Here is a 57,671-nt window from a genome sequence, read left to right on the forward strand (position 1 = left end):
TGTCGTTGGATAATGGCCATAATCGTTTACCCGATCCTCCAGAAAGCAATATGATTTTCATGCCGCATCACTACTTTCCCGGGAGATTTGCGCATCGAATATAGTTCCATGTACCTACTTCACACAAACCGTTCGAATTTCGCCATTAATCGACAAAAAAATGAGCACATAGAACTAATTTCGATATTCTTTACCATTATATTAACATAATGGTTGTCGAAAAGCTGTGCCGAATCGTTAAAGATTCCATCAAATATTATTGATTCTTCCTTGCTGCATCAGTTCCTTTTGCAGGTCCGCATGCAAGTACTTTCATCGACTTTTTTTCGACATAGTTCTACATTATTTTCGTATTCGTTATTCTATAAAAACAAAAAAACAGACTCCGCCGAAGGCAGAGCCTGTATAAACCGTTCTGGAGAAATGAAGCATCTCCTGTCATCCTGTCATCCAGAATGGTCTTTAGGCGCGCGCGAAAACGAGCGACTCGTAATGGGGGCTTCTTCCCAGCGAACCGCCGCATTCGGCGTAAAACGAATCGTCCAGATGGAATACGCCGTTATCGGCTTGAACCCATGAAGCACCCGCGTTCGGGTGATAGCCGATCATAGTCCGCCAGTTGGCGTAATTCTGAGGTCCGTTCGACTCGATCAGACCGACCCGGAGTCCCGGTACCGGTGCAAGCCGGGCGGCTACGTTTTTGTTCCAGTCGACCATCCACGGGTTGACGGTCAAGTCGGCGCAGAAGCACGGCACGCCGCGCTCTTTGGCCGCGTTCGCCACATTCAGCGCTACGCTCATCGTCTTCGCGATCGGTTTGAGCGTAATGGCGCGGTATCCGAGATCCATGCGCTCCCGGGCGTCCCGTTCATGATGGACGCTTTCGTCGGCGGCTACTCGGACCGGTAGGCCGTCCACGGGCAGCTTGTTTTCCTCCGGAAACGGCTCCTCCAGCAAAATCGTCCGCTCCAGCGCGCCTATCCGGTCCGCATGATCGAGCAGGCGAAGCACACGCTCCGTCGTATCGTACCGGCCGTTGGCGTCGAGATAATAGACGACCCTTCCGCTGTCGGTGTAAGGCGTCGTCCTGTCCGCGGCGAGCCGATGGACGAGCTCCAGCTGGCGCTTGTCCCATTCCAGCATTTTATCCAAATCCCCGTCCTTGTCCGGATCCGAGCCGAGCTTCAGCTTCAGTACGAAGTATCCCTCGTCCAGCATGCGGCGGACGTCCGCCTCGGTGTGGCTGTACGATACGACCGGAGTACAAGCGAGCACACGGTGCCGCTCGGAGAGCACATCTCGGAAACGGCCGGGGACGATCTCATCGAACGTGCGCGCACCGGTACCGGCCGCATAGAGCAGCCACGCCGCATGGTCGAGCGGAACGAGCGCATTCAGAGCGAACGTTTCCCTCAGATCGGGTCTGGACGTAACCTCCCGTCCGTAAGCGTGCACTTGCCCGACAAGCCGCTCCAACAGCTCTATCGGCTCGCGGAACGTTTCGCCCTCGGCGAGCTGCACCGCCCGTTTCGTCAGAGCAATCATCATCTCATTGCCGCCGTTCTCCGTCGTCCCGAAAAATACGCGCGGATCGGACCAAAGCACGCTTTGCACCCCCAAGCCTACCGCAGCGTGCCCTTCTCGGCTGCGCAGCCTGACGGCCGTTTGCCATAGCTCGCTTAAATACCCGCCCTTGAATCCGAAAGGCGTTGCCATCGGTTCCTTCTCCATCGCCCATTCGGCTGTTTCGATCCGGATTGTCAATCGTTCCACTCCCATTTGGCCTCTGCGGCCATTTTTTAACACTTATTGTACTACAATCCGAGTGGAAGACTCACCCCGAGAAGCAAAAAAAATCGCCGGAATCGAGTTCCGGCGACGCTGCTCCTGTTTCTGAGGTTACCTTACCCGGCGGTATTGCCCCGTATAAGGTCTGTCCTGCTGCCCCAAGGCGGACAGAATGAGAATAATGGCACTGATGATGTGCATGATCATGCCGAGCACCGGGATCGCCGCGACGCAGGAAGTTACGATCCCGACTACGCTGCCGAGCCTGCCGGCGTTTTCTCTATGGCATATCAGCAAAGTTACGATGTGCAAAGCGAGCATGACCCACAATGCCGTGTATCCGGTAAATATGACGAAGGCTCCTCCGAGTACGGGTATGCCCAGGAACGCTTCCATTCCGCCTGTAACGAGCTTCATTAATCTCGACAAACTCATCTTGTTTTCCTCCCGACCGTATGCGTTTTGATTATGCTTTGATTATAGCATCGGGCTATAACAGCGGCATCGGACTAAAGCCAATGCGGACTCCCCGTCTGCGGTCGGGCCGGACAGCCGGCCGTTCAGCCGAAAGACTCGATTGCAGGGACGTTTCATTTTTGTTACAATAGGAACATGTGTTCCCACAATAGGAAAGCGAGTGAGCCGAGTGAAACGCCATATCCGATACGAACCGATGCCGGTCAAGACGCTGCTCAATCCGGTCAAAGCGCCGTCCATGCCGTTCGAGTGGTCGATCAATCCGTACCGCGGCTGCCAGCACGGCTGCGCCTTCTGTTATGCGCGCGCCACTCATTCGTTCCTGGGCGTGGAAGCCGACGATACGTTCCAGAACCGCATCTTCCTGAAGCAGAATGCCCCCGAAGCGCTCCGTCAGCAGCTGGACAAGATGTCCCGCTCCCGCAAAGGGCTGAAGGGAATCGGACGGATCGCCATCGGGACGGCAACCGACCCGTACCAGCAAGCGGAGGCTTCCGAAAAGCTGACCCGCCGGTGCCTAGAGGTGCTCGCGGAATATTCCGTTCCGGTATCGATCACGACGCGGTCTCCGCTTGTACTGCGGGACATGGACCTTCTCCGGGAACTGCCTGGGGTTTCGGTCAACATGAGCATCGGTACGCTGCGTTCGGACGTGTGGCGCGATTTCGAGCCGACTACGCCGTCACCCGACAAACGACTGGAGACGGTTAAACGTCTCCGTGACGAGGGCATCGACGTTAATGTATTTATTGCGCCTATTCTGCCGTACTTGTCCGATAACGCCGACGATTTGCACGGCCTGATCGAAGCGATAGCCGAGTGCCGCCCCCGTAGCGTGATGTCCTCTTTTTTAAGATTGAGCACGCAGGAGGTCAAAGTATGGTTTTTCCGGACGCTTCATTCAAAGTACCCGCATCTGACGGAAGCATACGCCGGCTTGTACAGAGGAACCGCTTACGCTCCCGATGATTATCGCGCCCCGGTCAAGCACACGATCCGCCGCCTGCTTGTGCAGTACGGCTTACTGGACGCGGAGATGTACCGTTCATCAGCGGACCGGGAACCCGCAAATGCGGCAAACGCAACAAGCGCAACAGGTGAGCAACCGGTGCAACAGCTCTATTTATTTTAATAGTACCCGGATTCGGTCAAGCTTAATCCTGGTCGGACGCAACATTCGAACCAAACATGAAAAGCCGCCAACGCAAGTTAGCGGCTGTACGGTTGTACTTATGGACTCGGGGATCGGGACGGGATTTATTCGGCCGTTTCGCTTTGTTCGGGCGCTTCCGCTTCTTCTTCTTCGGACTCTTCTTCCTCTGCCTCTGCTGCGTCTTCGTCTTCTTCGTCAAGCACTTCCTCTGCAGCGGCTTGCTCCACCTCTTGTTCCTCTTCTTGCTCTGCCTCTTGTCCTGCTTCTTGTTCCGCTTCTTGTTCTGCCTCTTCTGCTTCCGACAACACTACTTCTTTTTCCGCGTCTCCCATACGAATCCCTCCATTTGAGTCACTTAGTTCTCTAAGTGCACTACCACTATATGGGGCGACCGCCGTTTTTATGCCGGACAACCGGGAACGAAGTCGCATCTGATTTTGTCGAAGCATCGGATTGGCCAGAGCCGCGTCAAAAGTCGAGGGCGGGGGTGTTCCGGAAACGAAATAGCGGTGAGAAGGCGCGTTTCGGTTCTGTTCCTAAATATTGCAAGACACCAATCCTACTCTTCCTTTCTCTTTTTGAGAAAATCAAAGTAGTTTGGACTGAAAATCAATCCGAGTACATAGCTTCCAATAGCTACAGCAGGTATTAATATAGCATCTCTAGGATTAAGTCCTCCCCGAATAAAAAAGTCATCCAAATAAAAATTTGAAATGATAAATACGATAACTAGTCCTATTATTGGAAGACTTCTTTTCAAAGGCAACAACTCCTCCAAGTTAAACTCAGGGCATACACCAATTCGTTGATAACCACCAGTAATCTCGAAATGTTCCTTTTGTGAGAGCTTGTCCAAGATAAGCCCCATTCGTTAAGCAAAAAAGACCTTGAATAAGATTAGCTTCGTAGACTTTAAAGCTTACGGATTGATCGGGATTTGAAATTTCATGAAATAGAGTAGCAACACCAACTGCAACAATTCCAGAAAAAGTAGCATTATAAGTAGCAGAAACCCCAAATCTTGCTAGGACTAAACTTGTGCAGTTGCAGAGGCTGCCATCGTTTTTAATATCAGCTGTATATTCAGTAATAAAATACCATATAAGCAAATAAAGACTATAGGTTATATTTCCCTATATCTTCGACATATACCTAGGTTTGCAAAATGTTTGCTATTTAGTCGGAGTAATAAAAAACGCACCCCCTCGATCTCGAGAAGGCGCGTTGTTACCCTGGTTAGGTGATGCTGATGAAGGGATTCGAACCCCCGACCTACGCATTACGAATGCGTTGCTCTACCAGCTGAGCTACATCAGCACATTGGATGTTGTTTCGCACTTAATCTATATTACTGATTTTTCGTGAAAAGTCAACAAGGAAAATTATAGAATGTGACCGGATTCGACAAGCCCGTTCCGAAAATCCATATGATGTTGGGTTGGCTCCATATCCGTTATCGTATATGATAGGAATAAACCGCTTTCATACATCGGACCATCGAGTCGCACACATAGTATAAAGGATGGTGGCTGATATGTTCGGGCATCTCCCCCTCTTGGGCAAACTTCCGTTTCAAAAAAAGCTGCTTCTGTCTTCTCTTCTTCTCAGCGTGCTTCCGGTTCTGCTGCTGGGCAGCGCGGCTTCTTTCGTCGCTTCCACCAGCATCCAGGAAGAAGTGAACGCGAAGCACGAAGCGACGTTGCGCCAAATCGAGCTGCAGGTCGATTCCCTGCTGAAGCGCATCGACTACATGTCCATCCAGATCGCCGGCGATCTGACGATCGAGAAATCGGTCCGCCTCGGCATCTCCATGGACGACCGGGAAACGTTGGAAACGACGCTCGATATGGTGGACACGATCCGCAAGTACCGCACCTTATCCGACATTCCTTTCAACGCTTATCTTGTCTATAGCAAATTCGATTTGGTGTACTCCAACAAAGACGGACTGCTGCAAAAGCAAAATTTCCGTTACTACGATGCGCTGCGTCAATATGAGCCGAAGTTTACCGGCTCCTTGTTTCTCCCGTCCAATACGTACCCGAATCAGTCGGATTTCCTGATCGTACGGCCGATCGGCAACTCTTCGACGGTGGACGGCGTACTGTTTCTGGAGGCGGAGCCAACCCGGCTCTACGAGCTGCTGCAGTCGGTGGAAATGAGCGGCAGCAGCCAGCTGGTGGCCGTGGATCGAACCGGCCGCATCGTGCTGAGCCGTCAGCCGCAAGAAATCGGCACGACCTTGCCCGCGCCTTTCGCCAAGAGACTGGCGCAGACGGAGCCCGTTTCGCCTACCGATGCGGTCGCTTACGGCGAGGAACGATACCACGTTTCCGTTCAGCGCTCCGGCTATAACGATTGGACGTACGTGATCATCGCCCCGCAGGGCGGATTGACGGCCAAAGCCGATCTGATCCGGCAGGTAACCTGGCTCATGGCGGGCTGTCTCGCGCTCATATGGGGATTGATCGCGCTGCTCGCTTCCAATCGGCTGTACAACCCGATCCGCGCTCTGCTGCAGAAGCTGCCGAGCCGGGCGAAGCCTTCCCAGGACGGCCTCCAGCAGCTTGACGCCTTCATGCAGCAGGTGATGGATACGAACCGCCGGCTGGACAACGAGCTTCGCGAGCAGGCCCCGCAGCTGCGCGAGAATACGCTGATCAAGCTGCTGCACGGCGAATGGAACGATGCCGAGTTTGCGATTAAGCTGCAGCAGTACGAATTGCCCCTGCGGGGGCATGCTTTCGGCGTATGCGTGTTCGAGGTCGACGCCTTCATGGAGTTCCGGACCAGCTACATGGGCAAGGACCGCTCTCTGATGATGTATGCGCTCACCAAGCTCGTGACGGAAATGGCCGGCGCCGGCCCGTTCAGCTCGGTTACCGTCTCCCCTTCGCTCGGTCAGGTCGCTCTCATTATCGGTACGGACAATCCGGACGCCGCCTTCGCGAGCCAGGTGGAGCAATTGTGCGGCCGGGTCCGGCATAAGGCTAAAGAGCTGTTTCGCTTTACGTTGACCGCCGGCGTCAGCCGGGTCCGCCCCGCATACCGGGGCATTCATGAAAGCTACATGGAAGCGATCGACCTGCTCAGCTTCCGGCTGCTGCTCGGCAACGACTTGACGATCAGCCATCAGGCGATCGAATCGCTCGATACGGTCAAGCAGTCGGCGCGGGACTTGATCAAGCGGCAGAAGACGATCGTCAAACGGATCGCCGAAGGCGATATGGAAGCCGTGTACGCCGAGTTCGACGAGATGGTCCGGGAAATTCCGCACCAATTGACCGGCTTCAAGCCCGTTACCGGCATTTTCACGAATCTCGTCGGCGAAATCGACCACCTGCTCGAGCAGCTCGGCTTCGAGCTGCAGCCGATGTTCCCGTATAACGTCTATGCCCGCGTCAACGAAGCCGAATCGCTCGATCAGTTGAAAGACTGGTTCAAGCAGCAGTTTTTCCCGGCTTTCCGCAGCCATTTCGAAAAGCTGACCGTGCCGAGCCAGACGAAAATCGTGCAGCAGGTAGTGGAATATATCGCTAACGGCGCCGAGGGCGAGCCTTCCTTGCAAGAGGCCGCTTCCCGCTTCGGTCTTTCCCCTTCCCAGCTCAGCCGGATGTTCAAGGAGGAAATGAACGTCAACTTTATCGACTACTGCATCGAGGCGCGGATGTCGCGGGCGAAGGAATGGCTCGTCCATTCCGATATGCCGATCAAACAAATCGCCGACCGGCTCCGCTACACGACGACGCAAAACTTCTCGCGCGCCTTCAAGCAGACGACCGGAATGTCTCCCGGCCAATACCGCGATTCCGTCCGACATCAGCCGTAACCAATCCGAAGGTTCAATGCCCAGCCCCGCTCCCAGCGGGGCTTTTTGCTGTCAAGCCGCATCCTTACGGGAAAAACCGCGGAATACGGACATGGCTCATGTTTTGCAATCCGGTATCATCTTTTGTTCAAGGTGTGGTAAAAATAGAGCGTTTACATGACAATTCCCGATTCACTATGATGGGGACATCAACCAAGACATCCGATTAAACCGGTCGTACCGGAAAGGGGGATTACAACGAATATGAGAACGATTACAACTCCGGCGGCCCCGGTCCCCGGACAGAAAGCCGGTGCATGGGAACGAGTGCGCAAGAAGCTCTGGAAAAGCCGGGCGATGTACTTGTTCGCTTTGCCCGGTACGCTCTACTTCCTCATCTACAAGTATGTGCCGCTGCTCGGCTCGGTCATCGCGTTTCAGGACTACAGCCCGTTTCAAGGCTTTCTGCACAGCGATTGGGTCGGCTTCGCCCATTTCCGGAGCATCTTCGACAATGCCGAAGTGGTGCAGGTGCTAATCAATACGCTTACGCTGTCGTTTCTGCAGATCGCCTTCGCGTTCCCGGTCCCTATCGTGCTCGCGCTTATGCTGAACGAAGCCCGGCAAGAATGGTTCAAGCGGCTCATCCAATCGCTTGTATATTTGCCTCACTTCTTGTCCTGGGTCGTCGTCATCGGGCTTGTCACCATCTTCCTGCGCAGCGACGGAGTCGTCAACAGCCTGATGGCCGATCTGTTCGGAGCCGAACCGGTGTTATTTTTGCAGCAGCCGTATTTGTTCAAGCCGCTCATCGTGCTGGAGGTCATCTGGAAGGAATCCGGCTGGAGCACGATCGTCTTTCTCGCCGCGCTATCCGGCGTCAATCCGGAGCTGTACGAGGCTGCGGTCGTCGACGGGGCGAACCGGTGGCGCCGCATCTGGAGCATTACGCTGCCGGCTATTCGCAGCACGATCGTCATTCTGCTTATATTGCGCCTCGGCACCGTGCTGGACAACGGCTTCGAGCAAATTTTCCTGATGCTCAATCCGTATGTGAAGGAGGTCGGCGAAGTGCTCGACACCTACGTGTACTATAAAGGGGTTTTGCAATCGGACTTCAGCTTCGCCACCGCCGTCGGACTGTTCAAGTCGGTCGTCGGGCTGATCCTCGTAGTAGCCGCCAACAAGCTGGCCAAACGGTTCGGCGACGAAGGAATTTACTAAAGGAGGTGCGAACCGGCAAATGAATCATCGTACTTGGCTGGACCGGATGGCCGACTGGCTGAACGTGATCGTCTTGACCGTAATCGCCGCGGCGATGGTCGTGCCGTTCCTGTACATTTTCTCGGTATCGTTCTCATCTATGGAGGAATACTTGCGCAAAGACTTTATTTTGTGGCCGGATCATTGGGTGACGGACGCGTACCGTTACATTTTGTCCAATGATAAGTTCATCAAATCGGTGCTTGTCACGATTTTCATTACAGTGCTCGGCACGACGCTGAATTTGGCCTTCACCTCGACGATGGCCTACGCGCTGTCGAAGCCGTTCTACGGCCAGAAGCTGTTCCTATTCATGGTACTGTTCACCTTTCTGTTCAGTGCCGGCATCATTCCGACATACTTGATCGTCAAGGCGACGGGACTGCTCAATTCGGTGTGGGCGCTCATCATCCCCGTTCTGATCAGCCCGTGGAATTTGATCGTATTCACCCAATTTTTCAAAAGCATTCCGGAGGAGCTGAACGAAGCGGCTTTGATCGACGGCGCCGGCCCTTTCACCGTGTTCGCCCGAGTCGTTCTGCCGCTTTCCAAACCCGCTCTCGCTACCTTCGGACTGTTCTACGCAGTCATGCACTGGAACTCGTACTTTACCGGCATGCTGTATTTGAGCAATCCGAAGCTGTGGACGATTCAGCTGCTGCTAAGGCAAATCGTCGTCGTCAACGACACATCCTCGCTGTCGGCCGAGCAATTCGTCAATATACAGCCTCCGCCGGCGGAAACGATCCAGATGGCCGCCATCTTGCTGGCGACATTGCCGATCTTGATCGTGTACCCGTTCCTGCAGAAGCATTTCGCCAAGGGGGTGATGATCGGTTCGGTGAAGGGCTGAAGCATCGCGTACCAGACCTAAATTCCGGTGAATAACTCCGCTACGGGTCTGAAATATGCTTCCGATCGCCGTTGTTTCCAGATTTCTTTATCCAGTGAAACCATAATCGGTGAAAATCCGGAAACAAATGCGACCGCTGACGCTTCTACAGCATCATTTCAGACCCTCCGCTAAGTTTATCACCGGGCCGTTCTCGCCGCTCGCGTATGACAAGAGGGGTTTATCGCAAGTCGAGTGTACGGAGGTATAATCATTTTTTCGGAGGTGTTCCCATGAAAGGAAAAACATTGGTCAGCCTGACTACAGCAGCCGTATTGACCGCAGCCTTGGCCGCCTGCTCTGGCGGAGGCAAGACGGCAACCGGCACGGGCGATACGAACGCACCCAAGGGGAATAAAGTGTACGACATCGGCTTCCTGAACTTCGCCTACACCATTTTCCCCGATCCGAACGGAAAAGGCGTCGAAGCGATCAAGCAGAAGTTCGGCGCCAATATCAAAGCGCAATTCGTGCTGCAATCCGACTATCAAGAGAAGCTGAACGTCATCATGGCTTCGGGTGACATGCCGGACGTCGTAGCGATCAAGGATTTGGACGCGAACTACTACAAATGGGCGAAACAGGGCGCATTCCTTCCGCTCGACGACTATATCGAGAAATACGCGACGTTCAAGGGCGTGCCGAAATCGATCTACGACCAATTCCGCGTCAACGGCAAAATTTACAGCATTCCGATGTATGCTCCGACCTACACGTTCTCGGGGACGATCCGCCAAGATTGGCTCGATAACCTCGGATTGAAAATGCCGACCAACTACAAAGAGCTGCTCGACGTCGCCATCGCCTTTACGAAGAACGACCCGGATAAGAACGGCAAAAACGACACGTACGGCTTCGCCCTCGGCCAAGACGTCAACCCCACTCCAACGATGGGCGCTTATTGGTCGGGCGCTTGGTATCATAAGGACAAAGACGGCAATTACATGCCCGGACTGATCGGACCGGGACGCAAAGAATCGATCGAAACGCTTGCCACAGCCTACAAGGAAGGCGCCGTCACGAAAGATTTCGCGGTACTGAACTGGGCTCAGACGAACAAGGAGTTCTACTCGGGCAAAGCCGGCATCTTCATCGGCACGCCGAGCGGGATGGTCGAAGACTATTACACCGGCCTGCTGAAGATCGACCCGAAGGCGAAAGTCGTGCCGATTCCGTTCTTCAAAGCTCCGGACGGCTCGCAAGGCAATTTGAAAGGCCGCGGCTTCTTCGGGTTGACGACGCTGTCCGCCAAGCTGAAGAACGATCCGGATAAAGTCAAGAAAATATTGGAGATTCTCGATTACGGCCGTCAGTTTCTCCCTCTCGACCAGCGTACGCCGCAAAACCAACAGTTCGACTGGATTATGGGCGGTAACGGCGTTGGCTACGAGATGATCGCCGGCAAAGCCGTACCGAAGGCCGGTCAGGAATCCAGCACGCCGATCCAATATATGCTGCAGCGTCACGAGTTTTGGAAGCCGTGGGCGCCGAGCGACGATGCGAACCAATTCTCCAAAGCTTCGTACAATTCGCCGGAAATGCAGGCGTTCATCGCCTCGATCGAGCAGATGGAGAAAACATACAACAAAAACCCTTACGACGATCCGGTCAACCTCGTATACTCGGAAACGCGAGCGTCCAAAGGGTCCGAGCTGGATAAATATTTGCTCGGCGAGCAAACGAAGATGATATCCGGCCAGCGCCCGATCTCCGACTGGGATAAAATGATCGAGGAATGGAAAAGCCGCGGAGGCGCGCAGCTGATGAAGGAAGTAAACGACGGCATCAAAGCCGCCAAAAAATAAGCCGCACGTTTTACCCATATTTAAACGACATGCCGCCTGCCGGCGCTGCGAGGTTCGACGGACCGAGCGGCGCCGTTTGGCCGTTGCCTTGGGCGGCAATCCGAGAGGAGACGCTGTTGTTTCATGAAAAGTGCCGAATCGTTCTCCGCAACCGCGGCTTTCATGCGCGAAGCGCTGCGCCGCTACGTCCCTGTAATCCGGAGCTGGACTACGCCGGATGGACAGCTTCCGGACCCCTACGAAACCGTCTACAGCGAAAACTACGCTCCAGCCAACGCCGCCGCCGTATTGGCCAGTGTATGCCGTTCCGAACGTACCGAGGAAGCCGCCGGGCTGCTGGAAGTCATGTTGGCCCGAACCGTGGAGCTGCTCGGAGACAAACCGGGGGTAACCCCGTTCTGTCGAGTGTTTTTGTACCATTACGGCTTGATGGCGCTGCTGCTCGCCCCCGAACAAGACCGCTCCCGTCTTATCCGGCGGTTCGGCCCGGCGCTCGCCTCGTATGAGGACGACTGCGTCGTCGTCAATACGAACTGCGCCGCCTTGCAATGGGCCATGGAGCTGTTCGCCGACGCGCTGGGCTTAAGGCCCGCGAGCCGCGATCTGCTGGAGCATCGTCTGGCTTTCATCGCCAAAGCGCAGCTCGAATCCGGCTTCATTAACGATGAAGTAACGGAGGAGCATAACCATGACGGCATGCCGATCGCTTATCATGCTTTTACGCTGTTTCTACTTATGAGCGCTATGGCTGTAATCGACAATTGGCCGGACCGGTACGATGCGTACAGGCGCGATGCGGAACGGATCATTCGGCAAGGAATGAGCTGGCTGCGGCATACGGTCACGCCGGACGGGGCGTTCGCGATGGTCGAGCGGAGCGGCTACCAGATGTTTACTTGGGGAGCCCTCGTTTCGCTGCTAGCCTATACGGCACCCGACGGCGAATATGGCGCTAGCGTCGCCGACGCTTTTCGCAATTGGCTGCCCTATATCCGCGAAGACGGGACGTACGGCTGCACGCCCAACCATCTGCCGCATACGCTTAGGGTCGGCTTCGAAACCTATACCCATCTCAACATGTACAACCTGCTCGGCTTGACCGGTATCGCGGTTGCCGAGCGCGTGTTGGAACGGCAGCTTCGTTTGCCCGAGTCGGAACAAAGGGAGTCTGTCTCCCAGGATGCTTTCGTCGATGCCGGCAGCGGGTATGCGTTTTATCGGAACGGAACTCATTTCTTCGGCTGCACGATGCGGATGCACAACCGGAAATATGCGCCGGCCATGCAGGGCTTTCATTTCCGTCTGGACGGGTATCCCCTGCCGATTGCCGAGCCCCGCCTCCCCGGCTTGCATGAAACAGCCGAACGCCATATACGGGACGGCGTATGGGAAGGCTATGTCGTAACCGATGAGGCGGGGGTATCCCATTTCCCGAATACGATGGAAAATATAGAACTGACGCCCGCTTCGGACGGCTTGGCCATGGTGTTCGAGAACGAGCTGCTTCGCTGCGACAAAACGATTGCCGTCACCGGCTGCGGAATAACGTGGAGCTACGTCCTGAAGGCGAAGAAGCCGCTCCGTTCGTGCCGCCATTTCATCCCGCTCGTCGTTTATGACGGACGGAATACTTTGCAAATAGGCACCGGAGGGGACGGCAAATTGCTGCTGCAATACGCCGGCAAATCGTATACGCTCGAATGCGGCGAAGCGGTGGCGCTGGACATGGATTTGAGCCGTTCGCTTCTGTCCGTCAGCGGAGTATCCGCCCAAGTTAGAGCCGTAATAGCCGGTCCGCTCGGAGCCGGACAGACCGTTAGTTGGACTACGGTGCTTCGGCCGATTCAACCGTAACTTGCCACCAGAGCCCGTAAACGTTTATTCCGCCTCCGGACATGGTATACTGGACGAAACCTCAATAAGGAGGCGGGATTAACGTGACCGATTTATTGACGCGCTGCGGCTGGGTGAATGACGATCCGCTCTATATCGAGTATCACGACCGGGAATGGGGAGTTCCCGTACACGACGATCACGCCTTGTTCGAGCGGCTCGTGCTCGAAGGAGCTCAGGCCGGACTGAGCTGGTATACGATTTTGCGCAAAAGAGAACATTACAGGGAGGCGTTCGACCGGTTCGATCCGGCGAAGGTCGCCAAGTATGACGAGAATAAAATCGAGGAATTGATGGCAAATTCCGGAATCGTTCGCAATCGGCTGAAGATCAATTCCGCCATTCGCAATGCCAATGCTTTCCTGCGGGTCCAAGAGCAATTCGGCAGCTTCGACGAATACATATGGCGGTTTGTGGGCGGCAATCCGATCCGCAACAGCTGGCAGAAGCTAAGCGATGTACCTGCGACGACGCCTATATCGGAAGCGATGAGCAAAGACTTGAAGAAACGGGGATTCACGTTCGTAGGCCCGACAATTTGCTATGCGATGATGCAGGCGACGGGAATGGTTCAGGACCATTTGACGAGCTGTTTTTGTCACGGGGAAACGGCCGTTTCCAGAAATTGAGGGTTTTCTCCTCATGGATAGGTATGATAGCCTTCTACAAGAAGCCGAAACTTCGGTGCATGGGTGATGCTGGTAATTCGGACGGCAGCTCTATCTAAGAGTGCGGGGGATTTTCTTATACGGTGCACGGCCATTGTGCCATCCCGTTCGGGGTGAATCGCGCGTTCAAGCGCGTAGGGTTGTATCCTCAATCCGAATCCGACAACTAACCTCGTAGGCGAACAAAAAGGAGTGAAACTTAAACTTGAATTTTGCAAACTGGAAGCGCGGACTGCTTATCGGCAGTCTTGCCCTATTTGTATTGTCCGGCTCGTCCATCGTCTCGGCCATGGGTCGTGCGGCGGATCCGGTAGATCTTCAGCCGCTGCTTGCCCCGCTTTCTTTCCAAAGCGAGTATTTGGCAAAGTGGAAATCCGAGTTTTCCGCGTTACAAACCATCCCATTGCAGCCTGCATTTTACGATGAAGACTTCTTCCCGGCTCCGGGATCGGTAATTGGTGAAATCTTGCCTGTAGTTCCTTTATTGGCGGCGGCTGCGGCAGCCGTACCGCAAGTGACGCCGGCCGCAGCTGAAGTGCAGCAGCCCGTGGCCAAGCCAAAATCCGAAAGCAAGCCGAAGGCAGCCGCAACACCACCCAAAGCCATCAAAACCGCACCGGCTCCGGCTCAAGCTCAAGCCAAAGCGAAGCCTGCCGAGAAGCAGGGTGCTATTACAACGGTAACAGGGGCTACGATTACTCCGAAAAAAACGATTGCCGCCGTAGCGTCGGCGTATACGGGAAGCGCCGAGGAGAACGGAGGCTACGCCGGGAAAGATTATTTCGGCAATCCGCTTAAAGTCGGAACGATTGCCGTCGATCCCGATATCATCCCGCTCGGTTCGACCGTCTATGTGACCGGCTACAGCTATGACGGACTGCCTGTCGGGGGAATGATGGCCAAAGCGGTCGACATCGGCGGAGCTATCAACGGAAACCGTATCGACATATACGTACCGGGATCGAGAGAGAAAGCCAAAACGTTTGGCTACCAGAACGTTACTCTGCATGTCGTCGACTGAAGTCGGCGGCTTTTTCATTTATTCTCGCGTAACTATTTGCTTTTGGGCAGATGCAGCAGCTCGGAAACAGTAACCAGCCCGTATCCTTGCTCCCGCAGCTTGGCGATAATGCCTGGTAATGCCTTGACCGTTCCGCTCAAATCCTGGCTGTCTCCTCCCGCAGAATGCTGCAGTACGATCGCCCCGGCCTTCGTATGTCCCAAAATGTTTCCCGACACTTGGTGCTCGCCCAAGCTTTTCCAATCCTGCGAATCAACGTTCCAATTCACGATTACATAGCCTCGACTATTCGCCCACTGCAGCTGCTCTTCATCGATTTCGCCATAAGGAGGGCGCACCAGCTTCGGCCGATAGCCGATCAGCCTGTTCAGCACTTCTTCGGTTTGCTCGACTTCCTGGGCGAATTGATCGACCGTTATTTTCGTAAACAGCGGGTGACGGTAAGAATGATTGCCTACTACATGACCTTCCCGGATCATGCGCTTCACGATGGCGGGATGCGCCTCCGCCTTTTTCCCGAGCACGAAAAAAGTCGCCTTCACTCCGTGCGCCTTCAATATATCCAGCACCTGCGGAGTAAAACGTTCATCCGGACCGTCGTCGAACGTAAGCGCGATGCTGCGCTCCCGCGATGCTCCGCTTACCCGGAGCACATCCGGATATTTCGCTCGCAGCTGCGGCAGCGTCAGCTTCTTGCCCGCTGTCGTTTGCGACTTCTGAACGGTAACGGACGGCGCTTTGGCTTGCGCGGGCCGTTTTCCTTTCGGCTGCTCCGGCTTCGGGGACGGCTGAGGCGCCGAGACGATGACTTCGGGCGCGGATGGCGTCTCGACGGCCGACTGCCGATGTGCCGCGGGAACGGACACCGTCTCGGACATTTTGCGTTCCCGCTCCGCCATTTGGGCCAGCAGCTCCGGACGATCTTCCGAGAGAGTCGCGATTTGCCTTAGCTGTTCGGTCGATGCGGAATGCTGCGGCATCCCGGAATGCTCGGCCGCTTCCCGGTTTCCGTTCGAGCATCCTGACGCAAGCATCATACAGCCCAGCACGAGAACGGTCATTCGTTTCATGGACATCCCCTCCCGTTTTACGAGTTAGTATGCTTGCTCGGGCAGGAATTATCCGTTGGGCATTTTCGGCATTCCGGTTCGGATTTCGCTTGAAATCCGCCTTTCATTCCCAGATAATACTCCTAGTGCAGTCTCACAAGGATAGCGCTTCCTGTTTCGATGCACAGTTTGGGGAGTGACATGATGAAATTTGCTGTTTGCCTGCTGATGTTCTTTATTGTTTTGTGCAGCACACCTTCACCGGCACGGGCAACATTACTCGCTATGAATGCAGTGCATGAACAGCGGGACTTGCAGCGCTGGCAACCGCGTGAAGACGGGATCGTTTCCTTGAACGGACCTTGGGAGTTTTATTGGAACCGATTGCTCGGGCCAGACGATTTCACAGACGGCTCGCCGCGGGACGCCTTCACCGTTTCCATCCCGGCCCAATGGAACTCCTACACGATCGGCGAACAAACATTATCCAACGAAGGGTACGCCACCTACCGGATGATATTCGCGTTATCCGGCGAGGCCGCGGCTCAGCCGCTCGGCATCTACTTCAACAATGTGGCCTCTGCTTACCGGTTCTGGATCAACGGCGAGCTCATGAACGGCAACGGCACCGTCGGTACCGACGTCACGAGCATGATTCCAAGAAGCTACCCGAAACTATATTTCTTTGTGCCGAGAGCGGGCGACAACGAAATTGTAGTTCAGGTTTCCAACTTTGCGCAGCGCACAGGAGGCATTTGGGAAAGCGTCGATATGGGGGATGCGGATCAGGTCGCAACGCTTTATCGAAACCGGGTCATGATTTGGACTTTTATTGCGGGAAGCTTGCTGCTCATGGCGGTCTTCTCCGTCTTCCTTTACTTGTTCCGCAAGAAAGAGCTCGCCGCACTATGGTTCGGCCTTATATGTCTAGCCATCTGCATAAGGTCTTCCCTGCTGGGAGAATCGTTCGCCTATGTACTGTTCCCGGGATTGTCGTGGGAATGGGGAGTCAAGCTGGAGTATATTTCGGAAATTGTCACGATTCTCGGCGTCGCCGCATTTGTGAATAAGCAGTATCCGCAGGATGCCATTCCGCGTGTTTTCCCGGTATTCGGCGCCGCCTTGGCCGGCTTTGGCGCGTTTGTGCTGTTGACGCCCGCCAAGGTGTATACGCAATACATGGTGCCGTACATCCTCTTGCTGCTGCTGCCTGTCTTTCTATACGTCATGTTCGCCTACATTCGCGCCGCTCTTCGCGGAAGAACGGGATCGCGGACCAATATTATCGGCTTTCTCGGCTTCTTCGCCTCGGTCATTCATGAAATCTTATACTATACCGGCTTCGTTTCATTCGGAGGACTTCTCTACTTCGGGCTGCTGTTTTTTCTGATAACCCAGCTGCTGAATTTATCGTTGATGTTCACGAGGGCCGTAACCCGGTCGGAATCGCTGTCCATCGAACTGAACCAAGTAATCGAATCGCAAGAGGAGACGATTCGGCAGCGAACCTCCTCCCTGCAACAATTGAATAGAAAGCTGGAGGAAGGAAATCGGGAGCTCGGCCGAATCGAAAATGTGCGCAGCACGTTGCTGGCGGAAGCTTATCACGACTTGTCGACCCCGATCACCGCCATCAAAGGCTTCTCCAAAGCTATGATGACCGCTGTCATCCCGGAGGAGGAAGCGCCGGTATACGCCAAGCGAATCTACGAACGGAGTGTGCTGTTGGAGAAGCTGATCGACAGCGTCGTCGAGTTGATCCAGTTGAAAACGGGCGAGATCCGGTTCGAATTTGCGGTAGTGCCGCTTCTGCCCTTCCTGCGCCAGTTGAGTCATAGATACGAAGCCGAGGCAAGCGACCGCCGGATCGCCTTGAGATGGGAAGAACCGGTTCTCCCGCTGCCGCCCTCCGGCGAGATCACGGTCTCGATGGACCCGTTCCGGTTCGAGCGGGTTTTTGCCAACCTGGTTTCCAACGCGGTGAAATATACACCCGCTGACGGCGTCATTCGCATATGGATGGAGTTCCGACCAAACGCCGGCACCGATGACGGATGTGTTGTCATCCATGTAACCGACTCCGGCATCGGCATTCCGGAGTCCGAGCTGATGCACATTTTCAAGCGCCGATACCGGAGTCCGGGGATACAGCAAGCCAAGTCCGGCAGCGGCCTCGGGCTCGCGATCTGCACGGAAATCATTGCGCGCCACCGGGGGGAAATCGGCGTAAGCAGCAAAATAGGCGAAGGAAGCGATTTTTTCATTACGCTTCCCGCGAATGTGCGCGATGCCGAGTCCGGCAACGCCCGTATGGCCGAAGGAGGAGAATATGGACGCGAGCATTCTGTTGATTGAGGACGATCCCGACATTTGCGAGCTTGTCGCCATCTATTTGCGGCGGGAAGGATTTCGTGTCGATATGGCGGCTAGTGCGGAGCAAGGATTGAACCTATTTCACCGCTCGACTTATGATCTACTGATCTCGGACATTATGCTGCCCGGTATGGACGGCATGCATCTGGTGCCCCTCGTGCGCAGCCGCTCCGATATTCCGATTATTTTCATGACCAGCAAGAAGACGCCGCAAGATATCGTGGCCGGATTACACGTTGGCGGGGACGATTATATAACGAAGCCCTTCGAGCCGGAGGTGCTCGTAGCGCGCGTAAAGGCGGGGCTTCGGCGCTATCGCGCGGCAAGCCGGGAGGCGGTAACAAGCCGCGCAAGCGTTTGGAAGGATCAGTGGCTTGCCATTGACAAGGAGAAGCTTGAGGTGTTTGTGAACAACAAACCGATCGACCTGCCGGCCAAAGAGCTGCAGCTTCTGCTCCATCTCCTGGAGCACCCCAAGCAAGTGTTCAACGTCGGCCAGCTTTACGAAACCATTTGGAGCCTGAACGGGACGAGCGACGACCGGACGGTCATGGTCCATATTCACAACCTTCGCAAAAAAATCGAAAAAGACCCGGCCAATCCCCGATATATCGTCACGGTCCGCGGCTTCGGCTATAAATTCGCCGGAGGGAAGTAAGATCCCCACAAAGTGAAGTCCAGCTTCGAAGTTTATTCCGGGTACTTTGCGGGGAGGCCCGAAACAATTACCCCACAAAGTGAAGTCTTGCTTCGGAGTTTATTCCGGGTACTTTGCGGGGAGCCCCGAAACAATTCCCCCACAAAGTGAAGTGTTGCTTCGGAGTGCCCCGAAACCGTCAAGAAGCCCCGGGCATCATACGGCTCGGGGCTTCTTGACGGTTTTTACGGCTTTACGGCCGAATGGTCACCTTTTTAATAATGGGTTTGGTGCCCGTTTTCAAATCTCCGCCTTGTACGTCTTTCAACTGCTCTTCTGACATCTCCTGAGTCAAGTCTTTCAGCTCGACGGTCTTTTCCTCGTGCAGTTGCTTTTCATTTTTCTTCTCGGCCAATTCCAAAACCTCCCTCTATAAAGTGGAACCAGCTTATCACATTCAGTTTAAGTTCCGTTTAAGTCGCAACAAATAAATCAATCGCAAAAAGGCCGCTTCCCGTGCTAGAATACATACGTTACTTAACGGAACGCGAGGAGTGAAATCCTTGGATACGGCAAACTTAAGCGCACTCCGCATCAATCGGAAGACGTTGACCTTGAAGCAGCTGCTTCAACGTCTGCGGGTGGACGCCCCCCTGGCGGCGATCGGCCGCTGCAAGGAAGATCTGACGGTCGAATGCTGGGCCGAGACGCTCGGGCTTGCTGCGGACAGAAACGAGCTGCAGGCGGCAATAACCCGGTTCCGCCGCGAGAAAGGACTGTTCACCGCCGCTCAAACCAACGAATGGCTCGCAAGCCGCGGAATGGCGCTTGATGAGCTCGTCGCGATGTTGAGCCCGCAGGTGCTGCGCGGAGCGTTGGCCTCTCATGTTATTGCCGACGAAGAAATCCGGCTGCATTTTCTGGAAACCGCACAGCAGTACGACCGCGCCGAAATCTCGATCATCGTAACGGCCGAGTACGGAGCGGCTCAGGAATTGCGGTTTCGGATGGAGGAGGGCTCCGATTTTCATTCGCTGGCACGGCAATACTCGTCGGATGCGGCGACAGCCAAATCGGGAGGATATGTCGGCCTCGTAGGCCGAAACGATCTGGAGCCGGAAACGGCGGCGGCTGTATTCAACTCGGCTTCGGGAACGATTCTCGGTCCGTTCGAGCGGAAACGCGAATACAGCCTGATTCGGGTGGAGGAGCTGTATCCGGCCGAACTAAACGAGACCGTCGAAGCTAACATCCGGGAACAGCTGTTCCGATACAAGCTGGAAGCGTATCAACGCACGCTCGAAATTCACGAAGATATATGGAGCTTAGGAGAGGAATGGAGCTTGTGAACGGAAGCGGCATAATGGCTTTGGACCGAATTCCGCTGTTTGATGTATTTACTTCCGAAGAGAAGCTGCTGCTGGCCGGGCAATTTCAGCAGGCGACGTTTGCCATGGGGCAAACGATAGTCGACCGGGACGGCTCGGCCGATTCCTTCTACATCATATTGACCGGTCAAGCCAGGAAAATAGGAGTCAACGCGGCCGGCAAGGAAACGAATCTCGGCTTGCTGCAGCCGGGAGAGCATTTCGGGGAGCATAGCCTGCTCGACGACACGGCGGTTCCGCCCTATATCATCCGCGCCTCCACCGATGTGGAAGTGTTGAAGATCAGCCGCCGCCATATCAAAGACATGGTTGTCCAGCATCCGGCTATTTATAAATATTTCCACGATTACATTTCCTCGGATATTATCCGCTCGTTTCTAAAGAACAATACCGTGCTTACCCATGTCGATCATGCGGCGCTTCGTTCGCTGCTTGACCGGCTGGAGGTTCGCAACTTCGAGCCCGGTGACTGCCTCGTTCGCGAAGGAGACGCCGGCGACGCCTTTTACATCGTGAAAACCGGCTCCGCGCTTGTAGAGAAAGGCGCGGAAGCCGCGGTCGTCAACCGGCTGTATCCGGGGGATTTCTTTGGAGAACTGGCGCTGTTGACGGGAGAAGCGCGCAAGGCGACCATCCGGGCCGCCGAGCCGGTGACCGTCTTTCGACTCGCGAAGACCGATTTCGACGAGCTGATCCAGAAGTATCCGGTCATTCTGGAATCGATCCGCCGCATCTCCGCCCACTATACCGCCAAAGCGATGGTTATGGTCGAAGCGCCGGAGCAGGCAGAGGCCGCGGGGCTCCCTGACGCGGCGGATACGGCAGCCGCTTCCGAACCGTCCGCCAGGCTTGCCGCCAAGCCGTGGGAGCGGTGGAGCTGGCGCCGCAAATACCCTGTACTCATGCAGCAGAATGAGATGGATTGCGGGCCGACGTGCCTGACGATGATTGCCCGTTATTACGGTCTGAACGCCAGCGTGAACCGGATGCGCGAGCGCTGCAACGTAGGTGCGGAAGGTACATCGATGCTCGGACTGATCGAAACTCTCGAATCGCTCGGTTTCGAAGCCAAAGGTTTGAAGACGACACCCCCGCTCCTGCATGAGCTGCCCACTCCGTTCATCGCTCATTGGAACGGCAACCATTACATTGTCGTCTATGAAGTCGGCGAGCGTAGTCTCGTTATAGCCGATCCGGCACTCGGGTATATCGACACCATACCGCTCGATTCGTTCGGCAGCCATTGGACCGGTTATGCGATTGCGCTGCAGCCGGCCGGCCCGCTCGCTCCTTTAGACGATAAAGAGCTTTTATGGAAACGTTATCTCGATTATTTCCGTTCTCACAAGAAGCTGCTCGTGTCCGCATTGGGACTATCCGTAACGATCGAGCTCGTTTTTCTCATCTTCCCGGTGATGACTCAGCAAATTTTCGACCGCGTTTTGAACAGCACGGATTGGTCGCTTCTTCATCTTCTTGTGGTTTCCATGCTTGCGCTCGTTTGCTTCAATACGGTCGGCATCGCCGTTCGCCAAACGATCATCGGCCGGCTGGCCTATGAGATCGATCATAAGATGCTGGACCATTTCTATCGGCAGCTGTTTCGCCTTCCTTATTCCTACTTTACGAAACGAACGTCGGGAGACATTCTGACCCGGGTGCACGAGAACGAGAAAATCCGCAGATTGATGACCGACCACGCCATCGAGCTGCTGCTCGATCTGTTGACCCTACTCGTATATGGAGGATTGATGGCGTATTATCATCCGGGTCTGGCTGCCGTCTCGTTCGGACTCATGCCGCTGTATGTCGGCCTATATGCGTACCTCTTGCCGAAAATGCGCCGCAACCTGCGCAAGCAGCTCATCGCCGAAGGAGAATCCCAGACGCAGATTGTGGAAGCCGTGAATGCGATCGCTGCCGTCAAAGGGTTGTCCATGGAACGGACAATCCGAGGCAAGCTGATGAACAAATTGAGCCGGCTGCTCGCGCTGCGGCTAGCGGGCAACCGGCTGGAAGCGACAGCCAAAGCTGCCTCGACGGGTTTGCGCTCCTTAAGCAACGTGGCACTGCTCTATTTCGGTTCAAGGTACGTCCTGGCCGGGGAGCTGAGTGTGGGCGAGCTCGTTGCCTTTACCGTGCTGTTCACCTCCTTTATGTTTGCGGTGGAGATGATATCGCAACGAGGCGGCGAGTTGTCTGAGGCGCGGATTTCCATGGAACGGCTAAACGATGTATACGAGTCGACGCCGGAGCATCCTCAGCCGGACAAAATGCGGATGCTGCCCGCGATCCAAGGCCATATCCGGTTTGAAAACGTCTCGTTCCAGTACTATCGCGGCGGGAAGATGATTCTGCAAAATCTCGATCTGGAGCTGAAGCCCGGACAAACGGTGGCGCTTGTTGGGCGGAGCGGGTCGGGGAAATCGACGATCGCCAATTTGCTGTTGAAGCTATTGGAGCCGTCCGGTGGAGAAATTTATGTCGACGGTTACCCGCTGCGCGAGGTGCATGCCGCCTCGATCCGCAAGCAGGTCGGCGTCGTGCAGCAGGATACGCTGCTGTTCCGCGGCTCGGTGCGGGAAAATATCGCCTTGAGCGGCGAGCCTATCCCCTTCGAGGAAGTAGAGCGCGCGGCGAAGCTGGCCGGGGCGCATGAGTTCATCGAGGCACTTCCGCTCGGCTATGATACAATGATCGGCGAAGGCGGCATCCGGCTATCGGGCGGTCAGCGCCAGCGGATCGTCATTGCGCGCGCACTGATCAACAATCCGCGCATTCTCCTATTCGATGAAGCGACAAGCGCTCTCGATACGGAGTCGGAGCGGATCATCCAGCAAAACATGGGGGAGATGCTGCAGGGCCGGACGACGCTCGTTATCGCTCACCGGTTGAGCACGATTCGCCATGCGGATTTGATTGTCGTGCTCGATCAGGGCGCGATTGCCGAAAGCGGCTCGCACGAGAGGCTTATTCAGCAGAAAGGCATTTACTATCACCTGCTCCAGCAGCAGTCCGTGTAACGGACGGTATCCGATGCATCGATCGTGTCAAACCTTTAGCGGGAGCGGGAGCATGTTTAATCCATTTAAACGTTATCGGCGCTAATCCCGGCTTCTTAAGTTCCGGATTAGCGATCAATTACGTACCCCGCTGCAATATATCGTGAATGACCCTATCCAGCGTAACACCGGCCAATTCGTTTTCCATCGCCGTCTGGGCTTGATTGAAGCTCTTCTCCAGCGCGTATTGAATGTTCTTCCCTACGGTGCAGTCCGGGTTCGGTTTGTCGTGCACCGCAAACAGCGGGTCCGCCTCGTCATCCCGTACGGCTCTATACACGTCGTACAGCGTGATTTCCCCAATAGGGCGGGCAAGCGTCGCTCCGGCAACGCCCGGGCTCGTGCGGACGAGTCCGGCTTTACTGAGCATGCCCGTAATCCGCCGTACGACGACCGGATTCGTATTGACGCTGCCGGCAATATATTCGGACGTATTACGGCCTTCCTTGTTAATCTCGAGCAAGGACAAAATATGGACTCCCACTGCAAAACGGCTGTTGATGGCCATTTCCGTTCGCCTCCGATCGCTGCAGGTTCTGTAACAATTCTAGTTACACACCTCTCTTTTGTCAACCCGCTTCACACAGGCCGCATACGTCCGAACGGCTATTCCCAAGAATAACTCGTCGTCAAAAAATCGGCGAATTTCTTGCTCTCCTCCCGGCGGTGACGCCGCATATCCGCACGCCCGACCGCCGTCTGGTGCAGCTGGATCTCTTCCTCCGTTTCCGGCACGACCTGCGGCACGGGCACCGGCCTCTTATCGTCCCCAAGCGCGACGAACGTGAGGAAGGAAGTTGCCGCAATATGCCTCTCCCCGCTCAGCATATCCTCGGTAATGACTTTCACGAACACTTCCATCGAGCTTCGCCCCGTATAAGTGACGAACGATTCGAGACAAACCGATGCGGTCATCGGAATCGGGGACAAAAAATCGACGGAGTCCGTCGAAGCGGTTACGGCGGATCTACGGCAATGCTTGGCCGCCGAGATGGACGCTATATCGTCGATATAGGCCATCAATTTGCCGCCGAATAACGTATTGTAGTTGTTGACGTCCGTCGGGAACACCCGGAACGTCTTATAGCAGCGGGATTCTTTCACGAACCGTTTCTCCACCATCGACTTCACTCCTTCCTGTTCTGCAAGTTACTCTTATAGGATACCAAGAAAAGAAGGAAAAATCCGAACTTTGTGAAGTCCGGATTCGGGGATAACCGACTCTATTATACGACCCGCTTCTTCCCCTTCAGCTTGACGAAATAAGCCGCTTCCAGGATGAGCGCGACGCGGCCGTTGCCCAATATAGTCGCTCCGGCTACATGATCCAGCTTGCCGAGCAGGGGAGGAAGCGTCTTGATGACGATTTCCTGATTGCCGAGCGTTTCGTCGACCGCGAGCGCCACTTTTTTATCGAGCGACCCGATAATGACGACCGGCACGTATTTGCCGAGAGACTCGGCTGTCGGGTATCCCAACGTTTCGCGCAAGGATGCGAGCGGGATGACCTGATCGCGGATCAGGATGACATTGTCGCCCTGCACCGTCTGGATCTGTTCGCGGGGGATGCGCACAATCTCCGACACGTTGTTCATCGGAATTACATATTCGCGTTCGCATACTTTCACCATCAAGCCCGTAATAATGGCGAGCGTCAGAGGGAGCCGGATCGTGAAGCACGTTCCTTCGTCGGCGGCGGTCCGGATCGAGATGAGTCCGTTCAGCCGTTCGATCTGATTCCGGACAATATCCATCCCTACTCCGCGGCCGGATATTTCGCTGACCGCCGACGCGGTGGAGAAGCCCGGCTGAAAAATAAGGTGCACCGCCTCCTGCTCGGTCAATCTTCCGGCCTGCTCTTCGGTGATGAGCCCTTTGCGAACGGCGGACTGCTTGATGATGTCCGGACGAATTCCGCCGCCATCGTCTTCTACCGTAATGACAACCTGATTGTCTTCGTGGTACGAATTCAACCTTACCCTGCCCCGCTCCGGCTTCCCTTTGCTTCTGCGGACTTCGGGAGGCTCGATGCCGTGATCGAGCGCATTGCGGATCAGATGGATGAGCGGATCGCCGATTTCCTCGATCAAAGTCCGGTCCAGCTCCGTCTCCGTCCCGTCAAGAACGAGCTCGATCTCTTTGCCCAGCTTGCGCGACACGTCGCGGACCATTCGCGGGAACCGGTTGAACATATGCTCGATCGGCAGCATCCGCGCCTTCATGACGCTCTCCTGGAGTTCCCCGACGATACGCGCCATATGGTCCGATACGTCGCTCAACCGCTCCGTAAATTCTTCGTTCGGAAACCGCTGGGATACGGTGCGCTTCAGCTCCGCCAGCGACGTTTGGTCGATGAGAAGCTCTCCTACCAAATTCATCAGCTGCTCCAACCGCTCGACGCTTACCCGGATCGTCTGCGCCCCCTGCTTGTGCCGCTCTTCCGGAACAACGGGTAATTCCTTAGAAGGCTCGTGTGCAACATCGATCGGTGAATCGACCCACGAATCCGTCAGCTTATATTCGACCGCCTGCACCTCGTGCACATCGGTTTCCAAGCCGATCTCGCGTTTCACTCGGCTTGCCTCCAAACGGCTTCCGACGAGCAGACGAATCGTTCCGTACTCGGCCTCCTCGCAGCGCGCCTCCGTCGGCAGAGGCGGTTCGCTCATCACGATCGGGCCGATCGCGGAAACGATTTTATCTGCGATCAGGTAGAAGCGCGCCCCTTTCATTTGGCAATCTTCGGCCAACCGGATCTGCACGGCCAGCAGCCTCGCGCCGGACTTCGATAGCTCCGCCGCCCGCTCCAGTTGTTCCCGCGATAGCTCGGGCAGGACGACCCGCGCCGGCGATTCATCCTTCTCTTGCACGAAGCAGCGCAATGCAGCCAGCATGCCGTTGATGTCGGCATACGGACCGCCCTTCGCGTATTGGTCGCGCAGCCGCTTCAACAAGTCCAGCGCCTGGAACAGCAGCTCGATCAGCGCAGAATCGACTTCCAGCCGATGTCCCCGGACCAAGTCGAGCAAATGCTCCATCTCGTGGGTGAGCAGCTTCATCTCTCCGAATTCCATCGCCGCCGACGAGCCCTTGATTGTATGGGCTGCCCGGAAGATCGACTGGACGAGCGGATCGGTTACCTGCTGTTCGAGCGCCAGCAAATCCTGTTCGATGCGCTCCAGCTGGTCGGCCAACTCTTCCATAAAAGCTTCGCGATAGACTGACATGTCGTTCATAGCAGCAAACCCCCTGTTCTACTCGCGAAGTAGAACTTCATCCAATTTCAATATCCCGACGAGTTGTTCTTCCCTGAGTCCGATCCCGACGAAATACGACCCGCTTACACTCCCGGCCTGTTCCGGCGGCGGCTGAATATCCGGGTAAGCGGTCACCTTATTCACGCGATCGACGATAATGCCTACCGACTCCTCGCGGTGTTTCACGACGACGATGCGCGTGCTTTTCGTATACGCTTCGTCCGGCAGACCGAACAGGCCGCGCAGGGCGATAACGGGGACTACTTTGCCGCGCAGGTTGATTACCCCTTTGACGTAACGCCGGGAATGCGGGATGTCGGTAATCGTCTGCATTTTGATAATCTCGTGCACATCTTCGATTTTTACGGCGTAACTTTCGAGGCCGATACCGAATTCGATGTACTGCTCCTGCTGAGAGGTCATCTTAATCACGCCTCCGTCGTTAGCGAATTTTGAAAATGGAAACGGATGTGTTGAGCTCGTCCGCCAAATTGGCAAGCGACTGGCATGTCGCCGCGGTTTGCTCCGATGCGGCTGCCGCCTCCTCGCTCGCGGCCGCGATCGACTGCACCGCGATCATCACTTCGGAAGCTTGCGCCGCCTGCTGCTCGCTGGCTGCTGCGATCTCATTAACTTTGTTCGAGGATGCATCCACCATCGCAATAATTTTCTGGAACGCCTCGCCCGTCCGCGAAGATTCCTTCACGGTGTCCATGACAGCGACGACGCTTTGCTTCGTGTTATCCTGCATCACCTTGATGATCGCGGAAATTTGCTTAGTCGCTTCGCTGCTGCGCTCGGCCAGCTTGCGCACCTCATCGGCTACAACGGCGAAGCCTCTCCCCTGATCGCCGGCGCGGGCGGCTTCGATGGCCGCATTAAGCGCAAGCAGGTTCGTCTGGTCGGCTATGTCGTCGATCACTTCAATAATGTCGCCGATTTTCTGGGAATCTTCCTCCAGCTTCGACATCTTGGCGTTGACGGCCTGCATGCCGGCAATCGACTCCTCGATCACTTTGCCTCCTTGATTAGCGGTCCGGACCGTCTCGGAGGACAGCTCGGCGGCTTGTTCCGCACCCTGCGCCACCGAGTTGATCGCGCTCGACAATTCGTTGAACAAATCCGTAATGTGCTGGGCGGACTGGGCTTGATTCGTACTGCTGCCGGCAATTTCTTCGGTGCTCGCCGATATTTCCTCCGATGCCGCCGCTACGCTTTGCGACGACTGAACGACACCGCCGATCAGGCTTTGCAAATTATGGATCATGTCATTAACGGACCGCGACAGCTGCCCGACCTCGTCCTTCGTATCGATGTCCGACTGCTCCCGCAAGTCGCCTTGCGCTACCTTCGATACCAGCGCAACGATCCGGACGAGCGGATTGGCGATGGAACCGGCTATGTAATATCCGAGAAAAATACTGAACAGAAACGCGATGACGATGACCGCGATCGTTACGTTGCGGGCGGAGGAATACGCCGAACCGGATTCTTTATACGTCGCTTCCGCGATCTCGATGTTCATGTCGATCAGCTTCGTCAGACTGCCTCTCATTTTCGTTCCGGCCGGATTCAGCTGCGTCTCCAGGAATTGGCGGAATACGCTCGTGTCTTGGTATGTCAACTGGCGAGCCTGATCGAACAGTTTGATGTAGGCCGCATAGGAGGCTTCGAACGTCTTCAGCTCATCCTGCTCCGCTTTCGTTATTTTCGTATTCCGGTAGGAGCTTATATGCTCTTCGATCTCTTGCTTATACTGATCTATATCCGCAGACAGCTTGTCCTTCGTTCCCTTCTCTTCGCTCATGCTCATTTCCCTGATGGCAACCCGCATCATCTGGTAATTGATCTGCGCGGCGGATAAATCCCGGACGGATACAAGGTTATTCTCGTACGTTTCTTTCACGTTACCGTTCAGCATACTTAAATTTGAAAGCGCATACACCCCGACCGCCGCCAAGATCAAAGCCACTGCTGCAAAAGCGGAAATCAATTTCACGGATGTTCTCAAGTTCAAAAACCATTTCATGTGCCCGTCACCTCGAAGTATTCGTATAGGTTGGTCGAGAGGAAAATTTATGAATAATTTTATTATAAGTCGTTAGTACCATTCTGTCACCAAAATTTCGACAATGGTATACAAAAATTACCATTGGTTGTTGGAGTTCGATTTTGACAATCGCGCGGCTATAGCTAGTAAACTTGGGTTTTTTCTAAATAAGAGACTTAAGTCCCATGCCTATCGGGAAATTGTAATCATTGACGATAATATGAACTTCATGGCATAAAATGTCGTATTTTGTCACAGAAAAACCGTGACATTCATAAGCATGTCACGGCTGGCATAGTAGCTATTGCCCCCCCTCCCTCACAGTTAGTCAGTACTCTTTACCGCGCTCCTTCACTTTGTACATGCCCGAATGAACGAGCTTCAGCTCTACTCTAACCGATTGCAGATCAATGACGTTAAGCCGGGTTTCCCCATTATGCGTGAGCTTGCTCCAATCCGGGAATTTTTTGCGGTATAACGTGTGTTCAAGCTGATACAGGTCCAACCCCCTTTTCTTTCCGTAATCGAATGTACGCTCGATTTCCGCAGTCACTGCTTTTGTCGCTTCATTCTCGAGCTCGGACTGCTCCATCTGTTCCAGCAATTCGGAGACGAAAAATTTGCCCCGGACCCGGACGGAATAAGAGGTCTTGCCCTCCCCGACCGTCGCCGGCTCTATCTCCGCTCTCGGACCATCTACCGTAATGGAAGCGGCGGGTACGCCGTTCTTTCTAAGCATGACGTTGCTCCGCTTCGTGTCCCGGTCCAGCCAGCGCAAGCCGATCAGATCGTCGTCCTTCACCCAAGCCGGGGGCAGCTTGTCCGATATGACAAACATGCCGTTCACTTTCAGCTTCGGATCATTCTTGCCGTTCTCTTTCCAGACGGTGTCCGCAATCCCGAGGGAAGGCAGCAGCAGCGTGGCCCCGGGCTCCCGGTACGTGGCGACGACTTTCTGCAGCCGCAGCGGCCGAATGTAAGACCTTTGGCGGTAAGTATCTTCCGGCTGATGCAGAATCGAGCCAAGCGGGGACTGATTGAAGAACGGGAGCATCAGAAAAATCCGGTCTATCGGCTCCTTGGTGCCGTACACCCATTGGGTATAGCGGATTTCCCTGAATCGGATCAAGCCGTCCTTGTAATAAGAAATTCCATGCTCCAATGCTTTTTGCGTGAATACGATCGAGGAAACCTGCCCCCAGAACATTCTTTGCTGGGACGTTTGATACAGCCTTGCCATCGCCTCGACGATCGTCCCCCCTTTCTCGTGACCCGACCAGACCGAGGCGGGCTGGCCCGACTTTCCCCCCTCCTGCTTGGCTACATTGGAGAAATCGACCATCTGTGCATAAACAACGTATTGTCCGTCTTCGTAATCGAAGCCGATGGCGGTCACATAGTTGGTGTCCTGAATCAATTTCATGTCCCAACATCCGGTCAATACTAAAAACAGCGGCAATCCGACCAGAAGTGCATATATCCTTTTGCTCAAGAAGGATCGCCTCTTTTTCTCGTATCGTCCAAAGCGTTCAGGAAAGACGGGCGGCTCTTGGCAACTTTCAGCGTCTTATATTTGATCGCATTAAACAAGTCCCGGAACGACGGCGGCGATACGGGAGACAAATACGATACGCCGAACGATTCAAGCGTCGACAAATAGAGGGCCAAAGCGATGAACGCCATCATAAACCCGAACATGCCCAAGACGGAGGACACGATCAGAATAACGATGCGCAGAAGCGTGACGGAACCGGCTAACGACTGGTTGACCAGCGTGTACATCGCCATGGTGGATATGGCAACGGAAACAAGAGTGGTCGGCGAGGTAACGCCCGCACGGATGGCCGCATCTCCTACGATCAGTCCGCCGACCACGGCTACGGTTTGTCCGACGGGCTTGGGCAATCGGGCCCCGGCTTCCCGGAACAGCTCGAACAAAGCTAGCATCAGGAAGAAGTCCATCGGACCCGACGTCGGGAGGCCGAGACGGACAGACGAAATCGTCGCAAGCAGCGGAAACGGAATTTGATCGAAGTTGAATGCCGTTACCGCAATGTAAAAGCCGGGGAAGAAAAGAGCTATAATCAAGCCGGCAATCCGCAGCATCCGTTCCATAGCAACATAATAAGACGGAAAGTGGACATCTTCCGGAGACTTCAGAATTAAGGTCAAATTGGCCGGTGCAATAAGCGCCATCGGCGAACCGTCGATCATAAGGCTGATGCGCCCTCTAAGCAAGCTGTCCGCGATGAAATCGGGCCGGCCGATGTACTCGAGCAGCGGAACCAGAGTAAAACCGGCCCCGGTTAAGCCTTCTTCCAGCTGCCCGCTGCTGATCAACCCGTCGATTTTCAGCTTGGTTAGATTATTCCGCACTTCCTCCACCAGCTTTGGATCGGCTACATCGCCGATGTACAGGAGTGCTACGGACGTGTGACTGCGTTCCCCGACGGAGAACGTCTCGCAGCACAACGAATGCGTAAGCAGCCGTTTGCGTACAAGCGCCACATTCGTATGCAAATCTTCGGTAAACGAGTCTCTCGGCCCTTTGATCGAAACCTCCGTGCTGGACTCCTCCGGAGTCCGGTTGGGGGGTTGAGCGATATTGACCGTGTACAGCAAGCCGGCCGATTCGAAAAACAAGACGAGCTGCCCAGAATAGACACGGAGCATGAATTGCTCCATCCAATCCGGACCCGCGATACGCCCAAGCAGCAGCGACGTGTTCGTCGCAAGCAGCCCGGGATCGACGATCTTCGCGTCTTCAAGCATCCTTTGCAGGCTGGGCAGTACAACCATGTTGATTTGAGACGCGTGCGTCATGCCTTGGCAGTACAGCAGCACGATCTTATGGGCATGGCCGGGCCGTCCGTACATTACGGATTCGATTCGGACGTCTTGCGACCGGGCGAACATGTCCCGGAGTTTATGCTCATTCAGCTCCTTCAAGCTTGTAATCATGACCGCGCATTCTCCTTTCCTCTTGCGGCAGGGAGCAGCGTCAATACGAGCAGCATCAAGCCGAACCACATATTCAAGCCCGATATTCCAGGAAAATACCATCTGGATAAAAAGTACAGCAGTGTCGGGTCACTGACCGGCAGCATCGTCGCTGCCAGAAGCGCGATCGACAGTCCCGCCAGAAGAAAGTTCCGGCTTCTGCGATTTTTCATGCCCGCTGCATCCGGAATGAGGAACAGCATCAGGGAAACCCGGATGAACGAACCCGAGATCCATTGATAAATGGAGAAAAAATCAAGATGCGATATAAATTTCCCCATCGTGACCATGCGCCACTGTTCGAAAGCCGGGTATCGCTGCTCCGCCGCTTCGAACGGACCGAATAAGGCGATCGATCCCGTTACCGGCCCGACGGTCAGCCCGACGAGAATAAGCGCCATTACAAGCAAACTCCTTGTCCGAATAGCCGACTTGACATGATGCTGCATGAACAAGATGAGTACCAATTCGAACAAGCCGCCGCCCGTATAAGCCATCGCCTTGATCGCAGGGACATATCCATGTGTGAATACGGGCGTAAGCAAAGAATAATCTTTATACTGCAGGTTTGCGGAGGCGACGAAGTAGCCGAGTACAACGACCCCGGGCAGCAGCAGTCCCGATGTGATGGCGATCGCCCGCATGCCCGCCCTGGCGGCGAAGAAGCATACAACTACGAATGCAAGGGCAATGACAAATCTGGGCGTTCGGGGCAAATAGCTGACGTGCGTCCACATCACCATATCGTCAAGCGATGTGAAAGCCGAAACGGACAAATAGACGATCGCAAGAGCCGCCACGATCAGACGAACCGCCTTCCCGTACCGCTCTTGAAGCCATTCGCCGACTTGACGGTGCCCTATTCTCCGTATAATCAAGTGCAGCACGCCTACCCATGCGATCATAGGGACAATAGCCGCCGTTGCTCCGACCCACGCATCTCTCCTTGCGGTTTCCAATAAGACGGGGATTAGCAGCACGTGATTGGAAATCCCGATGGACAGTATGATCGTCATATACAGCAGCAAAACGGAAATTTTTTTGTTCGGTTGCAAGAAGCCAACTCCCGGAAACGTTTCTGGAAATATAGTCAGGAATAGGTTTTGTAAGGAATCGATGTTTTATCCTCCTCCGGTTCAAACCCGGCACAGCGCGAGACGCAAATAAGCGCCGGCCCATGACGGGTCGGCGCCGCTCTTGAAATAGGCGCTTCCTACAATCGATTATTCATGACGGCGGCGGATCCGGCAAACTGACGGCAAACACGCTCCCTTCGCCGACGCGGCTTTCCGCCCGAATCGTACCGCCGTGGGCCTCGACGATCGACCTGGTGATCGATAAGCCGAGCCCGGCACCGCCGGCTTTGCGCGTGCGCGACGATTCGCTCCGGTAAAACCGGTCGAACACGTACGGCAAGTGCTCCTCCGGTATACCGGCGCCGTTATCCGTCACGGACAGTTCAATGCGGCCTTCGACCGCAGTCAGTGCGATCGCGATCCGCCCCTTCTCGGGATCGGTATGCTGGACGGCATTGTGGAACAAATTCAGCACGACCTGCTTCATCTTGTCGGCATCGTACAAGCAGACGGTGCCCGCATCCATTCGCAGCGCCACTTCCCGGTTGCCGGCCAGCAGGCGCAATTGGGGCTCCATCTCTTTGATCAATCGATCGAGCGCCCCTTCGTGCATTTCCATGATCGGAGCACGGTCCATCTTCGCCAGCAGCAGCAGATCCCGGACCAGCTTGTTGATCCGCTCCGACTCGCTGTGCATGCTGGTCAGCGCCTTGTGCAGCCGATTCGGCTGGTTCATCGCCCCGCGGAGCAGCACCTCCAGAAATCCGTGAATCGAGGTCAGAGGCGTACGCAGCTCGTGGGAAGCATCGGCAATGAATCGCCGCATTTGCTCCTTCGCTTCCTTCTCCGCGGCGAACGACGCCTCCAGCCGCTCCAGCATCCCGTTGAACGACAGGGCCAGACGGTCGACCTCCATTTGTCCTTGCCGCGCCGGAAGCCTTTCGTCTAGACTCCCCGCATCGATACGGCCGACCGTATCGACGATTTTCGATAAAGGGACCAGCGTTCTTCTCATAACGGGAATGAACGAAAGCAGCCCGAGGATCATCGCGAGCAGCGACAAGGAGATGAAGGTGAAGAGCTGCCTGACCGCCACGTCGTTCAGCGGAGCCGTGCTTGTGCTGAGCTGGACGACCCCGAGCACACGTCCCCGCATGTCAAGCTGCTGCAGCACGACAAGCTGTTCGTTCCCTTGATCGTCCCGGGTAATTTTATAATTCAACCTCATTTTCTTTTTCAGCGCTTCGTCATAAACGCTCTGCGGCAGCTTGGGCGGCGTACCGGAATTCGGCCAATTGGACATGTTCGTGATGTTGCCCTGAAGGTCGATGACGGCAAGCGTCATATCGGGGAGGAAAAACATCGGCCCTCTCCCGCGGCCATTCCCCTCGGGTATTCCGTCGGGGTTCGCGAGAACGTCCCGGGGAACCGACAGCAATTGGTTCTGCATCGTCTCCGCTTTGTTCTTGAACAAAAATTCCCGCATCACCACATATTGGAAGATGCCGATAAACAGCAGAATGACGGCCAATACGAGCAGCGAGCGGGACAACAGCTGGAAGCCGAGCGAATGAGGCTTCAGTACGGACGGAAGGCGCAGCTTCGGCTTCATGTCGCATCGACCCGGTAGCCGGCACCGCGCAGCGTGCGGATGATCCGGTGCTCTTTATCCCGCAGCTTGTCTCTGAGCGAGCGGATGTACACTTCCACGATATTTTCTTCCCCGCCGAAGTCGTAGCCCCATACTTTGTCCAAGATGACGCTTTTGCTCAGCACGAGTCCGTGGTTGATGACCATGAACTTCAGCAGCTCGTACTCGGTCGGGGAAAGCTCCAGTACCCGGCCTTGGTAGCCGATCTCCTTGCGCCGGTCGTCTATGCGGAACGGACCGACCAGCACCTCGCCGAGCAAATTCGGAAACTGGTTGCGGATTCGCGCGTGAATCCGGGCGAGCAGCTCCTCGAAGCTGAACGGCTTCACCACGTAATCGTCCGCTCCGAGCGTAAGTCCTTTTACCCGGTCATCGACTTCGTCTTTGGCCGTCAGCATAATGATGGCGACGTTCTCCGTCTTCTTCAGCAGCCTGCACACTTCGAAGCCGTCCATGCCCGGCATCATCACATCGAGGATGACGATATGCGGTTGAAATTGTTTGGCCAGCGTAACGGCCGTCATGCCGTCAGGGGCGGTTTGCACCTCGAACCCTTCTCCCGAAAGCCCCATCTCGAGAAACTGCAAAATATTCGGCTCGTCGTCGACGAGCATGATTTTGATTCCTTTTAGTTGAGCCATGCGTTCTCCTCCGGCCGTTCAAGGTACCCTGATGGTTCTATTATCCGATAGCGAGCTTAATCCATACTGAATACAGCCTGAATGCCTGCTGAACGTTTCGGATTCAGCATACAACGAAATGATGGAAGGGACAAGCCGCTTATCCGACCGGATAGGTTACCGCATAAGGACTTCCCGCCGGCTTAACGAATAGTTTCGGACACCCGGCATATAAGGTATGTAGAACGGATTAATCATTGTAATCTCACCGGCAAAGGGGAAATGAACGTTGGGATTTTATGTCGAGGTTGAAAAAGGAGTGAAAGTATACGTCGAGGACGTCGGAGTCGGCGCTCCCGTCCTGCTCATTCACGGATGGCCCGTCCATCACGAAATGTTCGAGTATCAAGTGTCGCAGCTCCCCAAATACGGCTACCGCTGCATCCAGGTCGATCTGAGGGGGTTCGGCAAATCCGACCGCCCGTGGACCGGCTATTCCTACAACCGAATGGCGGACGATATCCGCGTCGTAATCGGCACTCTGGGCATTAGTCACGCAAGATTGATCGGCTTCTCTATGGGAGGAGCGATCAGCATCCGCTATATGAGCCGACACCGGGGATACGGCATATCCCAGCTCCTGCTCCTCGCGGCGGCGGCTCCGTCATTCACGAGAAGGCCCGGTTATCCGTACGGCATGAACAAAGAAGATGTCAACGCTTTAATCGCACAGAACGATACGAATCGTCCGCAAATGCTTCATGACTTCGGCGAACTCTTCTTCGCAAGCCCCATTACGCCGAGCTTCCGCGACTGGTTCCAGTCCCTCGGTCTTGCGGCTTCTTCCCACGCGACTGCCGCAACGGCGATTTCTTTGCGGGACGAGGACTTGCGGTCCGATCTTCCGAACGTCCATGTCCCGACGACGATCCTCCACGGCAAACTGGACAAAATATGCCCGTTCCCTCTCGCCGAGCAGATGCATAGAGGGATCCGCGGCTCCGTCCTGCTGCCTTTCGAGAAGAGCGGCCACGGCATTTTTTACGACGAGCTGGAGCTGTTCAACCATCGGCTGGTGGCGGCGCTGGGGCAAATAGGGAGGTGACATATAAGAGCCGACCTTTTGAAGGTTAATAATTAATATACTTAAGTTCTAGCCGGCTGAGCGGAAAACATCCCGAAGAATACAAAAGACTGTTAGTAAAGTCCCTCTTTAAGAGGGGCTTACCAACAGTCTCCCCTCATCCATCAAGCGACGGTTACCGCCGCCGCCGACCCTGCCCGCTTGTTTTTGCGGTGGGAGGCCACGAAATAGCCGAGCGTTAACGCCGCAAACAATACCGCGAACAGGCCGAGCACGCCTGCATACTTCCACATCGACGCGTAATCGCCGCTCGATATGACGTCCTTCAAACCGGCAACCGAGTACGTCATCGGCAGCCAAGGCGTTACTTTCTGCAGCCAATCCGGAATCAGCTCGAGCGGGAACGTTCCGGCCGAACTCGTCAATTGGAAGATCAGTACGACGATGGCCACGAAGCGGCCCGGATTATGCAGCACGGTCACGAGAAATTGAATAAGCATCATGAACGTAATGCTCGTAATGACCGTGAAAAGAACGAATAGCGGAACGCTCTTCACTTCCATATCGAGAATATACAACAATGCCGCATCTGCGATCAAAGCCTGAACCGCTCCGACCATTACCAGAGTCAGCGCCTTGCTCCAGAACCAGCTCCAGCCGTTTGCCGGAAGCACGGCAGGTTCCCGCACGGAATACACGATAGTCAGAAGCAGCGCCCCCACATACAAACCGAGCGACAAGAAATACGGCGCGAAGCCGGTGCCGTAGTTCGGCACTTCATTGACCTTCTGGACATCGAGCTGTACCGGGCCCGCGAACATGTCGTACATCGAATCCGTTGCCTGAAGCCCCGAAGTTCGGGCTGCGGCATCGCTCAGCTTGCCCGACAGCTCGTGCGAGCCGTCGTCCAGCTGCAGCAGCCCCGAAGCGACTTGCCGGGCTCCGTTCTCCAGCTGGTTCGTACCCTCGACGAGCGGTGCCACATTAGCCATCAGCTTGGTCAGCCCTTGCTGCAGCTCGGTCGCGCCCCCCGTCAGCTGCTGCGCACCGGACGCAAGAGCGGCGCCGCCTTCCTTCGCCTCCGCCAGCTTGCCGCCGAATTGCGCCATCCCTGCGGTTAAATTCCCGGCTCCGGCAGCGAGCTGTCGTCCTCCGGCGGCCAGCTGCTGCCCGCCTGCATAAGCTTCCTTCATCTTGACGTCGAACGCCGTCAAGCTATCCTTCAGCTGAACGGAGCCCCCATGCAGCTGCTGCGCACCGTCGCTCAGCTTCAACTGCGCTTGCTTGCTGTCCGTAAGTCCCGCCGCCAGCTGCTTGCTTGCCGCCAGCATCTTCTGGAAATTCGCATCCTGCGCGAGCTGCGCGTTCGACGAGGCCAGCTGCTCCAGTCCTTGCTCCAGCTGCGCCGCCCCTTGCTCCAGCTTCGCCGTGCCGGCTGCCGATTGACCGATTCCATCGGCCAACTGCCCCGACGCCAGCTCCGCCTGCTTCGAGCTAGCCGCCAGCTTGCCGCTCCCTTGGGAGAGCTGGGACAAGCCGTCGCTCAATTGCTCCGAGCCCGCTCCCAGCGACTTCGCCCCATCGCCAACCGATGCCGCGCCTGCGCCCAGCTCCCGCTGCGCCGCATCCAGCTTGATGAGCCCGTCGGCGAGCTCGCTTGCTCCGCCGCCCAACCGGGCGACGCCTTGCTTCAATTGCACGCCGCCCGCTTCAAGCTTGGCGACACCGTCTCCCAGCGTCACGGCCCCGCTGGCCAGCTTGCTTAAGTTTTGCTCGATCAGCTGCGCGCCGTCCTTCGCTTTGGAAGTTCCGTCGGCCAGTTGGCCGGCTCCGTCACTCGCTTTGCCGATGCCGTCTACGAGCTGCTCCATTTGACTAAATACCGTTCTGGCATACGTTTCCGTAATTTCTTTATTCAATAAAGCCTTCATCTTATCGATCGCGGAATTGCCGATCTGGGAAGCGAGGAAGTTGTAGCTCTCGTTCGGAAGGAACGAGAGCCGCGCCGCCGTCGGATGATCGGTCGTCAAGGTCGCCGTCTTCTCCGAGAAGTCCTCCGGAATTTCGATGGCCATGTAATACGTATTGTTGCTGAGACCATCCATCGCTTCCTGCTTGCTGACGAACCTCCAATCGAATTGGCGGTTCTCCTTCAGCTTCTCCTCGAACTCGTCCCCGACACGCAGCGACTTGCCGTTAAATTCGGTTCCCTTGTCCGCATTGACGATCGCAACCGGCAAATCGTCCAGCCGGCCGTACGGATCCCAGAACGCCCCGAGAAACATCGCGGTATACAGCACCGGAATCATTAGCACGGCAATGACCGGGATCAGCACTTTGCGGTTGCGGCCGATCGAGGCCAGTTCTTTGCCGAATTGTTTTAACCCTTTCAACATGATTCTCCACTCCTCTTAACTTTTTGACCATTTCAGTCATATGGTCATTTTGCGGTGAAAAAAACGGCATCCGTTTTAATTCGGAGCCAATCCCGTCTGCAAGTAGAACTGTAGCAGCTCGGCCACTTGTCCTTTAGCGAGCGGTTCGTGCGACTTTCTCCAATCGGCGGTTAACGCCATATATAGCTTCAGCATGACAAACGCGGTCATTTCCGGATTGCAGGGCTTGACTTCGCCTTTATCTATCGCCCGCTGCACCTGCTGCTGAATGTAACCGACTATCGCCTTCTCGATCTGCCGGATGCCTTCCTGCGCCATCTGCGTGCCGATCTCCTTCACTTCCTGAGCCAGCTTGATGGCCAGCTCGTGCTCCTCGTTGAAATCGAGCAGCCGGTCCAGCACCCGGTGCAAATTATCGAAAAACTTACGGTCCGGATCGACCACTTCTTCGGCAACACGCTTCATTTCCTGAATGAGCTTGTTCATAATTTCCTGAAACAGCTCTTCCTTATTCGAGAAAAACGTATAAATCGTCCCTTTGCCGACATTGGCGATCTTGGCTACCTGATCCATCGTGGTCGCTTTGTAGCCGAATAAAGCAAACGACTTGGCAGCCGCTTCGACGATAAGCTTGCGCCGGTCAACCGTCATCTCATCACCTCCGACCGACTGACTATATTTCGAATTCGGTCATTTCGTCAGAACCCATTGTAGCACCCTTTTTTTCATTTGGCAAGGTACCATGCACGATCCGCAAGCAAAAAGGGCACTAACCAGGATATGGTCGGTGCCCTTGCGCTTTCTTTCAAGCTGTTTCATCCCTCGGTCCGCCCGCAAACTGTCCGTCGAACCAAGCTTTTGCAGCCATAACTTCCGAGCGGGTCAATTGATGCCCGAAATGCTCCCAGTGTACCGTTACAGCCGCGCCTGCCTGCTCGAGTAGTCCCTTTAGCTCTTCCGTCTCGGTTGGAGAGCATATCGGGTCGTTCGTACCTGCGCCGATGAAGACGGGGGATCCGTACAAATCCGGCAGCGACAGGCCGCGAAGCGGTACCATCGGATGATGCAGGATGGCTCCCTTGAACGCATCCTTATAGTGGAACAACACACTCCCCGCAATATTCGCGCCGTTCGAATATCCGACCGCTACGACATTGTTCCGGTCAAATCCGTACTGCTCCGCCGCCTGTTGTATAAATTCGTATAATTCCCGCGTCCGGTAGACGAGATCCTCCTCGTCGAACACCCCTTCGGCCAATCGCCGGAAAAATCTCGGCATGCCGTTCTCCAGCACATTCCCGCGTACGCTCAGGACGGGCGAACCGGGCGAGATTGCTTCGGCTATCGGGAGCAAGTCTCTCTCCGTCCCTCCGGTCCCGTGCAGCAGCAGCAAGGTCGGGGCGCTTCCGTTCGTTCCTTGTCTGAATAAGTGCTTCATCGTACATCCGCCTCCAGCGTCCTTACTTCGATCGGAGGAAGCCCTTGCTCCACTTCGGCGCGTCTGTCCTCCAGCCATCCGGGCAGCATCAATTTCTCTCCCAGCGATTCGAATGGTTCATCTCTTGCAAATCCTGGCGTATCCGAAGCGATCTCGAACAATATACCGCCTTGTTCCCGGAAGTAAAGGGCGTTAAAGTATTGCCGATCGACGACCGGAGTCGGCTGAAAGCCGCTCTGGGCAATATACTCCCGCCATCTGCGGTGCTCCTCCTCATCTTTGGCCCGCCATGCAATATGATGGACGGTTCCCGCGCCGCCGGCTCCCCAGCCCATTGGCGTATGATTAATATCGATGATGTTGCCCAAGTCGCCGAAAGAACGGTAACGGACCCATTCTCCTTCTTTGCCTACTTTCGTAAGACCCATTACACGCTCGAGCAGGTCCATCGTTTTGTCGGGAGCGAAGCTGTTCAGCTCCGCGCCGCCGAACCCTTTAATCGCTTTGTCGGCGGGAACGCCGCCGAACGCCCACTCGCTCGCCGGTCCTGCTTCGCGCTCCACGATTTCAAGCTGCAGACCGTCCCAATCCTGGAAGCGGATATACGTCTCGCCGAAACGCTCCGTCTGTGTGTAAGCAACGTTCAGCTTCGTCAGTCGATCCCGCCAAAATCCGAGCGTACCGACAGGCACGGCGAATACCGTAGTTCCGACCTGACCTCCTCCGATCCGCCCCCGGCGAGCCGTTGCCCACGGGAAGAAGGTGATCGCGGTGCCCGGGCTCCCCGCTTCGTTGCCGAAATACAGGTGATACACTTCCGGGGCGTCGAAGTTAATCGTTTTTTTCACCAGCCGCAAGCCGAGCACCCCTGCGTAAAAGTCGACGTTCCGCTGCGCATCGGTCACGAAAGCCGTAATATGATGAATTCCTGCAGTCCTCATGTTCATTTTTATTCTCCTCCTTAGGATTATCCATTAGATTGCCCTACAGCTTACACTTTTTTGCTTCATCAATTAATCTTAATTTTATATATCTTTAATTTAAGATAAATATACACCTTTTTCGGACCGATTGCAATAGTTGATATCGGCCTTTATTTTTTGTAACCTATTCTATGTAGATCCGTATTAGTAATAGAGAGAGTCATTTTCAGAAAAGAGGACTGTTCCATGAACCCGAAACAAATCATTATTGTCAGCACGATGGCACTTGTGATCTCGTTCGGCGCAATGATGCAGAGCGATAAAACGTACGCCGATGCCGTATTTCGCCCGCTCGATAAATCGGCTAAAATTTCCGTTCAAGACGACTTCCATCAAGTGCTCGGCGTCAGCTCGGACGAGCAAGTGCACGATGCGCTATATTCCGGCAAATCACTCGCGGACATCGCCATAGAGAACAACAAGGACGTACAGCAGGTGATCGAGCTTCAGGTGGCTGAGCTGTCGGAGCAGTTGGACCTTCGGTTGGTGAGCGGCGCGATTTCAATCCAGCAGTACGAGTCGCATAAAGCCGAGCTGCGCGATATGATTACCGCGAGCGTGTACGGCAAATAAGCAGCGAAAGGGCGAATGCAGCTATGCACTCGCCCTTCTTGTTTCCACCCGCTTTCACTCCGCACGCAAGCCCGCGTCCGCGTACAGCCAGTTTGTGTAATTCTGCCGATTTTCCTCGGAAACTCCGTGATCCGTCGGATACGTTTTAAACGTTAGCCGCTCGGTCCTGTTGCGAAAATAAGCCGCCGTCTCTTGTCCGATCCGGATCGGGAATACCCGGTCATACTCCCCGTGCGATATAAACACCGATACGTCCTCCGTGCTTCTGAGCGGATATTCCGCCTTCACGAAATCCGGGACGTAGCCGTTTAACGCAACGATTCCTTTCAACTGATCTCCCATCGTAAGCCCAAGCGTCATGGACAGAATCGCTCCTTGGCTGAAGCCGAGCATATAGCGTCTATCGGCGTCTACCGGATACTTCTCCGTCGCATACCGGATAAACGCCTCCAACTGCCGAACCGCCAGATCAAACGTCTCCCGGATTGGATTGCCCAAGCTTCTCAGCTCGTAATATTGGTATCCCGCACCCAAAGGCAAATTGCCCCGGATGGAAATCGTAATAAATTCGTCCGCCAACGGCTCGACCAATCCGGCCATATTTTGTTCGTTGGAGCCTTTGCCATGCAGTGTAAAAACGGTCGGATACGTGCGATCCGGATGGATTGTCGCAGGAAAGCGGATATCGTATGCATAAGCCGGAATCATTGTACTTCCTCCTTAATTCGCCGGTTTGGCAAACATCCGGTCCACCGACAACGGCGCAGGCTTGGCCACGCTCAAATATAAAGCGACCAGCATGAATGCGAGGTCCAGCTCATACCCCGCCATCTCGCCGTTGCCAAGCAGCCCTGCGGACAGCTTCGCCGTAACGATCGCCCCGAGGAGCATAAGCACGAAAAGCGCCGATACATACCGGGTAAACAGACCGACGATGAGCAATATGCCCCCGACTAGCTCGAGCGGCCCCACGATATAGGCCAAGCTCCCGGGAATGCCTATGCTATCGAACCAGCCGGCGACGTTGCCGAGCCCCATCTGGAATTTGCTAATCCCGTGCGCCAGAAATAATATGCCCAATACTACCCGCATTATTGTCGATACCCATGCGGTACTTGCCATCAGGATCTCCACCTTTTCTTGAATATTAGTAATAACAAAATACTATTTTTATTGATAATTTAACGCAAACCGCACTAGTAAGTCAATAGAAAAATTGTTATTATAAAATTAAAATACGTATTACAAATATTTCGAGGTGAACGAGCATGGATATCGGTTCCGCCATACGCGCCATCCGCAAGCGCAAAAACATCACCATCGCCCAAATATGCGAAGAAACCGGACTATCCCAAGGGTTCATGAGTCAGGTCGAGAACAACAAGACCTCGCCCTCCATAGCTACGCTGGACAGCATCGCCGGCGCCCTGAACGTGCCTCTGGCTTACTTGCTGCTCAAGAAAGAAGAACGCATGAATATCGTGCGGAGAGAGGAACGAACGGTAACGAAGAGCGGAAGCGACCATTTGAACGTGGCGCATTTGAGCCGGACGAAGAACGTCAGGGTGATGATCGTCGAATTCCCTCCCGGCAGCTCCACAGGCGAGACTCCGCACGCACACGAAGGAGAGGAAGTTCATCTCGTTCTCAAAGGAACGATTCTAATCGAGCAAGGAGAAGATTCGGCGGAAGTAAGCGAGGGAGATTCGTTCAGCTGGAACGCTTGCACCCCTCATCTGGTGAGGAATGCGGGCGACGAGACCGCAGTCGTTCTTATAGCCGTCTATACGGATGCGGAGCATGAGAAGGAGTTGTTGTAGCGACAGCGGCGGCACAACAAAAAGAGCCGAACCCATCAGATCGGGGTCCGGCTCTTTTCCTCTTTTCACCTATGATCGTTACGAATCGCCGATTTGCACACCTTTTTTCAGCGACTTCTGATCACTGTTCGTGTTGACAAGTAAGGGCAGCATCTTCGTACCTCGCTGCATTTCGGAGGTGCATTGACGGCAAGTCGGCACAGCCTCGAACGAGAAGTTGTCTCTCATCCAACCGTTACAGCCGTCCTTCGTGCACAACCAGATGGCCGTTAGTTCTTCAGGAACTTCCTCTACCTGCTTCTTCCTTGAATACATAGATGAGCCCCTCCCCTGCACGGTTTTCACGAATTTGGAAGAAAAGCGTTTTAACTCGCCTTGCCATGAAAAAAACTGCCCCGACTTGCGTGCAGGGCAGTTTCCTCCGTCAGACTTACAGCTTAACTACGTTCTCCGCTTGTGGTCCGCGGTTGCCTTGTACCACATTGAATTGAACGCGTTGGCCTTCGTCCAAGGTTTTGAAGCCCTCGCCGGTGATTGCGCTGAAGTGTACGAATACGTCGTTTCCGCCTTCAACCTCGATGAACCCAAATCCTTTTTCTGCGTTAAACCATTTTACTGTTCCTGTTTGCATGGATATTACCTCCACATATTATTTACATGATTTTTCTTTTTCGCTGAGGAAAATAAAAATTCACATATTGGAAAAGGTACCATTTAACATAATAGCAACCCTTTACAATATGTGAATAGGTTTCAATCATGGTTAATTTCAATAATACCACGTTCAAGTTGGAAAAGCAAATTTACCGCAAACTTATTTCCAAAATCGATTTGACACCCCTATCCTTCAATGTTATGTTGATCGTGATGGGCATTCCGCAACCTCGCGGGGTGCCATCTGTACTTTTAGCGGGATTTTACATTTAATGTTAGGAGGATGGATCGAATGATTCAAGTCAAAGAATTCGTGGATACCGACAAATCGTATGCCGAGAAAAGAGCCAATGAGTTTCTTGCGGACTTAAGGGACGATCAGGTCATTAATATTTGCTACGGCTCCATTATGAAACCGAGTCCATCGGGCACCGTTTATCCGCGAAGCACGATATTGATCGTGTATCGAACGAGCGGGGAGGAGAACAAGTGAGAGCTCCGGCGATTGCCCGATTGTCGCTTGTACGGAATGGAATCTACACCGAACCATAGTCCGTGAAAACGCAAACAAGCAGTCATCGCCTACGCGGCGGCGGCTGCTTGCTTCGTCTTGATTCATAAGGAGATGCCATCAATACTTAACTATATAAAGGTTTCACCCTGCAAATCACCGCGGTTCATATACTTGATTTCCTCGACTCGGACTCGGATCTCGCCGGAAGGCACTTTAAGCTGATACGTCTCATTCGTTCTCGTCATTAATAATTGATGGCCTATAGGAGACAAGAATGAGATTTGGTTCTCATTGGGATCCGCTTGATGAGGGAACACGATCGTATACGATTCGGTGAAATCGTCTTCTACATAGCATAGTTTGACTTGGCTGCCGATCAGTACGGCGGAAGCGATGCTTTCTTCGCTGAATTCGGCAAGAATTTTTTCAAGCGTCGATGAGTACGCCGTAAGCGTCTGATCGATCCTGGTTCGTTCATGACCGTAATTCGGACAATATTGGTCCAAGAAATGCGTCTTCTCGTCGTTCAAATAAATAAGCTGGCTGATCAGTTGGGTACGCGAACCATTCAGTGCGAGACTATGGCTCATAGTAGATCTCACCTCCTAAACGAAGCTTCTCCACTACAGCCTTCATGGCAGCTCTTCTCATTTCGTTTTCCTCCTATAACAATATAGGCCTCCACATAGCGGGGCCTGCAGCTATCGTATCAAATTTCCCATAATAAATCCATCAAAGCGTTTGCAGTCCCAACCGGAATACAAAGAAGCCCGTCCCTATAAGCAGCATAAGGCCAGGCTCCACTTGTTCGTCCACGCATGATCAACTGCGCGAGAACCCTTCTTCCTCAAGATATTCCTTCGCTTCTTCGTAAGTTTCGAATACCGAATCCAGGTCCATTCCGGAGAAAATGTACCACATTTGATCCTCGTCATCCAATTTGAGCGTAAGCGATTGCTTCTTGCTATTCGTCCATAGCTCTTCCCCCGCTTGCGCGGCCTTGCCGGATCGGCCTGTGCCATAGGTCGTCAGCGATCGAATCGACTGTCCGATCAAGGAGCGGAGGTCGTCCGCGGACAACTCGCGAATACTGACAAGCCCTTTCTCGTCGGTGTCGTATCCTTTCAGAAGACCCGCATACACATAACCGTTGCCATTCGGATGCAGGTGATAGACGACCGTCTTTTTATCGTGCACGCTTGCTTCGCAGTGATAATTGACCCGTCCGAGGGATACGTTTTTGCGCTGCAATTCGGGAAAGGAATCGGCAATGGCAAGCTTCTCTTCAAAACTGAGCATTCGGGTGATCCTCCGTATCGTAGTGAGTGATTGTCTTCATTATAGCACAGGAGCGGAGCGCATCCGATTTTCGCCGCGGCTCTTTTGGAAACAGGTGAATCGAGATTTTACAGCCGTACCGAACTGCTGTAATCTATTGGTATTGGAAGGTGGCGATAAGACTTGAGTTTTATCCAAATGATACTGCGCCAATTCGCCCGCTATAAACTACTTTTCGGCTTGTTTGTATTTTGCATGTTCGTAGAGGTCGCTTATGCGGCGGCAGCCCCTCTGAGTCTGAAATATTTGGTCGATGAAGCATTTACGCCCAAGGACCTGCAAATGTTCATCCTCATTTTGAGCATTTTGATCATCGGGGGATTGCTCAATATTAGCGCCGGCGCATGCGGGGATTATTCGCTTGGCAAGCTTAGCGGCGAGGTTATCCGGAAGCTGAGGCTCGATCTGTTTATCCATCTGCAGCGGCAGTCGCTTCCTTTCTATCAGCGCTACAAAGCAGGTGATCTTGTCACCCGCTTTGCCGCCGATTTGTCCTCCATGGAGAGAGTCGTGCGCAGTACGAGTCCTCTCTTTCTGAAGGAAACGTTGAGCATCCTGCTCGGACTGGCTATGCTTTTCTCCATCGAATGGAAACTTACACTGGCCATGCTCGCCGGCTCCGCGCTGATGTTCGTCGGACCCCGGTTGCTTCAAAACCGTGCGGAAGCCGCCAATACGGGCTATAAAGAAGCACAGGAACGCTTCGCCAATACGATCGACGAGATGGTCAAAGGCCACAAAACGATCAAAGGCCTGCATCAGCAAGGCAAATTCCGAGAACGTGCCGGCAAACAAATTCACGATCTGTTCTCCCTCGGCTTGAACCTGCACATGATCAATTCCTGGATGGAGCGTTTGCCATTAACGGCTCTGCTCATGATGAACGGGGTCATGATCGGCTTCGGCGGATATTTGATTTTTCAGGACGAGCTTACGGTCGGCGGCTTTATGGCCTTTTTCACTTTATTTCTGATCGTCGGTCAAAATGTCTCCAACCTGGCGTTCCTCATCCCGAACCTGATCGATTCGAGCGTCAGCTTCCGCCGCGTCTCGGAGCTTTTCGAGCAGCAGCCCGACGTTCCCGAAGCGGCGGCCCCAGTCGAGCTTCCGTCCTCCTTCGCCTCGCTCCGGATGGATCGGGTCACCTTCGGGTATACCGGGGAAGCCGATCAATTGCAGGACGTCAGCCTGCATATTGCGGCCGGGAGCTATGTGGCATTCGTCGGACCAAGCGGCTCCGGCAAAAGCACGGCGTTGCAGCTGCTGTCGCGTTTCTACGATCCCGGACAGGGCACGGTAGCGATAGACGATTATGACCTGCGCACCGTCAGCGAGTCTTCTTTAAGAAAGCTGTCCACGCTCGTTACCCAGGACACCTTCCTATTCAACGCAACGATCCGGGATAATTTGCTGCTTGACGGAGTGGATTCGACGGACGAGGACATGATCGAGGCGGCGAAACAGGCGAAAATTCATAACGTTATCGCCGGCTGGCCCGCGGGATACGATACACTCATCCACCACGAAGGGGGTTCGTTATCCGGCGGCGAACGTCAGCGTATCTCGCTCGCAAGAGCGCTCTTGAGGAGACCGAAGCTGCTTCTGCTCGATGAAGTAACGGCTGCCCTGGACCCCGCTACGGAAGCGGATATCAATCAATTGATCCAGCAGCTCCGCCGGCATATCACGATTGTTTCCGTAACCCACCGGCTGGCCTCCGTCGTGAATGCCGATACGATTCATGTGTTCAAGGATGGCCGAATCGTAGAAACAGGCACTCATCACGAACTTCTGCGGCAAAACGGGCTGTACGCCAATTTGTGGGAGAAGCAGCATGGGTTTCACCTGTCTCGGGACGGGCTTCATGCAACAGTCGATGTGGACCGGCTTGCGAAGCTGCCTTTTTTCGAAGGAATCGAGCTTCCGCTGCTTCGGGATATCGCCACCCTGTTTTCAACCGAAACATGCCAAGAGGGCGACGCGATTGTCCGCGAAGGCGAGGAAGGGAATAAATTTTACATCATTGTCCGCGGCAAGTTCGAGATTAGGAAGAAGCTTCCTGAAGGCGAGAAGCAGGTAGCCGTTCTGCAGGACGGCGATCATTTCGGCGAAATCGCACTGCTCAAAGGCATTCCGCGGACCGCGACCGTGAGAGCCATGGGTCCATCCGTGCTGTTGTCCGTAAGACGGGAAGCTTTCCATAGATTGACCGCCGAATACCCGCAAATGCTGTCGACACTCGAGCACACGCTGCAGAAGCGCATTTGATCATTCTAAGAAAAGGAAGGAGCATGCCCTGCCATGACCATGCAATGCAAAAGCTGTACAACCGATGACGATTTCGCCAAAGTCAGTCTGTTCGTTCTCGACAACAAACACGACTTGCATCCTTCTTTTTGTACGATGGATATGGTGGAAGCGCTGTATACACATGTGACTCAAGGCCATTTGGTGTTCATCGAAAACGCCGATAAGCGGGTCATCGGGGCTTCCGCTTATTACCACGGGACTCCGGAACGGGATTTTCAAGACAAAGATATCGCTTTCTTGGACATGGCTATTGCCGATCCAGCATATCGGGGGACACGGCTCTTCCTTACCGGATTGCAGTATATGGTGAACGAGATCGCGCAGGAGCATCCGGAAGTGCAGGAAATCAGACTGGCCGCTCTTGCGGACAATGCGTATTTGTGCAGGTTGTATTCCAAATTTACCGAGACCAGCTATTCGCGTGAAGGGGCGGCTCTCGAACAGCTCGTGTTTTGTGTCAAAATTAACAAATTACAGGGTATCTTAAACAAATACGGCAAGGTATAATGAAACTAGGAAACCGATTTATACAAGTGAAGGAGGAATCCACATGGCCTTAATACCCCCTAGTTTTGACAAGAAAAACGGCAGCAAGCTCGGAAGAATCGCGATTTTGAACGATGCTTTGAGAGCGCAACCTAAGTAATGCCGTTCCAATTTCGTCCTTGTACCGTGGAAATGGACTATAAGGCGTATATCCATTTTCTGCTCCAGCATCACGCCGGGCTGAACTTGCCTTATCCGTTTGCCATGAAGCTTAGCTTTATAAGCAGCCCGCTGCTGTTCGGGAAGGGCATGCTCATCATCGATGAAGAGCCTTACGAAATCGCGGCTGCCGCAGGGTTCGTATACGGCACCGGCGCCAATGAGTATAAGGATCGGCACATATGCCAAGTCGAGGTTGCCTTTATTCGAAGCGAATATCGGCGTACCTTTTTATTTATACGAGGACTGCAAGCGCTCGTCGACGAGATGAAAGCGGGCAACCCCGACGTCGAGCAGGTTCAATTCTGGACTTCGGCCGAACAGGGGGAATCGGAGAAATTGTTTTCCAAATTCGGCGCCCTTCCCGGCTCGACGAAGACGCTTGTGAACGACTTAGCTTTCTATACCGTTCCTTTTCGTGAGCTGGAGGCGCTTTGCCGGCGTTTTATACCGAGTAGAAATTTAGACCGTCGGGCTTGACGGTCTTTTTGTTTGTTCTTCAGACGTATTCATACATCATTAAGAGCAACGAAGTGATCATCAAATCAGCACTCGCGTAATCACCGATCCAAAAGGAGTACGAAATGGAAACGTGCATCAGACAAATCCAAGAAACTGAGCTTGACGATTTGTTCAAATTAGTGGAGCAGTTTTCCACATCTTTTGTACCCGACAAGGAACTATTCCAAGAGAGCATCGGTCACCTCTTGTCAGACGAAGCCGCTTTCTTACGAGTGGCCGTACTGGATGGCAAGTTGATCGGGTACTGCTTGGGCTTCGATCATTACACTTTATACGCGAATGGTCGTGTATCTTGGCTGGAAGAAATAATGGTTGCCGAGGCTTATCGTAATCAAGGAATCGGGAAACAGCTAATGGATAGTTTCGAAGATTGGACAAAGTCGCGGCAGTCACGATTAATCGCGTTAGCAACACGCAGAGCGGCGACGTTTTATAAAGGGCTTGGGTATCAGGAGTCGGCTGTTTACTTTCGTAAGCTTTTGTAATCGAAGCGGCTATTTGGGAATTGGAGCGAGACTTGACAGTGCAACTCCAAGGAGTCGGACCCTTCTTTAAGGGTTCCGGCTCCTTTTTTATTTGAATCAAATTAAGCAAATACTGACATTCTAAAACCATACTGCCTCAAGAAAGGTACGTGAAATGGTGAGAAAGCTAGGGGTTCGGGCGCTGACGTTAGGGTTAGGCTGCAGCTTTATTCTGATATCGGCTTGCTCGACAAATCATGAAATACGCCCACGATCCGTTAATGACCCACATACGAATTTGGTATCGGAAGAACAAACCGACGACCCCGATCTGTACTTCGGAGATTTAGGAGTCGAACAACAGATTAATGCCCACCGCCTGCGGAGTCTCGCCGCTGCCGATCCGAACAAAAAGGCGTTGGTAGATCCGAATGGATTTCCACTCGTCAAACAACATCCCAATCCTTCCCTTCATCCGGACAAGAAGACCTATGTGGAGAGTGCCATCAAAACCGCTGAATCCTATATAGGAACCCCTTACGTGTATGGTTCCGATCGAACCGAACCGTCGACGTTCGACTGTTCCGATTATACGCGGTGGGTGTTCTTGACTGCATTGGGGATGGACTTGCCGTGGGATTCGAGGAGTCAAGCTGCTTATGTCAAAGCCTTCTCCAAAAAGACCTATACTTCATTGAATCAAGCAAAGCGCGGCGATTTGTTGTTCTTTTCCAGCTATAGAGGAAACCGCGCAGCCGATTATGCAAACTTGACGCCAGCCGATAAGACGATTACTCATGTAGGCATTTATATGGGGAACGGAAAGATCATTCATTGTCCTTCCAAGAAAAGCGGAGGGGTTCACATTGGCACTTTGACATGGAGGCAGTTGGATAACCGATTCATCTTCGGAGGAACTATTCTTGACTAGCTCTCACCTTTCCCTTACACAAAAAAAAGGAGGCTGCAACATGCAGTCCTCCAGTGCCGCCCGTTCTAGACAATCGTGTCGGCCCAGTGCTCCAACCGCTCCCGGACTTGCGCTTTGCCTTCGGCCATGGCGCGTAAATCCTCGTTAATGAGGTGACGCGAAGCATTCCATTTCTGGTTATTGTAAAACGCGCTTTTGCTGGTTCTCTCCAAGTCGTGCAGATACGGCTCGTACAGGGGATTGTCCAGCATGCCGAGCCGGGCTGCAAGCTTTTTGGTCGAGGGTAAATCGGGAAATAAATCGAGCAGCTCCGGATCCGTCGGGTTAGCGACCTCGCGGATGAACTCCCATGCCAGCTCTTGATGAGGGCTCCAAGAGGTTATGCCATAAGAGGCGAAGTACATCATATTCGTATCCGCGCCTCCCGGCATATGCGGCAACCCGACGACACCCCATTCATCGGGAGCCTCCAGCACTTGGTGGGTGCGGTAGGACAACTCGTGAATCATGGCAAATCCCGCTGAAAATAACGTTTTATAATTAAACTGCACCTCGAACGGAAGAGAGGCGACCCGATCACGGTATAGAGATGCAACCATGGAGATCGCTTCAACGGTTGCCTCGCTATCCGCATAACCGCGAATCGTCGAGCCGTCTTCCGCGGAATAGGCGCCTCCGTTCCGCATGACGTACGGTTCCCAATTTTCGATGTCGATGCCCATAAACAAGCCGAATCGCTTGATTGTCCCGTTCTCGTCCCGTTCCGTCAATTTGTGCGCGGCCTCGGCAAACTGTCCGAATGTCCATGCGCCGGTCGGATGCGGAAGGCCCGCTTCGTCGAAGCGCTGTTTGTTATAGTAAATTTGCGGAGTAAGCAGATTGACCGCAGGCAGACCGGCCAGCCGCTCGCCATCCATATTCCCCCGCAGCACCCCCTGGTAAAAATCGTCCGGCGATAAGGCTGGATCCCGTTCCAGAAAGGGCATCAGGTCGATCACATCGCCACGGCTGAGTAAAGGGCTGACGTCGACTTCCATGACGAAAACGATATCGGCTTCCCTTTCCTGAATGCGCTTGAACATTTCGTAATGATCGGATACGTAATCGATGATGACCTGGACATCCGGGTGCCGCGTTTCGAACTGTTCCTTTACCGCTTGCATATATTTCGGGGCTTTCCGATAAAGCGAGCCGCTCAAAATCTTTAATGCTATCGGGCGCTCTTGTTCCGTCACGATTGACATTCCTCCAATTGTTCAAGAAATAGTATTGTGGAATTTATGTACGGTATAGCCGACCTCTCTGCGTCTCGGGCTTGCTTCAGTAAGCGCACTACGGCTATTCCGCCCGCCTGCGCCGGGGGAGCTTGCGTATCTTCGGGGAACAGAGGAGCCAGTCGTGCCACCTTCGATAACGCGTCAGCCGCCTGGGCATATGCATCGGCGACCTGAAGAAGCAGTTCCCTCAGCGTTTCTGCACCTTGTTCCATGGAGTCCGTTTGCTCTGCCATCGACCGCAAGTACCCGGAAGCATGGCGTCTCGCATCGGCATACACATGCGCGAGATACTTATGGCCGTACTTGGACGAAGAGGATTCGTCCTGCTCCACATGCGAGATCCACGTATCGTAGGCATCCAGACCCGACGCGTAAGAAAGAAATCCGGAGGCGAACACGAATCCGTCGCCTTTTCTTCCCATCTGCTCGGCTTGCCGCAATATGGCCGCCCAATGTTTCCGCTGCTGTTGGGATAGGGTCTGGATGGCAAGGGTCGGCACTTTCTTTACGGCAGTACCTGTCTGTTTCGGCTCGATGCCGCATAAGAAGCGAAGCGGTATTTGCGCCAGTTCGGAATACGTGAGCGTTTTGGTGTACGGGGCCGTGTTGTCAGTCATGTACACTTCTCCTCGCTTGTCATCGTAACCGTAAATGAGGTTCCACTCGTGAACAAAGGGCCGCTTAACATACGTATCGAAAACCATGACAGGGCTGCCGGCATCGATGAATCGACGGACGAACCCGGTGATGACTCCCGGTTCCTCGCGTACGATCGGAAACGTTTCGACAACCGCCCCCAGCGGTACGTGCAGCACCGGAAGCTGACCGTACAGAAATTGGGGGGATAACCCGTACCTTTCCAAAGCGCTTTTGATCGTGGACGTCCAATCGAACACAAAGGCTCCGTCCGCATAGGTAGTGCGGTGCGAAATCTTCGTGCGAAACGCGAATCCCGTCTCGGCCATAAGTTTGCAAATGCTGCAGTCGCCTCCGGCCGCCCGTATCATTTTGGCAAGGCGATCCAGAAGCGAATAAGCGGCATCGACCTGCTGAATCCCGTCTATTTTCAGCAGCTTCATGATGCCCTCTTTGCCGGGCTGCCTTCGCCGGTTCCCGATTTGCCATACGCCTTTGGCGTGCTCTTCGCGAACTTTTTGCTTGGACCGCTGTATCGAAGAGTATACGGCTCTCGTTGTCGTCTGAAACAGAAGCGATATTTCCTCCGGCGCCCACTGCTTGAAAAAGTAAGATTCGAACATCGCCCTCTCCTTGCGGTTTAAACAATAAAGGAGGGAAGTGATCAGATCCATCGTTTCTTGGCGGATCAAACGTTCCGCGGGATCACTGATAGGATTCGAGCTATTCCTGCGCGTCATATAGTGCAGAATGCTCTCCAAATCACCCCAATCGACATGACCGTCGGCCCTATCCGCCTCCGGTAGACGGACAAGGCTGGAGAATGGCAGCTCATGCCGAAACGGGCCGCCCCGGCGGATCCGCATAAGCGACTGGTTGCGGACGATGCGTTTCAGCCATCCCAGAAACCGCTTTGAATCGACGAGGCTCCCGATATGCAGAAACGCTTTCATAAAGGCCTCCTGAACGATATCTTCAGCCAAATGTCCGTCCTCGGTCATAGTCTTCGCCCACCTGTAAGCGTGTGAGCGATGCCGTCGCATCAGTTCGCCGAAAGCCTCCGTATCCCCGAGCTTCGCTTGCTCGGCCAGCCACTCGCTTTCCCGTTGTTCCGGATCGTCAGGCGGAATCTCCCGTTTTACGGGTGCTGCCTCGGTATGTTCCGTCTGCATGCTCTCCGCTTCCTTCCTCTGGTTCTCGGCCCCATCCAATAAGATGCCGGCAGCAGAAAAATTGAAGCAAAATAATTAAAAAAAACTTATAGTGTCTTCACACTTAACTCCCGTCTTGATACCTAGAGAATGTGCAAACAAGATTGAGCGATATACGTGTAACAAAAAAACCATTCCAAAACTGGAATGATTAATAATTTAGCTTAGCAAAACCACAATTCGCCGCCGTCTATTCCCGGCGTGCCGGGAGTGGACAACCATCAATTTCCTTACGTGGTGCCGGCAAGGTGATCAGCAAGCGCCATCGCGGCGGAATAGCCGGAGCTCCAGGCCCATTGCAGGTTATAGCCGCCGCAATCCCCATCCACATCCATCACCTCGCCGGCCAAATAGAGCCCAGGTACTAGCTTCGATTCCAGCGTTCCTTCTTTTAGCTCCTTCGTATCGATGCCGCCGGCCGTCGTTTGTGCATTCGTGAAGCCATTGGTATCGGTCACGATAAATTCCCAACGCTTCATGAGTCGATACAAGATTTTCTTGGTTTTCCACGATAGATCCTGACATAGCAGGTTCGGCTCTTGATCGATTCCCGCTTCTTTCAGCAGGACCGGGATCAGCTTCTTGTTTAAGATACCGATCAAGGAGGCCGCAACCGTCCGGTGTCCGAACGTCCCCCAGTGCGTATCCAGAAAATCGACGACTTCTACCTCCGTGCGGTCCGGCATCATATCAAGCGATAAGGTCACCGTTTCTCCTCTTGCGAGTTGATACGCAGCCTTCCGGCTTAACTGGAGAATCGGCGGGCCGGAGGCGCCGTAGTCCGTAAACAAAATTTCCCCGTATTCGCTGCGGATGACTTCGCCGTTTACGATGATATGGCCCAGTCCCTCGAATTTGACGCCGGACAGCTCCTTCAGATACGGATATTCCAGCTTCAATTGCACGATCCCGGGCACAGGATCGATCAGGGTGTGTCCCAGTCGCTGGGCAAGCGTGTAACCGGAGCCATCCGTTCCTGTTTTTGGAGCGGTAAGACCGCCGGTACAGAGGAAGATGTAATCGCTGGTATATACGACCTGTCCCTCTGTCTCCGTCTGGCACAGAATCGTGAATCGCGGATGTTCCCTCGACACGGTAACGTCCAATACTTTGGTCTTGAAGTATATCGGAACATTCCGATCCTCCAGCGCAATTCGGAAAATATCCAACACCGATGCAGCTTGCAGCGACATCGGATACATCCGGCCATTCTCCACGGCGATCAGCGGAAGGCCGAGCGTATTGAAGAAATCGACGGTTTGCCGGACGCCGAATTGCTGCAGCACAGGCAGCGGAAATTCCGTTTGATTGCTGTGATATTTTCGCGATAAAGCGACCGCTTCGTCCGTACCCGTCGCAGTGGATTCGTTCGTAATGTTGCAACGTCCATTGCCGGTCGTTAGTACCTTCTTTCCGACCCGGTCGTTGCTTTCAATGATCGCGGTATCGATCCCTAGGTCTCGTGCAGTAACGGCGGCCATAAGACCTGAAGCGCCTGCACCAATAATGAACAGCTTGTGGTGCTTAGAAGTCTGAGACTCATACATATTTGGCATTCCTTTTTCCAATGGTTTCATTTGAAAATGTGTTTACCGAGCGCCATCGCGGCCGAATAGCCGGAGCTCCAGGCCCATTGCAGGTTATAGCCGCCGAAGTCGCCGTCGACATCCATCACCTCGCCGGCCAAATAGAGCCCAGGCACGAGCTTGGATTCCAACGTATTCGCGACGAGTTCTTTCGTAGCGATGCCGCCGGCCGTCGCTTGCGCGTTCTCGAAGCTATGGGTATCGGTCACTTTAAAGTCCCAACGCTTCAATATCTTATAAAAGATCCCTTTTGTTTTCCACGAGAGATCCTGGCAAAGCAGGTTCGGCTCATGACCGATTCCCGCTTCCTTCAGCAGGACGGGGATCAGCTTCTTGTGTAAAAACCCGATGAAGGATTCCGCGACCGTCCGGTGTGCGAACGTTCCCCAGTTCATCTCCAGAAATTCGATAACCTCCTCCTCCGTACGGCCCGGCATCAAATCGACGGATACGGTCACGGAATCCCCTCTCGCGAGATGAACGGCAGCCTTTCGGCCGAGCTGGAGAATCGGCGGGCCGGAGAGGCCGTATTCGGCGAAATGAATTTCGCCGGTTTCGCTGCGGACGACTTCGCCGTTCACGAGGATGTGGGCTCGTCCCTGAAGTTTGATGCCGGACAGCGCCTTCAGATGCGGATATTGCACCTTCAATTGCACGATGGCCGGCACCGGCTCGATCAAGGTGTGCCCCATGCGCTGGGCCAGCGCATACCCGGACCCATCCGTTCCCGCATTCGGGCCGGTAAGACCGCCCGTACATAGAAACAGGTATTCGCTGGTATAGACAACCTGCTCCTCTGTCTCGGTTCGGCATGTAATCTTGAATCGCGGAGGATCCTTCGATACGGTAACATCCAGCACTTTGTTGTTGAGGTATACCGGAACGTTCCGATCCTCTAGCGCGAGCTCGAAAATATCCAACACGGATGCAGCCTGCAGCGACATTGGATACATGAAGCCCTCTTTCAATCTTGTAAGTGGAAGGCCGAGCACATTGAAGAAATCAATGGTCTGACGGATGCCGAATTGCTGCAGCACAGGCAGGGGAAATTCAGCCTGACTGCTGTGATACTTGCGCGATAAAGCCACCGCTTCGTCCGTACCCGTCGCAGTGGATTCGTTCGTAATATTGCAGCGGCCGTCGCCTGTCATTGAGATCTTCTTTCCAATCCGGTCGTTACTCTCCAGTATGGCGGTATCGATACCCAGGTCCCGCGCAGTAACGGCAGCCATGAGTCCTGATGCGCCTGCGCCGATAATAATCAGCTTGTGGTGCATGGAAGCCTGATAATCGTACATGGTTGGTCGATGCACCCTTTGTCCAATGGATTTATATAGGAAGTGTGAAGTGTGATTAATACTTGAAAAGCACCGACGCGCTTTATGACATTATTGCACAAGTGTAACCATCGCTTGCAATCGAGCCAAATGTAGCAAAAAACCAAAGCGCGTTCCATAAGCTACTGGATCTGTCCGGTTGCCTGCCGAAGCATATTCGACGAGGACACAACCTTAGCGGTAGATTGCATATTTTGGGTTACTTCAATCTGAATTTTCAAAACGAAAAGAGCCTGCCACCGAACTCCAGTGGCAAAGCTTCTTTCCGTTTTTGTGGATTTGGCATATGGAGTCGAGGGGAGTATCGTAATCTTCTGGAACCATATGCTCGATGTTATGGCAGACCTTGCTACCCGATGTTTCAGCCATGGAAGCTCACCCCATATACGATGAGCCGGTTTCTATCAGGTTCTTTTGCGTGGACGACCTTCGGGAAAAAGCGCGTAGACCGTCTTCAACAAGATGAAGTCACTCGCCTTCAGGATGGGGAATGGATAATTTCCCTTTTTACGAGACTTGAGAACGTTATAACAACTCTCTTCTTAGTTGTTCGGCCGATTTGGGAGACAAGTACCCAAAAGGAATGTCGAATACCGTTTTCGCCCCTACAAAGCCTTCCTTCGCAAATCTGCTGATTGCTCTAGCATAAGCGACCAGTACACTGCCGGTAAATTCAGGGTTGCTGGCCAGATTAAGTCCAAATTCTATAATTTGCTTGCTATCGGCTCCTGTTATCCCGCTTCTAAGAACAAGTCCTCCGTGAGGCATTAAAGAATGTTTCTCCCGCAATTCTTCGGCACTAATAAAATGGACTTGAGTTTCGTAATCGGCAAAATAGTCCGGCATCGTTGTAATCTCTTTTTCGATGCGAGACAGATCTTCACCAGGCTCCGCTACAACGAAGCATTCTCTCAGGTGCTTATCTCTTGCGGACAATACCGGATTCTCTCCCTTTCTTACC

The 57,671-nt window shown here is 54.1% G+C and carries 53 protein-coding genes, 1 tRNA gene and 1 riboswitch (2 of these 55 only partly in view); of the genes, 21 read left to right on the forward strand and 33 right to left on the reverse strand.

Annotation, left to right across the window (positions count from 1 at the left end; translation table 11 throughout):
• The 3 genes from FE783_RS09485 to FE783_RS09495 all read right to left on the reverse strand — a co-directional run.
• Positions 1–61: the 5' end (the start) of a sugar phosphate nucleotidyltransferase gene (locus tag FE783_RS09485; protein ID WP_138879094.1), read on the reverse strand. It extends 1,361 nt beyond the left edge of the window; only the first 61 of its 1,422 coding nucleotides appear in the window; the start codon lies at positions 59–61; the stop codon falls past the left edge of the window.
• A 401-nt stretch (positions 62–462) separates the two neighbouring features.
• Positions 463–1,773 (reverse strand): enolase C-terminal domain-like protein, encoded by a 1,311-nt coding sequence (locus FE783_RS09490; RefSeq protein ID WP_158301697.1) that lies wholly within the window; start codon positions 1,771–1,773, stop codon positions 463–465.
• A 126-nt stretch (positions 1,774–1,899) separates the two neighbouring features.
• On the reverse strand, positions 1,900–2,223 hold the full coding sequence (locus FE783_RS09495) for a hypothetical protein (RefSeq protein WP_138879096.1): 324 nt from the start codon (positions 2,221–2,223) through the stop codon (positions 1,900–1,902).
• Between the two features lie 211 nt (positions 2,224–2,434).
• Between FE783_RS09495 and FE783_RS09500 the strand changes: the two genes are divergently transcribed.
• On the forward strand, positions 2,435–3,397 hold the full coding sequence (locus FE783_RS09500; protein ID WP_238402957.1) for an SPL family radical SAM protein: 963 nt from the start codon (positions 2,435–2,437) through the stop codon (positions 3,395–3,397).
• Positions 3,398–3,522: 125 nt separating this feature from the next.
• On the opposite strand, the gene FE783_RS09505 is transcribed toward FE783_RS09500, so the two are convergent.
• The 3 genes from FE783_RS09505 to FE783_RS09515 form a co-directional block, all read right to left on the reverse strand.
• Positions 3,523–3,750, reverse strand: a complete 228-nt coding sequence (locus FE783_RS09505) for a hypothetical protein (protein ID WP_138879097.1) — start codon at positions 3,748–3,750, stop codon at positions 3,523–3,525.
• Between the two features lie 227 nt (positions 3,751–3,977).
• Positions 3,978–4,274 carry a hypothetical protein gene (locus tag FE783_RS09510; protein WP_138879098.1) on the reverse strand — a complete coding sequence of 99 codons (297 nt, stop codon included), beginning with the start codon at positions 4,272–4,274 and terminating at the stop codon, positions 3,978–3,980.
• 388 nt (positions 4,275–4,662) lie between these two features.
• Positions 4,663–4,735 (reverse strand) — tRNA-Thr (locus tag FE783_RS09515).
• A gap of 217 nt (positions 4,736–4,952) precedes the next feature.
• Here FE783_RS09515 and FE783_RS09520 point away from each other — a divergent pair.
• The 7 genes from FE783_RS09520 (at position 4,953) to FE783_RS09550 (ending at position 14,768) form a co-directional block, all read left to right on the forward strand.
• Complete coding sequence (locus tag FE783_RS09520; RefSeq protein ID WP_158301698.1) at positions 4,953–7,247, forward strand: helix-turn-helix domain-containing protein; 2,295 nt, start codon at positions 4,953–4,955, stop codon at positions 7,245–7,247.
• Positions 7,248–7,490: 243 nt separating this feature from the next.
• Positions 7,491–8,450 (forward strand): ABC transporter permease, encoded by a 960-nt coding sequence (locus FE783_RS09525; RefSeq protein ID WP_138879100.1) that lies wholly within the window; start codon positions 7,491–7,493, stop codon positions 8,448–8,450.
• A 19-nt stretch (positions 8,451–8,469) separates the two neighbouring features.
• Positions 8,470–9,342 (forward strand): carbohydrate ABC transporter permease, encoded by an 873-nt coding sequence (locus FE783_RS09530; RefSeq protein WP_138879101.1) that lies wholly within the window; start codon positions 8,470–8,472, stop codon positions 9,340–9,342.
• A 272-nt stretch (positions 9,343–9,614) separates the two neighbouring features.
• Positions 9,615–11,186, forward strand: a complete 1,572-nt coding sequence (locus FE783_RS09535) for an extracellular solute-binding protein (protein WP_138879102.1) — start codon at positions 9,615–9,617, stop codon at positions 11,184–11,186.
• A 123-nt stretch (positions 11,187–11,309) separates the two neighbouring features.
• Positions 11,310–13,040: a hypothetical protein gene (locus FE783_RS09540; RefSeq protein ID WP_138879103.1), complete on the forward strand. Its 1,731-nt coding sequence runs from the start codon at positions 11,310–11,312 to the stop codon at positions 13,038–13,040.
• Between the two features lie 83 nt (positions 13,041–13,123).
• The gene (locus FE783_RS09545) at positions 13,124–13,708 is read left to right on the forward strand and encodes a DNA-3-methyladenine glycosylase I (protein ID WP_238402958.1); all 585 of its coding nucleotides are present in this window, start codon (positions 13,124–13,126) and stop codon (positions 13,706–13,708) included.
• Positions 13,709–13,780: 72 nt separating this feature from the next.
• Positions 13,781–13,943: riboswitch (cyclic di-AMP (ydaO/yuaA leader) on the forward strand.
• Between the two features lie 9 nt (positions 13,944–13,952).
• The gene (locus FE783_RS09550) at positions 13,953–14,768 is read left to right on the forward strand and encodes a 3D domain-containing protein (protein ID WP_238402959.1); all 816 of its coding nucleotides are present in this window, start codon (positions 13,953–13,955) and stop codon (positions 14,766–14,768) included.
• 32 nt (positions 14,769–14,800) lie between these two features.
• Here FE783_RS09550 and FE783_RS09555 read toward each other — a convergent pair whose 3' ends face one another.
• The gene (locus FE783_RS09555) at positions 14,801–15,838 is read right to left on the reverse strand and encodes a polysaccharide deacetylase family protein (RefSeq protein WP_238402960.1); all 1,038 of its coding nucleotides are present in this window, start codon (positions 15,836–15,838) and stop codon (positions 14,801–14,803) included.
• 264 nt (positions 15,839–16,102) lie between these two features.
• Here FE783_RS09555 and FE783_RS09560 point away from each other — a divergent pair, with 264 nt between their 5' ends.
• Entirely contained in the window at positions 16,103–18,172 is a 2,070-nt protein-coding gene (locus tag FE783_RS09560; protein WP_158301699.1) for an ATP-binding protein, read from the forward strand.
• Positions 18,147–18,848 carry a response regulator transcription factor gene (locus FE783_RS09565; protein WP_138879105.1) on the forward strand — a complete coding sequence of 234 codons (702 nt, stop codon included), beginning with the start codon at positions 18,147–18,149 and terminating at the stop codon, positions 18,846–18,848. The genes FE783_RS09560 and FE783_RS09565 overlap by 26 nt, the downstream gene beginning before the upstream one ends.
• A 232-nt stretch (positions 18,849–19,080) precedes the next feature.
• On the opposite strand, the gene FE783_RS37445 is transcribed toward FE783_RS09565, so the two are convergent.
• Positions 19,081–19,242: a hypothetical protein gene (locus tag FE783_RS37445; protein WP_158301700.1), complete on the reverse strand. Its 162-nt coding sequence runs from the start codon at positions 19,240–19,242 to the stop codon at positions 19,081–19,083.
• Between the two features lie 148 nt (positions 19,243–19,390).
• Between FE783_RS37445 and FE783_RS09570 the strand changes: the two genes are divergently transcribed.
• Together FE783_RS09570 and FE783_RS09575 are read left to right on the forward strand one after the other, a co-directional pair.
• On the forward strand, positions 19,391–20,176 hold the full coding sequence (locus FE783_RS09570; protein ID WP_138879106.1) for a peptidylprolyl isomerase: 786 nt from the start codon (positions 19,391–19,393) through the stop codon (positions 20,174–20,176).
• Positions 20,164–23,238, forward strand: a complete 3,075-nt coding sequence (locus FE783_RS09575) for a peptidase domain-containing ABC transporter (protein WP_158301701.1) — start codon at positions 20,164–20,166, stop codon at positions 23,236–23,238. The genes FE783_RS09570 and FE783_RS09575 overlap by 13 nt, the downstream gene beginning before the upstream one ends.
• A 118-nt stretch (positions 23,239–23,356) precedes the next feature.
• On the opposite strand, the gene FE783_RS09580 is transcribed toward FE783_RS09575, so the two are convergent.
• From FE783_RS09580 to FE783_RS09625, 10 genes are all read right to left on the reverse strand, one after another.
• Positions 23,357–23,785 carry an Rrf2 family transcriptional regulator gene (locus tag FE783_RS09580; protein WP_138879108.1) on the reverse strand — a complete coding sequence of 143 codons (429 nt, stop codon included), beginning with the start codon at positions 23,783–23,785 and terminating at the stop codon, positions 23,357–23,359.
• 98 nt (positions 23,786–23,883) lie between these two features.
• Positions 23,884–24,399: an acyl-CoA thioesterase gene (locus FE783_RS09585; protein WP_138879109.1), complete on the reverse strand. Its 516-nt coding sequence runs from the start codon at positions 24,397–24,399 to the stop codon at positions 23,884–23,886.
• A 104-nt stretch (positions 24,400–24,503) separates the two neighbouring features.
• Positions 24,504–26,513, reverse strand: coding sequence for a chemotaxis protein CheA (locus FE783_RS09590; protein ID WP_138879110.1), 2,010 nt, complete (start codon positions 26,511–26,513; stop codon positions 24,504–24,506).
• Positions 26,514–26,531: 18 nt separating this feature from the next.
• The gene (locus tag FE783_RS09595; protein WP_138879111.1) at positions 26,532–26,957 is read right to left on the reverse strand and encodes a chemotaxis protein CheW; all 426 of its coding nucleotides are present in this window, start codon (positions 26,955–26,957) and stop codon (positions 26,532–26,534) included.
• Positions 26,958–26,976: 19 nt separating this feature from the next.
• Entirely contained in the window at positions 26,977–28,563 is a 1,587-nt protein-coding gene (locus FE783_RS09600) for a methyl-accepting chemotaxis protein (RefSeq protein WP_138879112.1), read from the reverse strand.
• Between the two features lie 349 nt (positions 28,564–28,912).
• On the reverse strand, positions 28,913–30,076 hold the full coding sequence (locus FE783_RS09605; RefSeq protein WP_138879113.1) for a Ger(x)C family spore germination protein: 1,164 nt from the start codon (positions 30,074–30,076) through the stop codon (positions 28,913–28,915).
• Positions 30,073–31,545, reverse strand: coding sequence for a spore germination protein (locus FE783_RS09610; protein ID WP_158301702.1), 1,473 nt, complete (start codon positions 31,543–31,545; stop codon positions 30,073–30,075). The genes FE783_RS09605 and FE783_RS09610 overlap by 4 nt, the downstream gene beginning before the upstream one ends.
• A complete protein-coding gene (locus FE783_RS09615) occupies positions 31,542–32,639 on the reverse strand; it encodes a GerAB/ArcD/ProY family transporter (RefSeq protein WP_138879115.1) in 1,098 nt (365 codons plus the stop codon). The genes FE783_RS09610 and FE783_RS09615 overlap by 4 nt, the downstream gene beginning before the upstream one ends.
• A gap of 172 nt (positions 32,640–32,811) precedes the next feature.
• On the reverse strand, positions 32,812–34,272 hold the full coding sequence (locus FE783_RS09620; protein ID WP_138879116.1) for a sensor histidine kinase: 1,461 nt from the start codon (positions 34,270–34,272) through the stop codon (positions 32,812–32,814).
• Positions 34,269–34,952 (reverse strand): response regulator transcription factor, encoded by a 684-nt coding sequence (locus FE783_RS09625; protein WP_138879117.1) that lies wholly within the window; start codon positions 34,950–34,952, stop codon positions 34,269–34,271. Before FE783_RS09625 ends, FE783_RS09620 begins: the two co-directional genes overlap by 4 nt.
• 268 nt (positions 34,953–35,220) lie before the next feature.
• Here FE783_RS09625 and FE783_RS09630 point away from each other — a divergent pair, with 268 nt between their 5' ends.
• Complete coding sequence (locus tag FE783_RS09630) at positions 35,221–36,036, forward strand: alpha/beta fold hydrolase (protein WP_138879118.1); 816 nt, start codon at positions 35,221–35,223, stop codon at positions 36,034–36,036.
• Positions 36,037–36,179: 143 nt separating this feature from the next.
• Here FE783_RS09630 and FE783_RS09635 read toward each other — a convergent pair whose 3' ends face one another.
• The 4 genes from FE783_RS09635 to FE783_RS09650 all read right to left on the reverse strand — a co-directional run bounded on the left by FE783_RS09635 (position 36,180) and on the right by FE783_RS09650 (position 40,796).
• The gene (locus FE783_RS09635; RefSeq protein ID WP_138879119.1) at positions 36,180–38,411 is read right to left on the reverse strand and encodes a YhgE/Pip domain-containing protein; all 2,232 of its coding nucleotides are present in this window, start codon (positions 38,409–38,411) and stop codon (positions 36,180–36,182) included.
• Between the two features lie 75 nt (positions 38,412–38,486).
• A complete protein-coding gene (locus tag FE783_RS09640) occupies positions 38,487–39,062 on the reverse strand; it encodes a TetR/AcrR family transcriptional regulator (protein ID WP_138879120.1) in 576 nt (191 codons plus the stop codon).
• A gap of 154 nt (positions 39,063–39,216) precedes the next feature.
• The gene (locus tag FE783_RS09645; protein ID WP_138879121.1) at positions 39,217–39,849 is read right to left on the reverse strand and encodes an alpha/beta hydrolase; all 633 of its coding nucleotides are present in this window, start codon (positions 39,847–39,849) and stop codon (positions 39,217–39,219) included.
• A complete protein-coding gene (locus tag FE783_RS09650) occupies positions 39,846–40,796 on the reverse strand; it encodes a ring-cleaving dioxygenase (RefSeq protein WP_138879122.1) in 951 nt (316 codons plus the stop codon). Before FE783_RS09650 ends, FE783_RS09645 begins: the two co-directional genes overlap by 4 nt.
• A gap of 222 nt (positions 40,797–41,018) precedes the next feature.
• Between FE783_RS09650 and FE783_RS09655 the strand changes: the two genes are divergently transcribed.
• On the forward strand, positions 41,019–41,405 hold the full coding sequence (locus FE783_RS09655; RefSeq protein ID WP_138879123.1) for a hypothetical protein: 387 nt from the start codon (positions 41,019–41,021) through the stop codon (positions 41,403–41,405).
• A gap of 54 nt (positions 41,406–41,459) precedes the next feature.
• Here FE783_RS09655 and FE783_RS09660 read toward each other — a convergent pair whose 3' ends face one another.
• Together FE783_RS09660 and FE783_RS09665 are read right to left on the reverse strand one after the other, a co-directional pair.
• Positions 41,460–42,113 (reverse strand): alpha/beta hydrolase, encoded by a 654-nt coding sequence (locus FE783_RS09660; protein WP_138879124.1) that lies wholly within the window; start codon positions 42,111–42,113, stop codon positions 41,460–41,462.
• 12 nt (positions 42,114–42,125) lie between these two features.
• Positions 42,126–42,530 (reverse strand): DoxX family protein, encoded by a 405-nt coding sequence (locus FE783_RS09665; RefSeq protein WP_138879217.1) that lies wholly within the window; start codon positions 42,528–42,530, stop codon positions 42,126–42,128.
• A gap of 143 nt (positions 42,531–42,673) precedes the next feature.
• Between FE783_RS09665 and FE783_RS09670 the strand changes: the two genes are divergently transcribed.
• Entirely contained in the window at positions 42,674–43,225 is a 552-nt protein-coding gene (locus tag FE783_RS09670) for a helix-turn-helix domain-containing protein (RefSeq protein ID WP_138879125.1), read from the forward strand.
• A 78-nt stretch (positions 43,226–43,303) separates the two neighbouring features.
• Here FE783_RS09670 and FE783_RS09675 read toward each other — a convergent pair whose 3' ends face one another.
• Together FE783_RS09675 and FE783_RS09680 are read right to left on the reverse strand one after the other, a co-directional pair.
• Positions 43,304–43,540: a cold-shock protein gene (locus FE783_RS09675; protein WP_138879126.1), complete on the reverse strand. Its 237-nt coding sequence runs from the start codon at positions 43,538–43,540 to the stop codon at positions 43,304–43,306.
• Between the two features lie 115 nt (positions 43,541–43,655).
• Positions 43,656–43,856, reverse strand: coding sequence for a cold-shock protein (locus FE783_RS09680; protein ID WP_138879127.1), 201 nt, complete (start codon positions 43,854–43,856; stop codon positions 43,656–43,658).
• A gap of 315 nt (positions 43,857–44,171) precedes the next feature.
• On the opposite strand from FE783_RS09680, the gene FE783_RS09685 reads away from it, so the two are divergent.
• Complete coding sequence (locus tag FE783_RS09685) at positions 44,172–44,372, forward strand: sporulation protein Cse60 (protein WP_138879128.1); 201 nt, start codon at positions 44,172–44,174, stop codon at positions 44,370–44,372.
• 149 nt (positions 44,373–44,521) lie between these two features.
• Here FE783_RS09685 and FE783_RS09690 read toward each other — a convergent pair whose 3' ends face one another.
• Together FE783_RS09690 and FE783_RS09695 are read right to left on the reverse strand one after the other, a co-directional pair.
• On the reverse strand, positions 44,522–44,983 hold the full coding sequence (locus tag FE783_RS09690) for a GreA/GreB family elongation factor (RefSeq protein WP_138879129.1): 462 nt from the start codon (positions 44,981–44,983) through the stop codon (positions 44,522–44,524).
• A gap of 232 nt (positions 44,984–45,215) precedes the next feature.
• A complete protein-coding gene (locus FE783_RS09695) occupies positions 45,216–45,692 on the reverse strand; it encodes a hypothetical protein (RefSeq protein WP_138879130.1) in 477 nt (158 codons plus the stop codon).
• 162 nt (positions 45,693–45,854) lie between these two features.
• Here FE783_RS09695 and FE783_RS09700 point away from each other — a divergent pair, with 162 nt between their 5' ends.
• The 5 genes from FE783_RS09700 (at position 45,855) to FE783_RS09720 (ending at position 50,663) form a co-directional block, all read left to right on the forward strand.
• Entirely contained in the window at positions 45,855–47,999 is a 2,145-nt protein-coding gene (locus FE783_RS09700) for an ABC transporter transmembrane domain-containing protein (RefSeq protein WP_138879131.1), read from the forward strand.
• 33 nt (positions 48,000–48,032) lie between these two features.
• Entirely contained in the window at positions 48,033–48,548 is a 516-nt protein-coding gene (locus FE783_RS09705) for a hypothetical protein (RefSeq protein WP_138879132.1), read from the forward strand.
• Positions 48,549–48,686: 138 nt separating this feature from the next.
• On the forward strand, positions 48,687–49,226 hold the full coding sequence (locus tag FE783_RS09710) for a hypothetical protein (protein ID WP_138879133.1): 540 nt from the start codon (positions 48,687–48,689) through the stop codon (positions 49,224–49,226).
• Positions 49,227–49,330: 104 nt separating this feature from the next.
• Entirely contained in the window at positions 49,331–49,753 is a 423-nt protein-coding gene (locus FE783_RS09715; protein WP_138879134.1) for a GNAT family N-acetyltransferase, read from the forward strand.
• Positions 49,754–49,907: 154 nt separating this feature from the next.
• A complete protein-coding gene (locus tag FE783_RS09720; RefSeq protein ID WP_138879135.1) occupies positions 49,908–50,663 on the forward strand; it encodes a C40 family peptidase in 756 nt (251 codons plus the stop codon).
• A 65-nt stretch (positions 50,664–50,728) separates the two neighbouring features.
• Here FE783_RS09720 and FE783_RS09725 read toward each other — a convergent pair whose 3' ends face one another.
• From FE783_RS09725 to FE783_RS09745, 5 genes are all read right to left on the reverse strand, one after another.
• Entirely contained in the window at positions 50,729–51,898 is a 1,170-nt protein-coding gene (locus tag FE783_RS09725; protein ID WP_158301703.1) for an ABC transporter substrate-binding protein, read from the reverse strand.
• Positions 51,895–53,748, reverse strand: a complete 1,854-nt coding sequence (locus tag FE783_RS09730; RefSeq protein WP_138879137.1) for an RNA polymerase sigma factor — start codon at positions 53,746–53,748, stop codon at positions 51,895–51,897. Before FE783_RS09730 ends, FE783_RS09725 begins: the two co-directional genes overlap by 4 nt.
• 269 nt (positions 53,749–54,017) lie before the next feature.
• Positions 54,018–55,334 (reverse strand): BaiN/RdsA family NAD(P)/FAD-dependent oxidoreductase, encoded by a 1,317-nt coding sequence (locus FE783_RS09735; RefSeq protein WP_138879138.1) that lies wholly within the window; start codon positions 55,332–55,334, stop codon positions 54,018–54,020.
• A gap of 26 nt (positions 55,335–55,360) precedes the next feature.
• Positions 55,361–56,671 (reverse strand): BaiN/RdsA family NAD(P)/FAD-dependent oxidoreductase, encoded by a 1,311-nt coding sequence (locus FE783_RS09740; RefSeq protein WP_138879139.1) that lies wholly within the window; start codon positions 56,669–56,671, stop codon positions 55,361–55,363.
• A gap of 564 nt (positions 56,672–57,235) precedes the next feature.
• A protein-coding gene (locus FE783_RS09745) for a diaminopimelate dehydrogenase (protein WP_138879140.1) crosses the window boundary here: on the reverse strand, positions 57,236–57,671 show its final stretch. It continues 539 nt past the right edge of the window; the window shows 436 of its 975 coding nt (coding positions 540–975); its start codon lies off the right edge, out of view — the gene reads right to left on this strand; it ends in the stop codon at positions 57,236–57,238.

It is taken from the genome of Paenibacillus mesophilus (assembly GCF_005938385.1).
Taxonomy (GTDB): domain Bacteria; phylum Bacillota; class Bacilli; order Paenibacillales; family NBRC-103111; genus Paenibacillus_AB; species Paenibacillus_AB mesophilus.

What these genes read in the sequence shown, in the direction of transcription:
- FE783_RS09610 (WP_158301702.1), bottom strand. Translation starts at nt 31,545, where the DNA reads ATGATTACAAGCTTGAAGGAGCTGAATGAGCATAAACTCCGGGACATG.
- FE783_RS09655 (WP_138879123.1), top strand. Translation starts at nt 41,019, where the DNA reads ATGAACCCGAAACAAATCATTATTGTCAGCACGATGGCACTTGTGATC.
- FE783_RS09585 (WP_138879109.1), bottom strand. Translation starts at nt 24,399, where the DNA reads ATGGTGGAGAAACGGTTCGTGAAAGAATCCCGCTGCTATAAGACGTTC.
- FE783_RS09560 (WP_158301699.1), top strand. Translation starts at nt 16,103, where the DNA reads ATGAATGCAGTGCATGAACAGCGGGACTTGCAGCGCTGGCAACCGCGT.
- FE783_RS09670 (WP_138879125.1), top strand. Translation starts at nt 42,674, where the DNA reads ATGGATATCGGTTCCGCCATACGCGCCATCCGCAAGCGCAAAAACATC.
- FE783_RS09520 (WP_158301698.1), top strand. Translation starts at nt 4,953, where the DNA reads ATGTTCGGGCATCTCCCCCTCTTGGGCAAACTTCCGTTTCAAAAAAAG.
- FE783_RS09565 (WP_138879105.1), top strand. Translation starts at nt 18,147, where the DNA reads ATGGACGCGAGCATTCTGTTGATTGAGGACGATCCCGACATTTGCGAG.
- FE783_RS09555 (WP_238402960.1), bottom strand. Translation starts at nt 15,838, where the DNA reads ATGAAACGAATGACCGTTCTCGTGCTGGGCTGTATGATGCTTGCGTCA.
- FE783_RS09540 (WP_138879103.1), top strand. Translation starts at nt 11,310, where the DNA reads ATGAAAAGTGCCGAATCGTTCTCCGCAACCGCGGCTTTCATGCGCGAA.
- FE783_RS09685 (WP_138879128.1), top strand. Translation starts at nt 44,172, where the DNA reads ATGATTCAAGTCAAAGAATTCGTGGATACCGACAAATCGTATGCCGAG.
- FE783_RS09580 (WP_138879108.1), bottom strand. Translation starts at nt 23,785, where the DNA reads ATGGCCATCAACAGCCGTTTTGCAGTGGGAGTCCATATTTTGTCCTTG.
- FE783_RS09675 (WP_138879126.1), bottom strand. Translation starts at nt 43,540, where the DNA reads ATGTATTCAAGGAAGAAGCAGGTAGAGGAAGTTCCTGAAGAACTAACG.
- FE783_RS09495 (WP_138879096.1), bottom strand. Translation starts at nt 2,223, where the DNA reads ATGAGTTTGTCGAGATTAATGAAGCTCGTTACAGGCGGAATGGAAGCG.
- FE783_RS09690 (WP_138879129.1), bottom strand. Translation starts at nt 44,983, where the DNA reads ATGAGCCATAGTCTCGCACTGAATGGTTCGCGTACCCAACTGATCAGC.
- FE783_RS09660 (WP_138879124.1), bottom strand. Translation starts at nt 42,113, where the DNA reads ATGATTCCGGCTTATGCATACGATATCCGCTTTCCTGCGACAATCCAT.
- FE783_RS09715 (WP_138879134.1), top strand. Translation starts at nt 49,331, where the DNA reads ATGGAAACGTGCATCAGACAAATCCAAGAAACTGAGCTTGACGATTTG.
- FE783_RS09705 (WP_138879132.1), top strand. Translation starts at nt 48,033, where the DNA reads ATGACCATGCAATGCAAAAGCTGTACAACCGATGACGATTTCGCCAAA.
- FE783_RS09740 (WP_138879139.1), bottom strand. Translation starts at nt 56,671, where the DNA reads ATGTACGATTATCAGGCTTCCATGCACCACAAGCTGATTATTATCGGC.
- FE783_RS09635 (WP_138879119.1), bottom strand. Translation starts at nt 38,411, where the DNA reads ATGTTGAAAGGGTTAAAACAATTCGGCAAAGAACTGGCCTCGATCGGC.
- FE783_RS09525 (WP_138879100.1), top strand. Translation starts at nt 7,491, where the DNA reads ATGAGAACGATTACAACTCCGGCGGCCCCGGTCCCCGGACAGAAAGCC.
- FE783_RS09600 (WP_138879112.1), bottom strand. Translation starts at nt 28,563, where the DNA reads ATGAAATGGTTTTTGAACTTGAGAACATCCGTGAAATTGATTTCCGCT.
- FE783_RS09625 (WP_138879117.1), bottom strand. Translation starts at nt 34,952, where the DNA reads ATGGCTCAACTAAAAGGAATCAAAATCATGCTCGTCGACGACGAGCCG.
- FE783_RS09710 (WP_138879133.1), top strand. Translation starts at nt 48,687, where the DNA reads ATGCCGTTCCAATTTCGTCCTTGTACCGTGGAAATGGACTATAAGGCG.
- FE783_RS09505 (WP_138879097.1), bottom strand. Translation starts at nt 3,750, where the DNA reads ATGGGAGACGCGGAAAAAGAAGTAGTGTTGTCGGAAGCAGAAGAGGCA.
- FE783_RS09720 (WP_138879135.1), top strand. Translation starts at nt 49,908, where the DNA reads ATGGTGAGAAAGCTAGGGGTTCGGGCGCTGACGTTAGGGTTAGGCTGC.
- FE783_RS09640 (WP_138879120.1), bottom strand. Translation starts at nt 39,062, where the DNA reads ATGACGGTTGACCGGCGCAAGCTTATCGTCGAAGCGGCTGCCAAGTCG.
- FE783_RS09645 (WP_138879121.1), bottom strand. Translation starts at nt 39,849, where the DNA reads ATGAAGCACTTATTCAGACAAGGAACGAACGGAAGCGCCCCGACCTTG.
- FE783_RS09620 (WP_138879116.1), bottom strand. Translation starts at nt 34,272, where the DNA reads ATGAAGCCGAAGCTGCGCCTTCCGTCCGTACTGAAGCCTCATTCGCTC.
- FE783_RS09695 (WP_138879130.1), bottom strand. Translation starts at nt 45,692, where the DNA reads ATGCTCAGTTTTGAAGAGAAGCTTGCCATTGCCGATTCCTTTCCCGAA.
- FE783_RS09735 (WP_138879138.1), bottom strand. Translation starts at nt 55,334, where the DNA reads ATGTATGAGTCTCAGACTTCTAAGCACCACAAGCTGTTCATTATTGGT.
- FE783_RS09590 (WP_138879110.1), bottom strand. Translation starts at nt 26,513, where the DNA reads ATGAACGACATGTCAGTCTATCGCGAAGCTTTTATGGAAGAGTTGGCC.
- FE783_RS09595 (WP_138879111.1), bottom strand. Translation starts at nt 26,957, where the DNA reads ATGACCTCTCAGCAGGAGCAGTACATCGAATTCGGTATCGGCCTCGAA.
- FE783_RS09730 (WP_138879137.1), bottom strand. Translation starts at nt 53,748, where the DNA reads ATGCAGACGGAACATACCGAGGCAGCACCCGTAAAACGGGAGATTCCG.
- FE783_RS09680 (WP_138879127.1), bottom strand. Translation starts at nt 43,856, where the DNA reads ATGCAAACAGGAACAGTAAAATGGTTTAACGCAGAAAAAGGATTTGGG.
- FE783_RS09650 (WP_138879122.1), bottom strand. Translation starts at nt 40,796, where the DNA reads ATGAACATGAGGACTGCAGGAATTCATCATATTACGGCTTTCGTGACC.
- FE783_RS09530 (WP_138879101.1), top strand. Translation starts at nt 8,470, where the DNA reads ATGAATCATCGTACTTGGCTGGACCGGATGGCCGACTGGCTGAACGTG.
- FE783_RS09535 (WP_138879102.1), top strand. Translation starts at nt 9,615, where the DNA reads ATGAAAGGAAAAACATTGGTCAGCCTGACTACAGCAGCCGTATTGACC.
- FE783_RS09575 (WP_158301701.1), top strand. Translation starts at nt 20,164, where the DNA reads ATGGAGCTTGTGAACGGAAGCGGCATAATGGCTTTGGACCGAATTCCG.